Source organism: Pseudoflavonifractor sp. 524-17, from assembly GCF_009935845.1.
Lineage (GTDB): Bacteria > Bacillota > Clostridia > Oscillospirales > Oscillospiraceae > Pseudoflavonifractor_A.
This window is the reverse complement of sequence record NZ_QWEK01000028.1, coordinates 1-57,158: the sequence shown is the minus strand read 5'-3', so window position 1 is coordinate 57,158 and position 57,158 is coordinate 1. Positions and strand designations below refer to the sequence as shown.

Sequence of the window (57,158 nt, the reverse complement as noted above, 5' to 3'; positions counted from 1 at the left end):
ACATCTTCCTGAACGGGGAGTATGAGTTTGCCGGCACGCTGGTGGAGCGCTTCGCCGGCTACCACCGGCAGAGCTACGGCGGCTGCAAGGTGGGGGTGGGGGATGTGCTGATCGGCGCCGCCGCCCTGGCCGCGGAGTACAACGGGGTGGAAAAGGCCAGCCACATAAAGGACAAGCTCATCGAGATGACCCACCTGAATGAGACGCTGTACAGCTGCGGCATTGCCTGTTCCTGCGAGGGGTGCCCCACCCGGGCGGGGAACTACCAGATCGACCTGCTGCTGGCCAATGTGTGCAAGCAGAACGTGACGCGCTTTCCTTACGAGATCGTCCGCCTGGCGGAGGACATCGCCGGCGGGCTGATGGTCACCATGCCCTCTGAGAAGGACTTTACCTCTGATACGGTAGTGGGCCGGAACGGGGAGACCATCGGCGACATCTGCAGCAAGTACTTTGGGACAAAGGAGGGGGTGTCCGTCCAGGACCGGCAGCGGATCCTGCGCTTTTTGGAAAACCTCTGCCTGGGGGCCGCCGCCGTGGGCTACCGCACCGAGTCCCTCCATGGCGCGGGCTCGCCCCAGGCCCAGCGGATCATGATCGCCCGCCAGGGGAATCTGGAGGGCAAAAAGGAGCTGGCAAAGCACATCGCCGGAATCAGGCGCGGGGAAAAGTAGACCGTGAAATCGGCTCTTGACATTTCCGGGAAAATGCCATACAATGAAGCTGCTAAAAATAAATATGCCTTATCAAGAGTGGTGGAGGGATCGGCCCTGCGAAGCCCGGCAACCTGCCTGCTCCCCGTTGGGGGCGGGAAAGGTGCCAAATCCGGCGGTGTAAATCGACAGATGAGGTTAAGACCCCAGTCCTTTAACGCTCCGCCGTTGTGCGGAGCGTTTTTTTCTTGATGGGCAGCGGATCCTGTTTCAGGCAGGAAGAAAGGAAGAAGCGGCGATGACAAAGCGACTGTTTACCTCTGAATCTGTAACTGAGGGGCACCCTGATAAAATCTGCGACCAGATCTCCGACGCGGTGCTGGATGCCATTTTGGAAAAAGATCCCGCCGGCCGGGTGGCCTGCGAAACCACTGTTACCACCGGCCTCGTCCACGTCATGGGAGAGATTACCACGAAATGCTATGTGGATATTCCTCAGATTGCCCGGGAGGTGATCCGGGATATCGGCTATGACCGGGCCAAATACGGCTTTGACAGCGACACCTGCGCAGTAATTACCTCCATTGACGAGCAGTCCTCCGATATCGCCATGGGAGTGGACCAGTCTCTGGAGGCCAAGGAGGGGGGGCAGGACAGCGACCTCACCAACGGCGCCGGGGACCAGGGGATGATGTTCGGCTATGCCTGTGACGAGACCCCGGAGCTGATGCCCCTGCCCATCTCTCTGGCGCACAGGATGGCGCTGCGGCTTACCGCCGTGCGCAAAGAGGGGCTGGTGGACTATCTGCGGCCCGACGGCAAGACCCAGGTTACCGTGGAGTATGACCAGGAAGACCGTCCCGTCCGGGTGGACACAGTGGTGCTCTCCACCCAGCACGGCCCTGAGGCCAGCCTGGATCAGATCCGTTCGGATATGACGGAGCTGGTGATCAAGCCCACCATTCCGGCAGAGCTGATGGATGAGAACACAAAGATCTATGTCAACCCCACCGGCCGGTTTGTCATCGGCGGACCCCAGGGGGACTCCGGCCTCACCGGGCGGAAGATCATCGTGGATACATATGGCGGCAGCGCCCCCCACGGCGGCGGCGCGTTCTCCGGCAAGGACCCGACCAAGGTGGACCGTTCCGCCGCCTATGCCGCCCGCTGGGTGGCCAAGAACGTGGTGGCCGCCGGCCTGGCCCGGAAGTGCCAGATTCAGCTGGCCTACGCCATCGGCGTGGCGGAGCCGGTGTCCGTCCGGGTGGATACCTTCGGCACCGGCCAGGTCTCCGACCTGGCCCTGGAGGAGGCCGTGGTGAAGACCTTTGACCTGCGGCCCACCGCCATCATCCGGGATCTGGACCTGCGCCGGCCCGGCTACCGGAAGGTGGCGGCCTATGGCCACTTTGGCCGGCCCGAGCTGGACCTGACCTGGGAGCGCACCGGCCGGATTGAGGCACTCAAGGCAAATGTGAAGCAGTAATCATCAGCGGTCCCGTGCCGTTACAGGGCATGGGGCCGCGTTATTTTGCTTGACTCTGCTATTTTTTGGTATATAATGAAAACCCAGACCGCATGAAAAAGGAGCGACCCATGGAAACAATACTCTCTCTTCTGGCACAGGAGCTGAACCAGCCTCCCGCCTATGTGGAAAACGTCATCCGCCTGATTGACGAGGGAAATACCATCCCCTTTATCGCCCGCTACCGCAAGGAGCTCCACGGCGCCATGGACGACACCGCCCTGCGCACCCTGGCCGACCGGCTGGCGTACCTGCGGGGGCTGGACAAGCGGCGTGAGGAGGTCAGGCACTCCATTGACGGCCAGGGCAAGCTGACGGAGGCCCTCTGCGCCGCCCTCTCCGCCGCCGCCACCCTGGCGGAGGTGGAGGACCTCTACCGTCCCTACAAGCCCAAGCGGCGCACCCGGGCCACCGCCGCTAGGGAGAAGGGGCTGGAGCCCCTGGCCGCGCTGCTCTTTGCCCAGGCGCGGGACTGCCCGGATCCAGCCGCCGCTGCCGCGGACTGCATCGACCCGGAGAAGGGGGTGGAGACCGCGGCTGACGCCCTTCAGGGGGCCAATGATATCATCGCCGAGTGGATCAGCGACGACGCGGCTGTCCGCAAGACCCTGCGGGCGCTGATTTGGCAGCGGGGACGGCTGGTATCCAAGGCCGTCTCAGAGGAGGACTCGGTCTACCGGCTCTATTACGACTTCGCCCAGGCCGTCCCCCGGCTCCAGGGCCACCAGATCCTGGCGATGAACCGGGGAGAGCGGGAGGGCCTGCTCCGGGTTACCGTGGTCACCGACCGGGAGCTGGCCCTGCCGGCCCTGTGCCGCGGGGTGGTGCAGCCCGGCTCTCCGGCGATGGAGTTTGTCAAAGCCGCCGCCGAGGACGCCTATGACCGGCTGCTCTATCCCTCGCTGGAGCGGGAGATCCGAACTGCCCTTACCGAACAGGCCAACGAGGGGGCCATCCACATGTTCGGCCTCAACCTCAAGCCCCTGCTCATGCAGCCCCCGGTGAAAGGGCGGGTGACGATGGGGCTGGATCCAGGTTACCGCAACGGTTGTAAAGTGGCGGTCGTAGACAGCACCGGCAAAGTGCTGGACACCGCGGTGGTCTATCCCACCTTTGGGGAGAAGAAAAAACGGGAGGCCATTGACCGGCTGAAACAGCTCATTCAGCGCCACGGCGTGGCCCACATCGCCATCGGCAACGGCACCGCCAGCCGGGAGACGGAGCAGATGGCCGTGGAGCTCATCAAAGAGCTGGAGGGCGGCGTGTCCTACATGATCGTCAGCGAGGCAGGGGCATCGGTGTACTCCGCCTCCCCTCTGGCGGCGGAGGAGTTCCCTCAGTTTGACGTAAACCTGCGCTCTGCGGTGTCCATCGCCCGGCGGCTCCAGGACCCCCTGGCCGAGCTGGTGAAAATTGACCCCAAGGCCATTGGCGTGGGACAGTACCAGCACGACATGCCCCAGGCCCGGCTGGACGAGACCCTCCATGGAGTAGTGGAGGACTGCGTCAACGCCGTGGGGGTGGACGTAAATACCGCCTCCGCGCCCCTGCTGGCCCAGGTGGCCGGGCTGAACCAGACCACAGCCAAAAATATCGTGGCCTTCCGGGAGGAAAACGGGGCGTTTACCGCCCGGAAACAGCTTTTGAAGGTGCCCAAGCTGGGGCCCAAGACCTTTGAGCAGTGCGCCGGCTTCCTGCGGGTGCCGGAGAGCGGCTCCGTTTTGGATCACACCGGCGTCCACCCGGAGAGCTACGGCGCGGCGGAGGCCCTCCTCACCGCCTGCTGCCACACCCTGGACGACGTAAGGAAAGGGAACCTGTCCGACCTGAGGGCCAAGGCGGAGTCCGCGGGGCTGGATCGCCTGGCAGAACAGTGCGGCGTGGGGGCGCCCACGTTGGCGGACATCATCAAGGAGCTGCTCAAGCCCGGCCGGGACCCCCGGGACGAGCTGCCGCCCCCCATGCTGCGCACCGACGTGATGGAGATGAAGGATCTCAAGCCGGGGATGGAGCTGCGGGGCACCGTGCGCAACGTCATCGACTTCGGCGCCTTTGTGGACATCGGCGTCCACCAGGACGGGCTGGTCCACATCTCCCAGCTCAATGCGCCCCGCCGGGTGAACCACCCCTCGGAGGTTTTGTCGGTGGGGGATGTGGTCACCGTCTGGGTCAAAGAGGTAGACGTGCCCAAAAAGCGGATCTCCCTCACCATGCGGCGGCCATAACAGAAAAAAGCGGGGTGCGGTTCCAAATAGAACCACACCCCGCTTTTGCTGTATTATCCCAGTCGTTTAAAAATTGCCAGGGTGTCCGCGCTCCCCACCGCCATATAGGCGCCGCACCGGCTGAACCCAAAGGCTTTGATCTCGTAACCGTCAAAGATAACCGTACATTTTTCCGGACTTTCATGCCATAGGGCAAACTCCGGCATAAATATGATCTGCTCTTTCGGCCAGAGGGGAGCGGCGGACACCAGCGAATCCCCGGCTTTGGAGCAGCGGCGCAGTCCGCCGCCTTCCTCCCCCGCAATTGGCACCAGCTCTTCCCCCAGCCCGCCGGCGAGAGCGATCAGATCGTCCGCATCATAGTTCCCATCGCAGCGGGTCTTTTCCCCTGCCCTACAGTCGATGACCCGCTGTCCCTGGGCAGAGATGACAATGAGCTTTTCGGTCTGTAGATTGGAAAATCCAAGGTACATCAGACCGCCCACGGCAAAGAGGGTCCTCTCCCACCCTGCGGGGACCCCCTTTGGAATCCGGCGGACGCAGTCCAGCAGCCGTTTCCTGTTCGCTGCCTCTATCTCATTTAGATTTATGGGATTCATAGCGGTGATACCCAGCGGTTTTTTACGCCTCCCAGCCGCTGAGATAGGCGGCCTGGTCGGGGGTGAGGGTGTCAATCTGCAGCCCCATGGCGGCCAGCTTCACCCGGCCGATCTCGCCGTCGATGGAGTCGGGGACCTGATAGACCTTTTTCTCCAGCCCGTCCCGGTGCTTGAGCAGCCACTCCAGGGCCAAAGCCTGGACGGAGAAGGACATGTCCATAATTTCCGCCGGATGGCCGTTGCCCCCGGCCAGATTGACCAGCCGGCCCTCGGCGATGACGTTAAGAGTGCGGCCGTCGGGGAGGGTGTATCCCACGATGGAGGCCCGGCGCAGGCCCTTCTTTACCGCCAGCCGCTCCAGACCGGCCACATCCACCTCGCAGTCAAAGTGGCCCGCGTTGGTGAGAATGGCGTTGTGCTTCATTTTGGCGAAGTGGGCGGGCGTGATCACGTCCTTGCAGCCGGTGACGGTGACAAATACGTCTCCCAGGGGGGCGGCCTGGTCCATGGTCATCACCCGGAAGCCGTTCATGGTGGCGTCCAGGGCCTTGAAGGGGTCGATCTCCGTAACAATCACATTGGCGCCCATGCCGGCGGCCCGCATGGCCACCCCCTTGCCGCACCAGCCGTATCCTGCCACCACAACGGTCTTTCCGGCTACGATGAGGTTGGTGGTGTGCATAATGGCGTCCCATACGCTCTGGCCGGTGCCGTACTTGTTGTCATAGTAGTGCTTGGCCTTGGCGTCGTTCACCGCCATCATGGCGCAGGGGAGGATGCCCTCCCGCTCTCTGGCCTTGAGGCGGAGGATGCCGGTGGTGGTCTCCTCACAGCCGCCGATAAGGTGCTCCCCCATACCGGCGCACTTGCCCCCCAGCAGGTGGACCAGGTCCCCGCCGTCGTCCACAATGAGGTGGGGCCTGAACTTCAGCGTCTCGGTGAGGTGGGCCTCGTACTCCTCCGCGGTGGCGCCGTGGATGCCGAAGGTTTCAACGCCCATGGAAGCCAGGCCCGCGGCCACGTCGTCCTGGGTGGACAGGGGGTTGGAGCCGGTGAGGCGTACCTCCGCCCCGCCCTTGGAGAGCACATAGCCCAGGTTGGCGGTTTTGGCCTCCAGATGGACGGACACGGCAATGCGCAGGCCGGCAAAGGGCTTTTCCCGCTCAAACCGGGCCTCAATCTGGCCCAGGGCGGGCATGAAGTCCCGCACCCACTGGATTTTCCGCCGGCCAGACTCGGCCAGGTTCATGTCTTTTACAATGCTCATCGGATAGACCTCCCAATTATGATAAATACTGCAATTCTAGAGTCTGTTTGAAAACTGGCAATATGCCCGGCGGCGAGAGATGCTTTAACGCGGTATGGCGGAAAAAGAACCGCCGCCTGGGCGTTTTGACTTTGCTCCAGCAAGACCTGAACCTAAAGGTGAAGCCACTGTCTCAGCGCAGCCAGATCTTGGGCGATATAGACCCGGGGAAAGGGGGCGAACTCCTCCGCCGGGGTGGTGCCATTGAGCACGGCGCAGAAGGGGGCCCCCGCCCGCTGGGCGGTCTGGGCATCGATAATGGTGTCCCCGCAGAAGAGCGCCTCCCCCGGGGTGAGGCCCAGGTCTGCCACCGCGGCCAGCAGGCCCTCCGGGTCTGGCTTCTGCCTGGATACCATCTCCCCGCCGGTGATGGAGGCGAACAGGGGGAGCAGTCCTTTGGCCTCCAGAACGGCGCGGAGCGTGGAGGCCCGCTTGGTGCTGACAATGGCGGCGGGAATGCCCCGCTCCTTCAGTGCCCGGAGCAGTTCTTCCGCCCCGGGAAACATCCGGGTTACAGCGGGCTGCATGGGCGCGGCGATCTGGGAAAAGTGGTCCCGGAACTCCCGCTGGCGCGCCGGGTCCCCGTCGCCGCTGAGCCGGGTATAGGCGTCCTCCAGAGTGAGGCCGATGGTGCGGCGCACGGCCTCCTCCTCCGGGGCGGGATGCCCCATTACCTGAAAACCATGGGCAAAGCCGGCCAGAATGGCCTGCGATGCGTCGGCCAGGGTGAAGTCGAAGTCAAAGAGCACAGCCTGGTAGTCCATACCGTCTCCCCCTGTCTGAGAATTTGGACTCACAGCCCCAAAAGCTGTCCAGCCGGGGCGTTTGCCGCCCGGCACGTCCCGGTTAGGAATCCAGCTTTTGAGTCTGAATTGGATTTTATTATATCACAGCACCGCTGTGGAATGCAATCACCGGGCCGCGTCCAGCAGGGCGGCGGCGCCGTAGCGCAGGCAGCGCTGGAGCCGCCGCTCTCCCCGGTGGACGGTACGGCAGACAGTGGACTTGTCCACCCCCAGCCGCCGGCCGATCTCCTCCATGGTGAGCTGCTGGCCGTAATAGAGCAGCAGCACCTCCCTCTGGCGGGGGGTTACATCCTCCCGCAGGGCGCGGATCAGGCTGTGCCTGAGCTGCTGGTGTGCGCCGCCGTCTCCGGCGGTGAGGGTGCGGGCGTAGGCCGCCATATCCGCCGCGTACTCCGCCCCTTGGCGGTATCTTGTCTTTCCCATTGCTCCTCCTCTTTCTCCTCTTCCCGGCGGCAGGCGGGGCATAAGACCCGCTCTTCGCCGTACAGCTCCCCCTGGCACCGGCGGCACCAGTCCGCCGGCAGCGCCTGCTGCGCATCACGCAGGGGGTGTTCTATGTGAATGGGCGTCATCTCTCTCCTCTCCCGGGTCCGTCAGGAACCGAAAAAATATCTGGGATAAAATCGAAAATAGGTGTTGACAAGCGGCATATTCTCTGGTAAACTAGGCAACGTTGTGGACGAGCTGATTTGCTGGTGTAGCTCAGTTGGTAGAGCAGTTGATTTGTAATCAACCGGTCGGGGGTTCGAGTCCGTCCACCAGCTCCACTTCATTTTCTGTGGAACAACTGAATATGGAGGAGTTCCCGAGTGGCCAAAGGGGGCAGACTGTAAATCTGTTGCGTGAGCTTCGGTGGTTCGAATCCACCCTCCTCCACCAAAAGCGTCCTGCCAATCGGCGGGGCGTTTTTTTGCCGCTGGAATCGAACATACATTCCTGTCTCTTAAAAAGATACCACACGGAGGCGGTTCCTGTCAAGCCAAAATTGCCCGCAAAAAACCGGGCGGGGAACCGTCAGAGGATTCCGCGCCCGGCTGTAAGAACCTGTATTCATAACTGGGGGGCGCTGGATTGCCGAGGGATTTTGCCCTTGCGCAAGACCCGGCAAGACAGTGTTCAGCGGTTGTGAATACAGGTTCTAAGTGTGAAAAGGCTTATCCGTTAAGGGTCAGGCCCCCGTTTTGGGACAGTCCGTCCCGTTCCAGCATCTGCTCCAGCACCATGACGTCGGTGGTGATATCCATGGCGGTGCCCTCAAAGAGCTTGTCAAGCTGCTTTTCGAAGCCCTCCACCACCTTGTCCATCATGCCCTCAATGCGCTCCTTGGCGGCGGTGATATTCTTACCCTCTACGCCCTGCTCCTCCAGCTGGGCATAGGAGTTGAGTATTTTCAGGGTAGTGGGCAGATAATAGCTTAAAAAGCTGCGAAGCTGGCCGCCCTTTTCGGGATTTTTTTCCTGATAGTTGAAAATCCGCTGGGTGATCTCCTCAATCCGGTCGATTTTCCGGCTCATGGCCTGGTCGGAGATAGCCCGGTTGACCGCCTGGATCTGGGCCAGAAAGCGGCTGTTTTCTCCGCTCTGGTCCTCTTCCGGCTCAGGCTGGGCCGCCGGTTCCTCCACTGGAGCCGCCGGCGGGGTAATGCCCTCATCGGTGAGCACCAGATGGCCGGAGGCCATATCCAGATAGCCGGTGGGGAAGATCCGCCGGTCCAGCATCTCCTGCAGATCGCCGCAGACAGTATTCACCGGTACCCGCATGGCCTGGGCCAGCAGGGCCACCTGCACCGTGGTCTGGCGGCCGATCAGGGCCAGATAGCGGCGGAAGCGTTTGGCCTTCCGGCTGCGGGAGATGCCGAAGCCCAGCAGCACCAGCCCCCCGGCCAGCATTACGCCAAAGGGCGTACAGACGGCCAGCGCCTCCAGAGGATTATTGTAGCCGTAGAAGTCGTAGGCCATGGGGCCAACTGCCAGGGTCGGAATCAACGTCAAAATTACCCCCCAGACAATCATGCCCCGGCCCCAGTTGCGCTTCACCGGCACCCGGCGCACCACCCGCCGGGGGATTGGCTGGGCTTTCTGCCGGGAGACCACAGTGGGAGACACCCCCTGGGTGCCCGGTTGGGCGGCAGGCTGACGGCGGCGGACTTCAGGCGTCCGGTCCGCCACCCCCTGAGTGCCGGGCCGGACGGTCTCCCGCCGGCGCACCCCGGCCCCCCGGTAGGCTCCGCTGGACGCCGCCCCCGCCTGCGGCGCCTTCTGCCAGGCGGATCCCCCCGCGCCCTGGCCGCTGGAGCCGTCCGCCGCCTGGCAGACGACGGCCCCCTGTTCCCCCTGGGACAGCTTGCGGTACAGCAGATACAGCCCCACTGGGAAAAACACGGCCAACGCCACAAGAATGACGATCCAGCTGGCTAAATCTTCATTTTCTTGATGATACCCACGATTCTCTTCCGACATGGCGTGATCCTCCCGCTATTCTTTGAAGTTGCTATCAGTATAGCACACCAAGTTTAAAGAATGAATGGGGTTTTTCTTTAAAATTTTTTAATCTAACGCCGCCCGGCGTCTGGGGCTGCCTGCCGGGATGAAATAAAATCCAGCGATGTTGTAACAGTTCTGTAATTGCTTTTTGGACAGAAAACACCTATAATGTAAATCACAAGCGCCTTTATGCATATATTATTGTCAACCTGAGCATTGTGGAGATGATGGATTTTGGAACAGCAAAACGGCAAGCGTGTCAGCTCCGGCACGAAAAAGGGGAAAGGCGGAAAAATCGCCCTTATCACGGCGGCCGTCCTGCTGGCGGGAGCGGGGGCGGCTTACGGCGGTCTGTGCGCCTATGTGTCAGGGGGCGGCAGACTGCTGCCTAATACCAGCGTGGCCGGGATTGATTTGGGCGGACTCACCCGGGCCCAGGCCACGGAGAAATTAGAGGGGGAGATGGCGGCGCGCTATCGCGCCCTGACCGCCCGTTTCCTGTGCAACGGTACGGAGTTTACCGTGTCAGGGGATACTCTCACCGTGGATACTGGTCAGGCCGTACAGGCCGCCTGGGACAGCGCCGGTAGCGGCGGCGGCATTACTGCGGGAGCCCGGTATCTCTCCGCCCTGATGGGCGGCGTGGAGCTGGATGCCCCGCTTGCTTTCGCCCAGTCCCCCGCCGCCATTGAGCAGGCCCAGAGCTATGTGGATAACCCTATGGTGCAGACCAGCTGGACAGTAGAGGGGGAGGAGCTGCTCCTCACCAAGGGGGTCACCGGCCAGACCATTGACGCCGCCGCCCTGGAGGAAGAGCTGCTGGAGCAGTTCCAGACCATGATGGACGGCGGGGCGGGCCAGACGGTCGATGCAGATATCATCACCGAGGCTCCGCCGGAGCCTGATTTTGATGCGGTGTATAAAGAGGTCTATGTGGAGCCTGTGGACGCCTATCTGGACAAGGAGAGCAAGTCCATTGTCCCATCTGTTACCGGCCGCAGCTTTGACATCACCGCCGCCCAGGCCATGCTGGACCGGACGGAGGAGGGGGAGGTGTGCGCCGTCCCCCTGGTAGCGCAGGAGCCCAAGATGACCACCGCCAATCTGGAGGCCAGCCTCTTCAAAGACGTGCTGGGCCAGTCCTCCACCCGCACCGGCGGACCCAGCAACCGGTGGCACAATGTGGATCTGGCCTGCCAGCGGGTGAACGGTACCATCCTTCTCCCCGGGGAGACCTTCTCCTATAACGCCACCTGCGGCCCCTACTCCCAGGGGGGCGGGTTCTTGAAGGCGGGCGCCTACGTCAGCGGCAAGACCAGCGACACCTGGGCCGGCGGTGTGTGCCAGCTGTCCTCCACCCTGTACTGGACCACCCTGAAGGCCAATCTGGAGACGGTGGAGCGCCACCAGCACAAGTATGACGTGGGCTACCTCCCCTCCGGGCTGGACGCCACCGTCTACTCCAACAGCCTGGACTTCAAGTTTAAAAACAACACGGACTATCCCGTAAAAATCAACGCCTCCCTTACCAAGGGCAGCGACGGACGCCGGTACTGCAATGTGACCATCTACGGCACCAACACCACCGGCATTTACGGCGATCCCTATCCGGTGGTCCTGTCCACCATCTCTCCCCAGACCACCTATGAACCCAACGGCGGCATCCCCGCCGGCTCCGCCCCCCAGCGGGATCCGGAGCGCACCGCTTATACCGGAAAGGTGGTGGAGGCCCACCAGCGCCTGCGGGACGCCAGCGGCAACGTGGTCAGCGATACCATCATCCACACCGACCGGTTCTCCGCCCGCAACGCGGTCTACTTCTACAATCCAGCCGACGCGGCCCGGCTGGGCATCAACACCTCCACCGGTTTGATGACCGAGGTACCGGTGGTGACGCCGACGCCGGAGCCCTCGGCGGAACCCAGCGCCACGCCGGAACCCAGCGCCACGCCTGAGCCCAGCGGGACGCCTGTGCCGTCCCCCTCTGATCAGCCTGTCCCCACGCCCACCCCGGCGCCCACGCCCACGCCGATTATCCCGGTGGTGACGCCGCCCCCGGCGGTGGAAGTGACGCCGACGCCGGAGCCCGTACCTACTCCGGAGCCGCTCCCCACCCCGGCGCCTCCCCCAGAGGCTGGGGAGGTGGCGACTCCCAGCCTGCCGCCGGCGGAGTAATATCCTATGCCTGGGCCCGGCTTCCCGCCGGACCCAGGCATTTTTGTCACCAAGGAGGGTAAACTGATGTTTCAAGGCTTTTGTGACGCCACCATGGACTTCATGTGGGGCATCCGCTTCAACAACGAGCGCCCCTGGTTTGAGGCCCACAAGGAGGACTATCAAACTTACCTCTACCAGCCGATGAAGGACCTGGCCCGGGAGGTATACGACGGCTTTCAGGAGCGCAACCAGGTCCCTGGCCTGTGCTGGAAGGTATCCCGCATCTACCGGGACGCCCGGCGGCTCCACGGCCGGGGGCCCTATAAGGATCACCTCTGGTGGTCCATGGAGCATCCCACGCAGCAGCCCTTCGCCACCCGGCCGGTTTTCTGGTTTGAGCTGACTCCGGGCGGCTGGTCCTACGGCCTGGGATACTACGCCCCGTCTCCGCTCACCATGGCCAAATTCCGGGCCCGGCTGGATAACCGGCCCCGGCAGTTTGAGCCCCTGGCCCGGCAGATAGAAAGGCAGAGCACCTTTCAGCTCACTGGTGAGGACTACAAGCGCGCCAAGGGGGACCCAGGGCCTCTCCTGGCCCCTTGGTACAACAAACGGCAGCTTGCCCTGGAGTGCAGCCGCAAGCCGGAGCCTATCCTCTACACCCGCGATCTGGTGGGCCTGCTGCTGGAGGGATACCAGCTCCTGCTTCCTCTGTATCAGTATTTTTCCACCCTGGAGGGGGATCCGGACCCCCGGCAGCCGGTCTAAAATTTGAAATTTCTGCAAGCCGGACAGCCCGCGATTAAAGCCGCTCCTTTTCCGCATACTATAGCAGAACGCAGACAGAATGGCAGAAGCCCGCAGGCGCCATTTTGAAAAGCACCATATTATGGGAAGGAAAGGCGGTGGATGGCGTATGGAAAGGGGCGCCCGGTCTGGGAGAAGACGGGTCCTTCTGGCGGCGCTGGCCCTCTGGGCGGCTATGCCCTGGGCCGCCTGCGTGTGTTGGGAGGCGATCCCCGCCGACGGGCCCGTGGTGGATGGGGTGGAGGTACCAGACGCCCCAGCGCCCTCCGCTGGGGGCTTGATCGCCCTCACCTTTGACGACGGGCCCCGGCGGTCCACCACTGCCGCCCTGCTGGACGGGCTGGCGGAGCGGGGCATCCACGCCACCTTCTTCCTCATCGGGCGGCAGATCCCCAACAACATGGATCTGGTCCGCCGCATGGACGAGGAGGGGCACCAGATCGGCATACACACCTACGACCACACCCAGCTCACCGGGCTGAACCGGGGGGATTTTGCCGCCCAGGTGGACCGCACCCGTACGCTGCTTCAGGACACGCTGGGGCACAACCACTTTCTTCTCCGCCCGCCCTACGGTGCGGTGGACCCTGGGGTGCGGGCCATGGCGGGCTGTCCCATTGTGCTGTGGTCCATCGACCCGGAGGACTGGGATGACAAGGATCCGGCGCGGATTGTGGACCACATTGTGGACAATGCCAAGGACGGGGATATTATCCTCCTCCACGATATCTATCCCACCTCGGTGGAGGCCGCGCTCCAGGCGGCGGACCGGCTGCGCCGGCGGGGGTTTTACTTTGTCACGGTGGAGGAGCTCTTCGCCGCCCGGCACATTCCCCTGGAGGACGGCCACTGCTACCGGACCGCCTATCCGTAACTAGGCCTAAAACACCGCCTCCGTCTGACAATAGACGGAGGCGGTGTTTTTAATATCCTGGCGAAGGGACCTTTTATTTTTGGAGTACGTCCCGCACCGGCACATGCCAGATGTCGCGGGCGTAGTCCCGGATGGAGCGGTCGGCGGCGAAAATGCCGGACCGGGCCACATTCATCAAAGACATCTGGTTCCAGCGCTTGCGGTCCAGATAGGCCTCGGCGGCCCGCTTCTGAGCGTTGCGGTAGCTGTCGAAGTCCGCCAGGAGCAGGTACTCGTCGGGGGGGCAGCCGTCGCCGAAGAGCAGGCGCTTGGTCAGATGCTCATAGCTGATACCGTCGTCGAAGCCGTGGGACATGGCGTCAAGCACCGCCCGCAGGTCATTGTTGTGCATATAGTACTCATAGGACTGATAGCCCTTGTTCTTCAGCTCGGTGACCTCGTGGGCCTTGAGGCCGAAGAGGAAGATGTTCTCGTCCCCCAGCACCTCGTGCATCTCCACGTTGGCCCCGTCCAGCGTGCCGATAGTCACCGCGCCGTTCATCATGAACTTCATGTTGCCGGTGCCGCTGGCCTCCTTGCCGGCGGTGGAGATCTGCTCGGACAGCTCGCTGGCGGGCATCAGCTTCTCCGCCAGGGAGACCCGGTAGTTTTCCAGGAAGACCACCTGGAGCTTGTCTTTGCACGCCGGGTCGGCGTTGATGGTAGCGGCCAGGGAGTTAATCAGGTGAATGATCTCTTTGGCCACGTAGTAGCCGGGGGCGGCCTTGGCGCCGAAGAGGTAGACCTTGGGCACGATCATGAAGTTGGGATCGTGTTTCAGGTGCTGGTACTCGTAAATGATGTGCAGCACGTTGAGCAGCTGGCGCTTGTACTCGTGCAGGCGCTTGACCTGCACGTCAAACATGGCGTCGGTGTTGAGCTGGATGCCGGTCTCCCGGGCCACATAAGCGGCGAAGGAGCGCTTGTTGTCCCGCTTGATCTCCTCCAGCCGGTGGAGCACGGAGCCGTCGTCCTTATACTTGGCCAGATCCGCCAGCAGGCCGGGATTGAGCAGGTAGCCGTCCCCGCCGGTACACTCCTTGATCAGCGCGTCCAGCTTGGGGTTGCAGCTGGACAGCCAGCGGCGGTGATCGATGCCGTTGGTCACGTTTTTGAACTTGGCTGGGGTACGGGTGTAGGCGTCGCAGAAGACCTCCCGCTTCAGAATGCCGGAGTGGAGGGCGGATACGCCGTTCACTGCGGAGCAGGCGCAGATACACAGGTTGGCCATGTGTACATTGCCGCCCCAGATAATGGCCATCTTCTCCACACGGCTGATATCCCCGTGGAAGTAGGTGGTCAGCTCGGTCTGATACCGGTTGCTGATCTCCACAATGATCTGCCACACCCGGGGGAGCAGATCCATCACCAGCTGCTGGGGCCAGCGCTCCAGCGCCTCGGCCAGGATGGTGTGGTTGGTGTAGGCCACCGTATGGGTCACAATATTCCACGCCTCTTCCCAGCTGTAGCCCTCCTCATCCAGAAGGATACGCATCAGCTCAGGGATGACCAAAGTGGGGTGGGTGTCGTTGATCTGGATGACGTGCTTCTGGTGGAAGTTGCGCAGGGTGCCGTATTGGGCCCGGTGTTTGCGCACAATGGACTGCACGGTGGCGGAGACGAAGAAATACTGCTGCTTGAGCCGCAGGGATTTCCCCTCGTAGTGGTTGTCGTCGGGATAGAGCACCTTGGAGATGACCTCGGCCATAGCCTGCTGCTCCACCGCCTTGAGGTACTCGCCGGAAGAGTACAGGGACATGTCAATGGGGTTGGGGGACTTGGCGGACCACAGGCGCAGCACATTGGTGTGCTCCGTGCCGTAGCCGGCGATGACCATGTCGTGGGGCACCGCCATGACGGAGGTGTAGTTGAGCAGATCCACCTTCATGCGGCCGTCCACCCACTCGGTGACCACCTTGCCGCCGAAGCGCACCCGCTCCGTCTCGTCGATCTTGGGGATGAGCCAGGCGTCCCCCAGGCCCATCCAGTTATCCGCCAGCTCCACCTGCTGGCCGCCGATAATGGCCTGCTTGAAGATACCCAGTTCATAGCAGATGGAGTAGCCGGTGGCGGGGATATCCAGGGTGGTCATGGAGTCCAGGTAGCAGGCGGCCAGGCGGCCCAAGCCGCCGTTGCCCAGGCCGGCGTCCGGCTCAGACTCAAACAGCTCCGGCGCGGAGAAGCCCAGCCCCTCAATGGCCTCGTTCAGCGGTTCCAGAATGCCCAGGTTATAGGCGTTCTTCATCAGAGAGCGGCCCATGAGGAATTCCAGAGACAGATAGTGGACCTGCCGGGCGTGGGTCTGCTCCACCTTATCCTGGGTCTTCATCTGCCGCTCGGACATGATGTCCCGGATGACCAGCGCGCAGGCCTTGAGCATCTGCAAGTTGGTGGCCTCGTCCACATCCCGACCGAAATTGCGGCGAAGCTTTCCAGTAATAAGCCCTGTCAGCTCTTTTTTCGTATATTCATGCATAGGAAATCAACCTCCAATCAGGCGCGGTTCAAATTCGGCCCTCCTTGATGTGTTTCAAACAAGGGCCCGTGCTGGAAAAGCAGTTAAAAAGGCGCACGGGCGGGGGTATTCCTCCGCCCGCGAAATAACAGTAGTTTATCATACGTGCCGCGCCTGTTCAATGCTTTTTATGCGAATTTTGCACTAAAACCAGCAGTTTACTTTCAGAAGTGAAGAAATATATAAGAAAAACCGCTAATTTTTCACTTTTTCTTTCCGGCCGATTTCTTACTCTTTGCATTTTTCTTTGCGGCAGGCTTTTTCTCCGTGCCCGAGGCGGCATTGTCTGCGCCTGACGAAGCGTCCTGAGCTGCGGGGCGCTCCGCTCCGGCGGCCTCCTCCTGGGGCGGGACGGGCGCCGCTTCCTCGGGGGTCTCCTCCTGGTCTGAAGCGGTGTCGGTGCCAGTGGCCCATTTGTAAATTTGGACGTAGTCCAAGGCGGACTGACTCCAGGAAAAGTCCCGGGTCATGCCGTTGCGCTGAAGCACCTGCCAGCGTTCCTTGTCGTTATAGTACAGGTCGACCGCCTGGCCCAGCACCCACACCATGTCGTGGGGGTTGACGTTGGCAAAGGAGAAGCCGTTGTCGTTGGGTACGCCGTAGGGGACCACGGTGTCCTTCAGGCCGCCGGTCTCCCGCACCACAGGCAGCGTGCCGTAGCGCATGGCGATCATCTGGCTCAGGCCGCATGGCTCTGCGATGCTGGGCATGAGGAAGAGATCCGCGCCGCTGTAGATGGCGGTGGAAAGGGCGGCAGAGTACATAATATTGGCGGAGAAGCGGCCGGGATACTGCATCTGAGCCTGACGGAACGCCTCCTCATAGTTCCAGTCGCCGGTGCCCAGCACCACCATCTGTACGTCCATGGCCATAATCTTATGGATGGCGGAGGTAATCATGCCAAAACCCTTGTGGTCCACCAGCCGGGAGATGCAGGCGATTACCGGTACATTGGGATCCTGACGCAGGCCCACCGCCTGCTGAAGAGCGGCCTTGCACGCCGCCTTGCCGCTCAAGTCCTCCGCGCTGTAGGGCGCGGCCAGGCTGCCTTCCGCAGTGGGGTTGTAGAGGTCCATGTCGATGCCGTTGAGGATGCCCCGCAGCTTGTGCCGGTTGTCGGAGACGACCCCCTCCAGGCCGTGGGCGTAGAAAGCGTATTGCAGCTCCCCGGCATAGGTGGGGGAGACGGTGGTCACATAGTCCGCGGCGTAGATGGCGCCTTTCATCAGGTTGATATCCCCGTGGTAAGCCACCATGTGCTCATGGAAGTAACCGGAATTCAGGCCGAACAGATCCTCCAGCAGCCCTCTGCCGTAGCGGCCCTGGTACTCGATGTTGTGGATGGTAAACACGCTCTTGGTGCCGTAGAGCTGGGGGGTGCGGGTGCGCTCTTCCAGCAGGTAGATAGGGGTGAGGGCGGTCTGCCAGTCGTTGCAGTGGATCACATCGGGGTGCCAGTCCAGCTGGGCGGGGACCTCCACCACCGCGCGGGAGAAGAAAGCGAAGCGCTCTCCGTCGTCAAAATGTCCATACAGGCCGGAGCGTTTGAAGTAGTATTCGTTGTCTACAAAGTAGTAGGTCACGCCGTCCTGTTTCAGCTCAAAAATCCCGCAGTAGGGGGTTCGCCAAGCCAGATAGACGTGGAAATTAAAGAGATAGGTCATTTTTTCACGCCACTCCTGGCCGATGCCATCATAGAGCGGGAGAATCACACGGATATCGTGTCCGGCGGCGGCCAGTGCCTTGGGGAGACTGCCCGCCACGTCCGCAAGTCCGCCAGTCTTGATAAACGGGGCAACTTCAGAAGATGTAAAGAGGATATTCATAGAGCAAAGCTCCTTTCCATTCCATCATATAGTCGTTTCATCGTCGGATCGCCCATTGCCGGCCCGGTGCCGGACCAGCCTTTCTTGCTTACCGGCAAAGAAGTTTTACTGTCTTTAGTATAGCAGAACCACCTCCCTGGTACGAGAGGGGAAGTGCCCAAAAAGCGATCCCCTCTCCCAGGGATTTCTTACCAATCTGTAAAAACTCACACGATTTCGTTTTTGGCGATGGCTAACGGGTAAGTAACGTGGCCCATGAGCATTCTTCCCGAGCTGATCTGCACGTTTTTATCAGTGATGGCGTATTTCAGCACGGCTTCGCTCTGGATGACCGTACCCTGCATCAGCACACAGTTGGATACCCGGGCGCCCCGTTCCACCCGGACGCCCCGGCCGATGATACAGTTTTCCACCTCGCCCTCAATGATACAGCCGTCCGCAACCAGGGAGTTGATGCTCTTGGCGCTGGGGCCGTAATAGGTGGAGGGGTTGGACTGGTCCTTGGTCTTGATGGGCCGCTCCGGCGCGAAGAGCTGGGCGCGGACGTTGGGGTCCAGCAGCTGCATACTGTGGGTAAAGTAGCTGGACACAGTCTGGAGCCGTGCGGCGTAGCCGGTGAAGGGGTAGATATGGATTCTCATCTGCTCCAGCGCGGAGTGGAGCACCCCGTGGCTGAAGGAGGGGATGTTGTGGTCTGCGCAGTGGTTTACCAGAGAGAGGAGCAGCTCCTTCTTCAGCACATAGACCTCCAGGGACTCCATCCCGGCGTGGTGGTTGGGATGGACCACCACATCGGTGGCGAAGTTCTTCTCGTCTACGGAGAAGTAGTCGCAGCCATTGGGGTCGCTGGTGGGGTTGGGGGTGCATACAGCGGTGATATCCGCCCCGCTGGCAATATGGGACTCAAAGATATCGGCAATGGGCAGGTTAACCGCCAGATCGCCGCCCGCCAGGACCACGTACTCCTGACGGATGTTCTGAAGGTAGGAGTATACCCCGGCTAGGGCGTCCATCCGCCCCCGGTAGCTTCCGTCAATGCGCTTGCTGGAGTAGCTGAAGGGGGGCAGAATGCGCAGGCCGCCGTGCTTGCGGGAGAGGTCCCAGTCTTTGCCCGAGCCAACATGATCCAGCAGAGACTGGTAGTTGGCGTGGGCAATCAGGCCGATATCGGTAACGCCTGCGTTGACCATATTGGACAGCATGAAGTCCACCAGGCGGTAGCGGCCGCCGTAGGGGACGGAGCAGGTGTTGCGGTGCTGGGTCAGCTCCCGCAGGCCTGGATTGGAGCGGTAGGCAAAAATGATTGCGTGCAGCCGGTTCATCATTTCTCCTCGCCTCCTTTCACATTGGCAGTGACCATAGCCTTAGGGGGAATGACTGCGCCGTCGCCGATGTCAAGATTCTGGGCCACCACGGCGATGCCCCACGAATCCTGGTCCGTCTGTTCCGGCGGGGCGCCCACCTTGGCGTCCTTTCCGATCACGGTATTCTCCGCCACAATGGCGTATTCTACCACCGCGCCGGCCTTGACCACCGTGCCGGGCATAAGGATGGAATAGCTGACTTTTGCCCCCTCTTCCACAATCACCGAGTGAAAGAGCACCGAGTTCTGCACGTCGCCGTATACCTCGCAGCCGCTGGTAACCATGGAGTGGGCCACCGCGGCGTTGGGCCCGGTAAACATGGGGGGCTTGATGGGGGTGCGGGCGTAGATGGTCCACTCGGTGTCGTTCAGGTCGATGCTGTTTTCCGGGGCCAGCATGTCCATGTTGGCGTCCCACAGGGAGTCGATGGTGCCCACGTCCTTCCAGTACCCCTGGAAGCGGTAGGCCACCAGCTTCTCGCCGCGGCCCAGCATGGCGGGGATGATGTTCTTGCCAAAGTCGTTGGAGCTCTTTTCATCCGCCTCGTCCGCCATCAGGTACTCTTTCAGCTTGGACCAGGTGAAGATATAAATGCCCATGGAGGCCAGGTTGCTCTTGGGCTGCTTGGGCTTCTCCTCAAACTCATAGACGGTGTCGCTCTCGTCCACGTTCATAATGCCGAAGCGGGTGGCCTCCTCCATGGTGACCTCCAGCACGGAGATGGTACACGCGGCATTGGTGGCCTTGTGGTGGGCCAGCATTTTGGAGTAGTCCATTTTGTAGATATGATCGCCGGAGAGGATAAGCACATAATCCGGGTCGTACAGCTCAATGAAGCCCATGTTCTGATAAATGGCGTTGGCGGTGCCCTTGTACCAAGTGCCCTTCTCTCCCTCTCTCATATAGGGGGGGAGGATATGCACGCCGCCGTCGGAGCGGTCCAGATCCCAGGGCTGCCCGTTTCCGAGATAGGAGTTGAGCTCCAGCGGGCGGTACTGGGTGAGCACGCCCACCGTGTCGATTCCGGAGTTGACACAGTTGGACAGTGGGAAGTCAATAATACGGTATTTCCCGCCGAAGGGGACGGCGGGCTTGGCCACATGGCTGGTCAGGGCATAGAGACGGCTGCCCTGTCCTCCAGCCAGCAGCATAGCGACACAATCCTTTTTCATTACACAATCACCTCTAAGTGAATTCTTCTTTCTTTGGCGCAAGATTTCGTTCCGGCGCGCCTGCCAGGCACAGTCTGGCTCTCCCTTCCGCTCTGCCCTCCCTTGTATCTAAGAATCTGTATCCATAACCGTTGGACGCCGTTCAGCCGGGGCGTTTGCCGCACCGCCGCAGCAAAGCGCTTGAACTATGCAATGTATTCCTGCGTCTTTTTGCCTTGTGGGACGGCGAAATCCCCTGGCAATCCAGCGCCTTCCGGTTGTGGATACAGGTTCTTAATTAGTTTCTCTCTTTCTGCTTCTTTTTCTATTTTAACTTCAATGATTCTGCTGATATGGTTAAGGATTCTGACTGCCCCTTTTCCGGACGGCCCTGGCCGGGGTCTTTTGTCTGGCCGGCGCCTTTTTCGCGGCGGGCTTTTTCGTCCCCGTGGGGACGGGCTTGGCCTTAGGGATCAGCTCCGCCTTGCTCCGGCGGGCGGGGAACTTTCTGGTACATCGCAGCAGCACGGTGCTCATGGGGGGCAGGTCGATGGCGATGGACTGATCCATCCCGTGGCAGGGGATGTACTGAGACTTCACCGGCGCCTGATCGCCCAGGCCGCTGCCGCCGAAGGCGGGGTCATCGGTGTTGAACACCACGTCATACCGGCCGTGGACGGGGACGCCCAGGCGGTAGCCCGCCCGGTGGACGGGGGAGAAGTTGCTGATGGACAGCAGGAACTTCCCCTTCTTGTCCTTGCGCAGGAACGCGGCGCAGTTGCCCTGGTTGTCGTCGGCGCAGATCCACTGGAACCCCTCCCAGGAGAAGTCCAGCTCCCACAGCTCCGGGTTGGCCAGGTAGAACTGGTTGGCCGAGCGGAAGAAGTTGTGCAGGCGCTCATGCCGCTCCTGCTCCAGCAGGTGCCAGTCCAGAGAGTACTCGAAATTCCACTCATGGAACTGGCCGAACTCCGCCCCCATGAAGAGCAGCTTTTTGCCGGGGTGGGTGAGCATATAGGTGTAGAACGCCCGGACCGCGGGGAATTTCTCGTCGTCCGTCCCAGGCATTTTATTGATGAGGGAGCCCTTCATATGCACCACCTCGTCGTGGGAGAGGGGGAGCACAAAGTTCTCCGAAAAGGCATACATCAGAGAGAAAGTAATGTCTTTGTGGTTGAACTGCCGGAAATAGGGATCCAGCTTCATATAGTGGGTGATGTCGTTCATCCAGCCCATGTTCCACTTCATGTTGAAGCCCAGGCCGCCCTCCAGTCCGCCGGGGCCGACCGGGTGGGACACCCGGGGCCAGGCTGTGGACTCTTCGGCGATCATGAGCACATCTGGGTGGGCCAGGAAGATTTGGGTGTTGAGCTGCTGGAGGAACTCCACCGCCTCCAGATTCTCATGTCCGCCGAAGACATTGGGACACCACCGCCCGCCCTCCCGGCCGTAGTCCAGGTAGAGCATGGAGGCCACTGCGTCCACCCGCAAACCGTCGATGTGGTACTGTTCCAGCCAGAACAGGGCGGAGGAGTACAGGAAGGAGCGCACCTCGTTGCGGCCGTAGTCAAACACCCGGGTGCCCCAGTCGGCGTGCTCTCTCTTGCGTGGGTCGGCGTACTCATAGCAGGGGGCGCCGTCAAACTCATACAGGCCGAAAGCGTCCTTGGGGAAGTGGGCGGGCACCCAGTCCAGAAGCACCCCGATCCCCCCCTGGTGGAGCTGATCCACTAGATACATAAAGTCGTCCGGCGTGCCGAAGCGGCTGGTGGCGGCAAAGTAGCCGGTACACTGATAGCCCCAGGAGGCGTCCAGCGGGTGCTCGCTGACGGGCAGCAGCTCCACATGGGTAAAGCCCATTTCCTTTACGTAGGGGACCAGATAGCGGGCCATATCCCGGTAGCTGAGGAACTCACCCTCTCCGGTGCGCCGCCAGGAGCCCAGATGGACCTCATAGATATTCAGGGGCCGGTCGTAGGGCAGGTGGGTTTTGCGGAACTCCATCCACTGCTGATCTCCCCACTGGTAGTCCCCCAGCTCGTAGAGCTTGGAGGCGGTGCCCGGCCGGGTTTCCGCGTGGAAAGCGTAGGGGTCGGCCTTGGCCAGCACCCGCCCGTCCTGGGTATGGATGGCGTATTTATAGGTGTCGTAGCGCTGGAGCCCGGGAAGAAAGAGCTCCCACACGCCGGCCCCCACAGGTTCCATGGGATGGCTGCCGCCGTCCCAGCCGTTAAAATCCCCCATGACCGCCGCCAGCTTGGCGTGGGGGGCCCAGACCCGAAAGCGATACCCTGGTTCACCGTCCACCACGGCGGCGTGGGAGCCCAGATATTCCTGGATACGGACTGCCTTGCCCTGCAAAAAAGCGTCCAGTGTGGGATCTAAGTTTGGAATCTGTTTCATAGGCATTCTCTCCTTGGTGAAACCCAGGGGACAAAGCCGAAAAAGGCGGAAAGCTGTTGTCATAAATGTAATAAGGCTTTAAGGCCCCTGGTGCTTATTTGTGTAAATTATACAACACAAATGGGCCGCCGTCAAGATTGCTTCTCAGGATTCCGGGCTGAAAACGATCATTTATAGAACCTGTCAAATTTATGAAAACAGAGAGGTCTATTTCCCCTGGATCACTCCGTTTTGTAATAGATTTCCGTCGGATTTCAGGGCAAAAACCGGCGCCGCAGGGGAATTCCCCGCGGCGCCGGCTGCTCAGGCAGCCATAAACAGCTCCTGAAGAAAGCGGAAGAAGATGCCGGGGGCGGAGATGCGGCCCACAGCCTCGCTGGCAGTGATGGGAATGGACTGGCGCTCCTCGCCGTTGACCAGCACCGCCATATGGCCCAGTACCTGGCCCTGCTCCACCGGGGCCTCCACATCCTGGCACAGGCGGATATCCGTGGTCACCTGGTTTACCTGCTCTTTCTCCACCAGAATCCGGCTGGAGGCGGACAGCTCCGGCTGAACCTGCCCCTGCTTGCCCAGCAGCACGTCGATGGGGGGGAGAGCCTGGTTGGGGTAGACATCCAGCAGGGTATAGTTGGCAAAGCCGAAGTTAAGCAGGCTCTTGGCCCCCTCAAACCGCTTTTCCGACGTGGGAGACTTCAGCACCACCGCGATGAGCTCCATGCCGTCCCGCTCCGCCGTGGCGGACAGGCAGTACCCCGCGGAGTCGGTGGAGCCGGTTTTCAGCCCGGTGGCGCCGGGATAGAACCGGATGAGCTTGTTGGTATTGGACAGCTGGAAGGCTCCGTCCCGAATGGAGTCCATCCAGATGGTAGCGTACTCCCGGATGGCGGGGTGGATCAGCAGCTGCCGGGACATCACCGCGATGTCATAGGCGGAGGTCAGGTGGCCCGCCGCAGGCAGGCCGGTGCAGTTGAGAAAGGTGGTGTCCGCCATACCCAGCTGGGCGGCCCGCTCATTCATCTTGGCCACAAAGCCCTCCTCGCTGCCGCACAGATGTTCCGCCAGGGCGACGGCGGCGTCGTTTCCCGATACCACCGTCACCGCCTTGACCAGGTCTCTCACCGTCATCTGCTCATTTTCCTTCAAATAGACCTGAGAGCCGCCCATGGACGCCGCATGGGCGGATACCGTCACCAGCTCGTCCGGGGACAGCCGTCCGTCGTCAATGGCCTCCATCACCAGCAGCAGGGTCATTACCTTGGTGACGCTGGCGGGTTCCAGCTTGTCGTGGGCGTGGTCCTCAAAGAGGACGGCGCCGGTCTCCTTCTCCATCAAAACGGCGCCGCCGGCCTCTACCTCAGGCGCGCCCGCCACCGCAACCGCGGGGAGGGCCAGCAGAGACAGCACCAGCGCAGCCGAAGCCAGTTTTTTCATATTCCTCCACTTCCTTTTGTCAAATTCCACGATAGGGCCGGTATGTCACCGGCGCTTCCATCGAACTGGTTCGTAATGAGAGGATGTGAAAAAAACGGGGCTTCTATTCCGGCGGGAAAAACTTCAAAATGGACGCGGCAGGGATTGTGTGGTAAAATTAAAGCAATCATTTGGAACGGCCGGGAGGGCAGGACATGAAAATTTCAACAGTCATTTTGGCGGGGGGACAGTCCCGCCGCATGGGGCGGGACAAGGGCGGCCTGCCGGTGGACGGGGATACCCTGCTGAACCGGGTGATCCGCCGGTGGCAGGGGGTCTTTGGGCCGGTGGCGGTGGCGGTGGGACCTGGAGGCCGTACACTGCCCCCAGGTGTGCGGGCGCTGGCGGACCTCCACCCGGGGTGCGGCCCCATGGCCGGGCTGGAGGCCGGCCTTGCCGGGCTGGAGGGGGACGCGGTCTTCCTCACCGCCATGGATATGCCCTTTGGGGATCCGGCGCTGGCCCGCCGCCTGGCGGAGGAGCTGGGGGATGCCGACGGGTGCGTCATCCGCCGGGAGAGCGGCCGCTTTGAGTGCCTGTTCGGCCTGTACCGGAAGCGCTGCCTGCCTGCCGTCTCCGCCAGCCTGGACCGGGGGGACCGCTCCTTCGTAAAGGGCCTATTTCCCTTCGCTGCCATAAAAGAGGTGCCGGAGGAGCGGCTTGCGGGCTTCGACCTGGACCGCGTCCTCTTCAACGTCAACCGGCCGGAGGACTGGCAGAGGGCCCAGACGCTGCTGCATCAGGCGGATCCGGGGATGTGACAAATTATTTTAATTTTTTTCAAAATTACGGTTGACAAAGCGGATCCTCTGTGCTATCATAAATATCGCGCTGAGGCACAGCGGTTGCTTGCAGAGGCGCAGGACGCGCGAGTGGTGGAATTGGCAGACTCGCTAGATTCAGGTTCTAGTGTGCATTACGCACGTGCGGGTTCAAGTCCCGCCTCGCGCACCATGGTGAGTGTCCTTACAGCGTTTGGAAGACGCTGTAAGGACACTCGTTTTTTGTGCGCAAACCCAAGGCGCTCTGCAATTTCTCGCTGTGGTTTCCGTATATTGCGATTGCCTGTATCTCCGGCAATCGTATGTGTATGGCTCCATTCTGACACATGTTTCCCCCTGATGTAGTACGTTTATTTTCCTACATCAGGGGGTTTTTGACGATTGTCCGCTTTTACCGGAGCAGTTCACAGCGGTCCAGCTCCATGACCGCCATGCTGCGGCGCATGTGGATGGCCATGGCGCAGGCGGCCCCCTCTCCGTCCCGCCTGCGCAGGAACTCCATCAGCAGGGCATGGTCCCGCTGGGTATCCTGCGCCAGGGTTCCCCCATGGCCCCCGGCGGCGACGGCGGCCTCCACCGCCTGGCTGATAATGGGCATCAGCCGCACCATAAACTCATTGTGGGCGGCCCGGACAATGGCGGCATGGAATGCCCAGTCTGCCTGGGTCCGGTCCCGACCCGTCCGGATACACCCCTCCACTTCCTCTCCTTTGGCCAGAATGTCCGCCAGCTCCTCCTCCGTGGCCCGGCGGCAGGCCAGCCGGGCGATCTGAGGCTCAAAAATGGCCCGCAGCTCAAACAGCTCCCCCAGCCGGACCCGCAGCCGCTCCAGCGCCTCAAGGTCCAGCCCTTCCTCCAGCTCACCCACCCGCTCGGACACAAAGGTGCCCCGACCGCGGCGGACCTCCACCACACCCCGGGCGGCTAACGTGCGTACTGCCTCCCGCAGCGTGGTGCGGCTCACCCCCAGTTCCCGGGACCACGCCACCTCGCTGGGCAGCTTCTCCCCCGGGGCAAACCGCCCCTCCCCCACAATCATGGCGTACAGCCGGTCCACAGTCTGCTGAGACAGACTCTTTTTCTCCATAAAAACCCTCTCCTGTCGTAACCTTCCCCGCTGTTCCGCCCCCAGGGCGGGACGGCCCGGCCCAACCGTCGGGCCCTTTCATTGGCGCGGCGGGCGCAGCATCGCGGGCTGCATTTTCTGCCGGTGCTGTCTTGACATCCTTCTTTCTATCCTATAATATATCATCATACAATTCAATAGTTGTCATACAACTCAGGCAAAAAACATACGATACACAAAGGAGGAATCCCCATGCGAAGCGACCATGTGACCAAGGGGGTGGAGCGGGCGCCCAACCGCTCTTTGTTCTATGCCCTGGGGTACACCAAGGAGGAGTTGGAGCGGCCCCTCATCGGCGTCGTCTGCTCCTATAACGAGATTGTCCCCGGCCATATGAACCTGGACAAGATTGCCCAGGCGGTAAAGGCGGGCATCCGCGCCGCCGGCGGCACGCCGGTGGAGTTCCCCGCCATCGCGGTGTGCGACGGCATCGCCATGGGCCACGTGGGCATGAAGTACTCTCTGGTTACCCGGGATCTCATTGCCGACTCCACTGAGGCCATGGCCATGGCCCATCAGTTTGACGGGCTGGTGATGATCCCCAACTGCGACAAGAACGTCCCCGGCCTGCTCATGGCCGCCGCCCGCATCAATATCCCCACCCTCTTCTGCTCCGGCGGGCCCATGCTGGCCGGCCGGCTCAACGACGGCCGGCGCACTTGCCTGAGCCATATGTTTGAGGCGGTGGGCGCCTACCACGCCGGCAAGCTGGACGGGGACGGGGTGGAGGAGTACGAGAACTGCGCCTGTCCCACCTGCGGCTCCTGCTCCGGCATGTACACCGCCAACTCCATGAACTGCCTCACCGAGGCCATCGGCATGGGGCTGCGGGGCAACGGCACCATCCCCGCCGTATGGTCCGCCCGGCTCCGCCTGGCCAAGCACGCGGGGATGCAGGTTATGGAGCTGGTGCGGCAAAACATCAGGCCCCGGGATATCATGACCAAAGCCGCCTTCCGCAACGCGGAGACCGTGGATATGGCCCTGGGCTGCTCCACCAATACCATGCTCCACCTCCCCGCCATCGCCCATGAGTGCGGAATTGAGCTGGATTTGGACCAGTCCAACGCCATCTCCGCCAACACCCCCAATCTGTGCCACCTGGCCCCCGCCGGGGACACCTATATGGAGGATCTGGAGGGCGCGGGCGGCGTGTACGCCGTCATGAAGGAGCTGACCAAAAAGAACCTGCTGGACACCGGCGTCCTCACCTGCACGGGAAAGACATTGGGGGAAAACCTGGAAGGGGTAGTCAACCGGGACACCAGCCTGATCCGCCCCATCGAAAATCCCTATTCCCCCGACGGCGGCATCGCGGTGCTCAAGGGCAATCTGGCCCCCGAGGGCTGTGTAGTCAAGCGCTCCGCCGTGGCCCCGGAGATGATGCGCCATCAGGGCCCCGCCCGGGTGTTCAACAGCGAGGAGGAGGCCATTGAGGCCATCTACGCCGGTAAAATCGCAGCCGGGGACGTGGTAGTCATCCGGTACGAGGGTCCAAAGGGCGGGCCGGGAATGCGGGAGATGCTCAACCCCACCTCCGCCATCTGCGGCATGGGCCTGGGGGAGTCCGTGGCCCTCATCACCGACGGCCGTTTCTCCGGTGCCACCCGGGGGGCCTCCATCGGCCACGTCTGCCCCGAGGCCGCCCAGGGCGGGCCCATCGCCCTGGTACAAGAGGGGGATCTCATCGCCATCAATATCCCCGGCTGTACCATTGAGCTGCTGGTGGACGATGACGAGCTGAACCAGCGCCGCGCCGCCTGGGTCTGCCCCCAGCCCAAGATCCAGACCGGCTATCTGGCCCGCTACGCCAAGCTGGTTACCTCCGCCGCCCGGGGCGCCGTGCTGGAATAGGCGCAACCATTAAAGATTAAGCCAGAAAGAACTTTTATCTTTCTTTCCCCCTTGTATTCCCTGTCGGATTCTGTTATAATCCCTCTAGCTTTATTTCGAAGAGAGGAGCATTTTTATGAAACAGCGCAGCATCCCCATGAGCATCATCCTTACCATCATAACCTGCGGCATCTATGGTATCTATTGGTTCGTCTGCATCACGGACGAGACCAACCGGGTGTCCAGCCGCTACGGCACCAGCGGCGGCCTGGCCCTGGTGTTCAACCTGATTTCCTGCGGCATCTACGGCATCTATTGGGGCTACAAGATGGGCGAAGCCCTGGAGGAGGCCCGCGCCGCCCACGGCGAGCCCTCCGGCAGCCTGCCCGTTCTCTACCTGGTGCTGAACATCTTCGGCCTCCAGATCGTTACTTACGCCTTGATCCAGAGCGAGCTGAACAAGTACGAGATCGTCTAACGCAATGGCCCGGCGGGCCCTCCGCCTTGCGCGGGGCGGCCTCGCCCTGCTGGCCCTGGGGCTGGGATACGCGGCGTTCTGCTTCCTGACAAAATGGGCGCTGCCCTGCCCCTTCCGTCTGGCCACCGGGCTGTCCTGTCCCGGCTGCGGCGTCACCCGGATGTGCCTTGCCCTGCTGCGGCTGGATTTCTCCGCCGCCTGGCGGGCCAATCCTGGCCTGCTGGCCCTCTCCCCGCTTTTACTGGGGACTGCGGCCTGGCGGGCGGCGGACTATGTCCGCACCGGTCGGCGTATGCCCTCCCAGGGGCAGTCCGCCGCCATCTGGACGCTTGCGGCCCTTCTGCTGATCTACGGCGTTGTCCGCAATCTGATCCCTATCTAAAGAACCAAAAGAGGTCTGTGCCCCGGTATGGGGCACAGACCTCTTATTTTTATCGCCTCGGACTACCACTCCGGCCTGATCCGGGCGGTGCTCCGGCGGCTGGTGATAAAGTCGTAAAAATTGGTGTAAGTAGCGGCCTCATAAGGGCTGAGCCACAGGCCCAGCACCCCCATGGTCATACAGGACAGCAGCGCCCAGCCCAAAAAGGACAGCTGGAGCTTGCAGTAGGTCCACTTCCACCCCCGCATCACCTGCACGCTGCTGCGCACCGCCTCCCGCACGCCCATCTCCGGCTCATCCAGCAGGAAAAAGTAGGTCATGGCGTAGCGCAGCTCAATCAGATAGCCATAGACTATCATACCCAGCACCAGCAGGAAGTACACCGCCATCAGGCCGTAGAAATCCAGCCGCTGAATGGTCACGGCCAGCACCGCCGTCATCATCACGCCGTAGGGAATAAGCCACAGCACCACAAGCACAAAGGTCAGCAGCATGGTGCGCAGAATGCGCCCCGTGATTCCGAAGCTGTCGATCAGGTCCTGGTAGTCCGCCCGCTCCCGCCGGGCCAGGTGCATCCCGTAGGCCGTGTACCCCACGCCCATGACCGCGGAGAACAGCCCCATCACAAGATTCAGGAATATCATGATCAGCAGCTGTCCCCGGGTGAGCAGTCCCTCCGGGTAGAACCCCAGCCCCAGGGCCGCCCCCGCCAGCGCGTCTGTCAGGGTGCCTGACCCGCTGGCCAGGGCGATAAACATCACCAAAACCGTCAGGCCGGCGGTTGCCAGCCGGAATACCAGCGTCACCATCATCGGGTGGGGCTTGGCGGTGCCAATGGCCGCCCTGGCATCTGCCTTCAGGGCGGCACGGTTAAAGTCCATGGAATGGCCTCCTTTTTCCTCAACTCCCCTCAAGGATACCATATGCTGGTGCGGAATGCAAGGTACACCCGCCCGATCCCAACAGAGGCCGCGGAAAAAACGCAGGCGGCGCGGCGGTAGCCCCGCCGCGCCGTTTGCAGCCGCTTCTCCCTGCGGCAAATCATTTGAATGGGTCAGCGGCGGCGTCCGCCGAAGGAGCCGCCCCCTCTGCGGGAGCCGCCGAAGGATCCGCCCCTGGATCCGCCGCCCCTGCTTCCCCCAAAGGAGCCCCCGCTCCGGGTCCCCCCGAAGCTGCCCCGGGAGGGGCCGGAGGGCCGTCCTCCAAAGGTTCCGCCCCCTCTCGGCCCCCGGTTTCCCGCGCCGCCGAAGCCGTTTCCGCCCCCAAAGGCTCCGCCGCCGGCTCTGCCGCTGGGGGGAGCGGGGGGACGGGGCGGTCTGGGGGGCGGCGGGTTCCAGCGCCGCTGATACCACCCGAATCCAGGTCCGTGCCAGAAGAGCAGGGGCCGGAACAGAGGGGGATGGGGTACGCCGAAGTACATCCGGCGATACCGGCGGCAGCGCGCAGAGTCAATGGCCGTGGCCGCTGCCAGAAGAAGGATCAGTACCCCTATCAGAATTACCACCGACGCGGATATGGGGTCCCGGAAGGGCTTTACGCCCTGCTGCTCCAGATTGCCCAGGCCGAAATTCTGCTGGTAGAGCTGGTCCATGCCCTCATAAAAGCTGCGCAGTCCAAACTCCCAGCTGTCTCCCGACAGGATGCGGCTGTCCAGATCGTCCACCGCCTTACTGGTGAGAATGGAGGCGAAATCGTTCCCGGGGGACAGGCAGTAGCTTCCGCTGTCCGCCTCAATGAGGATTACCGCGTCTCCCTCTCCCAGGCCCATGTCAAGGCCGGCCGCCTGGGCGGCGGCCTCCAGGTCCGCCCCGCCCAGGGAGTGGACCGTGCTCACCGCCACCACGCTCTCATACCGCTGATCCCAGTTGGCGTTGTACAGGGCAATGGCCTGTTCTGCCTGAATGGACAGCAGCTCCGCCCGGTCGTACACAAACTGCTCGTAATAGCTGGTGTCCAACGAGTTATCCAGCGCCCCGGCGCTCACCAGCGTCTGGGCCGGCCCGCCCGGCTTGCGCAGCTGGCCGATCCCCACGGCGGCAGCGATCATCACCGCGGCCGCGGCCGCCGCCACAATTTGCTTTTTCAAGCCGCTCCCTCCTTCTGCTCCCTTTCGTTTCTAAACGAGGGAAATTCCGGCTCTGTGCCCATGGTTGTTACCCCCGCAGCTCCAGCAGCTTCTGCTTCAGCTCACCCTCAATGCGGCCAAGCTCCTGCTCCGCCTCCCGGCGCTTCTGGGCCCCCTCCTGCTGGATCTTCATCACCTCGTCCAGCGTGGAAATCAGCTGGGCGTTGGTGTGCTGGAGGGTCTGGATGTCCACCACGCTGCGCTCTGCCTCCCGGGCGGTCTCAATGGTGCCCATTTTCAGCATATCCGCGTTCTTTTGCAGCAGCTCGTTGGTCATATTGGTCACCGCGCTCTGGGCCGCGGTGGCCTGGCGGGAGTGCTCCAGCCCCAGGGCCAGCACCATCTGACTCTTCCACAGGGGGATGGTGTTCACCAGGGAGGACTGGATTTTCTCCAGCATCAGCGCGTCGTTGTTCTGAATCAGCCGGGTCTGGGGGCCCATCTGAATGGAGATCATCCGCGTCAGCTCCAGATCGTGGAGCTTTTTCTCAAACCGGGCGCACATATTGGCCAGGTCATTATAGGCCTGTGCGTCCTCCTGGGCGCCGGTCTCTCCCGCCCTCCGCTTCAAATTCTCCAAATCCTCTGCCCGCACCTGAGCCAGACGCTTTTTGCCGGCCAGGATGTACATGGTCAGCTCTTTATAGTACTTCATGTTCAGCTCGTACATCTGGTCCAGCATGGCGACGTCTTTCATCAAGGTGACCTGATGCTTTTCCAGAATGGAGGCGATGCGGTCCACATTGGTCTCCGCCTTGGAGTAGGCGATCTTCATCTCCTCCAGCTCATCCCGCTTCTTTTGGAAGAAGCCCAGAAGGCCCGTCTTCTTCTCCTCGTTATTGCCTGCGTGCTTCAGCTCCACCACCAAGGAGGACAGGGCCTGCCCCACTTCTCCCAGGTCCTTCGTGCGCACCGCCCCCAGGGCGTTTTCCGAAAAGCCGGCGATGTTCTTCTGGGCGGCCGCGCCGTACTGGAGGACCAGATTGGCGTCAGTAATATCGATCTTCTTGGCGAAGTCGTCTACCATTTTCCGCTCCGCCTCGCTCAGGCGGCTCTCGTCCAGCTTGATGGCCTGGGCTTCCCGCAGGGCCTCGGCGTCCGCCGAGGGGTCGGGTGTGGGTTCCAGGACAAGGGCCGGCGCCTCCGGCGCCGCGGCCGCGGCGGTATCCAGATTGGGGGTCAGCGTCAGTTCAAATGTATTTTCGTTCTTATCAGACATAGCGGTTCGTCCTTTCTTTTCCAACTATTTTTCTATTTCGACGGATCTGTCGTATCCTGCTCCAATTTTGGCCCGGCCAGCCCCTCCCGGGCCAGCATCTGTTCAAAAACCTGAATATCCGCAGAGATATCCAGGGCCTCCGCCCCGAAGAGCGCGTCCAGCTGCTTGTCAAAGGCGGCCGCAACGGTCTGCATCATCTGCTCAATCCGGCCCATAGCGCCGTCAATATTTTCCCCCGCCACCCCGGCGCTGTCCATACGGTCATAGCTGTTGAGCAGTTTCAGCGTCGTAGGCAGGTAGTAGTTCAAAAAGGTACGGATCTGGGGCAGCTTTTCCGGGTTGTCCGCCACATGCTCCAAAATCTTTCCCGTCACCGCCGCCAGATGGTCAATCTGCGCGGAGAGGGCGGGGTCCTGAATGCTGTCGTTCAGACGGCGCATCTCCCCCAAGGCCCGATCCCGCTCCCGGCGCAGGGCGTCCACCTCCGGGCTGCGCCCAGTCTCCATGGCCGCCGGCGCGGCGGCTGGTTTGGGCGCGGCGGGAATTGGCTCCTTCTCTTTGTTGCGCCAGGCCAGGAACCGCCCCACGCCGTACACTGCCAGGGAGGTAATCCCCGCCGCCGCGTAGTGGACCGGCTGGTAGAGGGGGAAAATCAGCGCCCACAGCAGCCACACCACGCCCACGGCGTAGATGGGGGCCACAGATTTTTTCACTTGCTTGGCCATTTCTGCTTCCTCCCATTCGTAAAGCCCTGGAACTGTCTTTTTTCATTGTACCTTCCCCGGCGGAGGGTGTCAAGAACACGTTGACTTTACCGGGGAAACTCATTATTATATATACAATATGCCTGCATGTCTGCAAGAGAACGCTCACAGCCAAACGATCACAACGGCCCCCTGTCCCGGCCGGAAGGACCGCGCCTTTGCTGTGTAAACGCTGTCCAATTTCAAATCAGAACCTGTATTTATAACCGGGGAATGCTGGACAGTCCTCAACCGTTGTGAATACAGGCGCTCAGACGCAGCAAAGCAGAGAGAGGGGAATCATTATGCTCACACTCAACGAATTCAAGGCCGCCCGCAGCGTACTTTCGGGGGTCATTTTGGACACCAATTTAATCTACAGCCCTGCCCTGAGCAAGTCCACCGGCAACCAGATCTACATCAAGCCGGAAAACCTCCAGGTCACCGGGGCATATAAAATCCGGGGGGCATACTATAAAATCAGCACCCTCAGCGAAGAGGAGCGCAGCCGGGGGCTCATCACCGCCTCCGCCGGCAATCACGCCCAGGGCGTGGCCTACGCGGCCCAGGCCTCCGGGGTAAAGGCCACCATCGTCATGCCCACCACCACCCCCTTGGTGAAGGTGAACAACACCAAGGATTACGGGGCGGAGGTCATTCTGGACGGCGAAACCTTTGATGACGCCGCCGCGCTGTGTACCCAGCTGGCTCAGGAGCGCAGCCTCACCTATGTCCACCCCTTCAACGACCTGGCCATCGCCACCGGCCAGGGCACCATCTCCTATGAGATCTTCAAGGATCTGCCGGATGTGGATATCATCCTGGTCCCCATCGGGGGGGGCGGACTGGCAACCGGCGTGGCCACTCTGGCCAAGCTGCTCAATCCCAACGTCACCGTTATTGGAGTAGAACCCGCCGGCGCCGCCAGCATGAAGGCCAGCTTTGAGGCCGGCCATGTGGTCACCCTCCCCGCCATCAACACCATCGCCGACGGCGTCGCGGTAAAAACCCCTGGCGATCAGGTCTTCCCCTACCTGCAAAAGAACCTGGACGATATCATCGCCATCCACGACGACGAGCTGGTGGACGCGTTTCTGGACATGATGGAGCGGCACAAGATGGTGGTGGAAAACGCCGGCCTGCTCCCCATCGCCGCCCTCCACCACCTGACCTGCAAGGGAAAGAATATCGTCCCCGTCCTCTCCGGGGGCAATATGGACGTAATCACCATGTCTTCCCTGGTGCAGCACGGCCTCATCAACCGGGGCCGGGTGTTTACCTTCTCCGTCCAGCTCCCCGACCGCCCCGGCGAGCTGGTGCGGGTGGCCGAGATTGTGGCCGGGCAGAACGGAAACATCATCAAGCTGGAGCACAACCAGTTTGTCAACATCAACCGCCAGGCCGGCGTGGAGCTGAAGGTCACCACGGAGGCCTTCGGCCACGCCCACAAGAGCGCCATCCTGGAGGCGTTCAAGCGGGAGGGGTACGACGCCAGAGTGGTCAGCACCATTCTGTAATGCCCGTCGGCAGACCAAGGCTGGCCGCCGGGAAACCGGCGGCCAGCTATCACAAGCGGCGTGTCCGGGCCGTAGCCGGAACCGGGCCCCGCGGGCCGGAGAGAGCCGCCGGCCGTCCCGGAACACAGGCGGTTGCCGCCCCTGCCGCGTACTCTATCCTATGCCGCCCCCCGCCCCGCCGTGCCTTGGTCCTGTCTAGCAGTATAGCCCGTTCCCATTGACCTGTTCTAAATAAAGCATGAAAGTTTTATTAAAATTCCTCTCAAGGCACGGCTTTTGTCCTGCCGCACCGGAACATGAAAGGACGGTTCTCTATGATTAAGATCGCCCCCTCCATTCTCTCCGCCGATTTCGCCAATCTGGAACGGGACATCAGGCGGGTGTCCTCCGCTGACTGGCTCCATATTGACGTGATGGACGGCTGCTTTGTCCCCAATCTGACCGTCGGCGTTCCGGTGGTCAAATCCATTCACCAGTGTACCGACATGTTTCTGGACGTCCACCTGATGATCGAAAAGCCTGTGCGCTATATTGAGGCCTTCGCCAAGGCCGGCGCCAGCCTTCTCTCCGTCCATCTGGAGGCCGATGGGCCGGGCGGCATCGCCCAGGCCCTGCGTCTGATGGACGGCTGCGGGGTGCGCAAGGCAGTGGCCCTGCGGCCCATCACCTCTCCCAAGGCCATCCTGCCCTATCTGGAGCAGCTGGACATGGTGCTGGTGATGACGGTGGAACCCGGCTTCGGGGGACAGTCCTTCATGACCAGCCAGCTGGACACCATCTGTGAGGTGCGCTCCCTCATCCGGCAGTACAACCCCGCCTGCCGGCTGGAGGTGGACGGCGGCATCAACCGGGATACCGCCCGCCGGGTGATTTCCGCCGGCGCGGACGTTCTGGTGGCGGGCTCCGCCGTCTACGGCGCCGCTGACCCCGCCATGGCCATCTCCGCCCTGCGGGGCTGAGTTTGGGGGGATTCGTTATGCAGTATTTCCCCCCCGCGCTGGAGGCGCTCACCGAGCAGTTTGCCCGTCTCCCCGGCATCGGCACCAAGAGCGCCCAGCGCCTGGCCTTCTTTGTCCTCTCCCAGCCGGAGGAGGACGTGCTGGCCTTTGCCGATGCCCTCACCCAGGCCAAGCGGACCATCTCGCTGTGCCCTGTGTGCCGGAATCTCACCGAAGGGGAGGGCAAGTGCGCCCTGTGCGCCGACCCAAAGCGGGATTCCGGCACCATCTGCGTGGTAGCCACCCCAAAGGATGTGCTGGCCATCGAGCGGGCCCGGGAGTACGGCGGGCTATACCACGTGCTCCACGGAGTCATCTCCCCCATGAACCATGTGGGGCCCGACGATCTGCACATCAAGGAGCTGGTGGAGCGGGCCGCCGCTGGTTCGGTCCAGGAGGTCATTATGGCCACCAACCCGGATACCGAGGGAGAGGCCACCGCCATGTACCTGTCCCGGCTGCTCAAGCCCTTCCAGATCAAAGTCACCCGCCTGGCCTACGGCATCCCCGTGGGCAGCCACCTGGAGTACACCGACGACGCCACCCTCATGCGCGCCCTGGAGGGCCGGCGGGAGATCTGAGCGCCCCTATGATCTGTGAATACAGTTTCTGAAATTGTGCCATAAAAAATTCCCGGATATCTGCCGTATCCGGGAATTTTCCATCTTCTATTTTTCGCTGCTCTCGTCCTCCTCCTGGGGCAGCAGCTTGGACACCAGCGCCCACTCCAGGCGGCGGTCCGCCCACTGCTCTACTTGGATATGTAGCCCCGCGGCGTCCACACTCAGGCGGCTCCCGTCCTCCGGGATGACGGACAGCCGGGAGAAGACCAGCCCCCCCAACGTGTCCGACCCTTCCTCCTCGGAAAAGTCCATGTTTAAGGCGGCGGCCAATTCGTCCAGCTCCGCTGTGCCAGCCACCCGCCACAGATTCTCCCCCAGAGGGATGATCTCCTGCTCGTCCTGGGGATCAAATTCGTCATAAATTTTGCCCACAATCTCTTCCAGCAGATCCTCCATCGTCACCAGGCCGGAGGTGCCGCCGTACTCGTCCACCACAATGGCCATATGGACCTTCCGGCTCTGCATATCCCGGAACAGGTTGCCCGCCGGCACCGACTCGGGGACAAAATAGGCCTTGCGCAGCAGCTCCTTCAGGGGCCGCGGAGCGGGGCGCCGGGCGTTGAGGAAAAAATCCCGGCTGGACAGGATGCCGATGATGTCGTCCGGGTCCTCCTCATATACCGGAAAGCGGGACAGGCCGGTCTCCTCAATGGTGGACAGAATGTCCGCCTCGCTGTCCTGTGTCCACAGGCAGGTCATCTCTGTGCGGTGGAGCATCACGTCCTCGGCGGTCAGGTCATTGAAGTCGAAGACGTTTTCAATCATCTCCTTCTCCGCCGAGTCAATGGCCCCCCGCTCCTCGCCAATCTCCATCATCAGCCGGATATTCTCCTCGGACACGTTGCCCCCTTCCGCCGCCGGGTCAATGTGGAACAGGCGCAGCGCCTGACGCACCACCCAGGCAAGACCGCCGGTCAAAGGCCGCAGCGCCGTTACAAACGGCAGCAGCACCGGGCACAGCGCCCGCAGCACCCCCAGAGGGTTGTTCAGGGCCACCCGCCGGGGCGCCAGCCACCCCAGCGTATAGAACAGCAGCAACACCGCCAGCAGGAACAGCGCCTGTTTGCCCCCCGTAAAGGCGTCATAGCGGAACACCTGATACTCAGGCACCGGCTGCTTGTGCGGAAAGAGGGCTGCGCTCAGGCTCCACGCCGCCGCGCCGGCCGTCCCCAGGCAGGCCATCCGCCACAGGGCCAGCCCGCGCAGAAAGGCAGTGTGGTGCTTCAGGGCGCGCAGGGCCTTGACCGCCCGCGGCTCACCCTCCTCCGCCTGCCGGCGCAGGCGCTCCGGGCCCACCTCATCCAAAGCGGCGGAGCAGGCCGACAGGGGTATCTCCGCCGCCAGCGACAGTAGCAATAAGATCCATATGGGCGGTTGCAAGCAAATTCCTCCTCAGTTTTCCCAGATCTATCCGCATAATTTTTATTCAGTATAGCACATTTTCTGAAAATTTCCACTGCAACCCGTAAATTTCTTTGCTCCGTTGGATATTTTTATATATTATAGCCGCAGCTTTTATGCTATAATGGATAACTGTACAATATCGCACCCTGTTTCCGGTATAGAAATCTGATCTTCTCTGGAGGAGGGAATGCAATGGACGATTGGAAAAAGCAGCTGCATGAGCATTTGCAGGCGCCTGCGCTCTTTTTTAAATGGCTGTTTTTCGCCTGTACCGTCGGGCTGACCGTGGGTACTGTCAGCGCGGCCTTTTACCACGCCTTTCAGCTGGCCACCAACACCCGCCTGGCTCACCCTTGGCTGATGCTCCTTCTGCCGGCGGCGGGAGCGGCCATCGCCCTGCTCTACCGGCTGTGCGGCCTGGAGCAGGATCCGGGGACCAACTGCGTCCTGGCCGCCGTTCAGGAGGACGCCCCCCTTCTTGTCCGTCTGGCGCCTTTGGTCTTTGTGTCCACCATCCTCACCCACTTGGTAGGCGGTTCCTCCGGGCGGGAGGGGGCCATTCTCCAGATCGGCGGCGGACTTTCCGCAGGAATCAGCCGGTGGAGCCGTCTGCGCGACCCCAAGGACCGGCAGATAATCACCATGTGCGGTATGTCCGCGGCCTTTTCCGCCCTCTTCGGCACTCCGTTGGCCGCCGCCGCCTTCGCCATGGAGGTGGAGAATGTAGGGCTGCTGCGCTACGCCGCCATTGTCCCCTGCGTACTCTCCTCCGTCCTCGGCCTGTGGACCGCCCAGCAGCTCGGGGTGCCGGGCACTGCCTTTTCCCTCGCCGGTATTCCCGATCTGTCTCTGTGCGCCATTGTTCAGACCTTGATCCTGGGCGTACTGTTCGCGCTGCTGGCTGTTGTGTTCTGCCGCGCCATGCACCTGGCTTTCCACCTCTACCAGAAGTATCTGCCGGACCCTGTTCTCCGGGGCGCCGCCGGCGGCCTGCTGGTGATTGGGCTCACGCTGGCGGTGTGGCTGTGGGCCCCCTTTACCTTTGACTACAACGGCGCTGGGGCGGCGGTGATCCATGCCGCCGTAGGGGGGGACGCCCGGCCCGAGGCGTTTATTTTAAAAATTCTTTTTACCGCCGTCACCCTGGGCGCGGGGTTCAAGGGGGGCGAAATTGTCCCCACTTTCTTCACCGGGGCGGTCTTCGGCTGTACCGCCGCCCCGCTGCTGGGGCTGTCTCCCTCCTTTGGGGCGGGGCTGGGCATTGTCAGCCTGTTCTGTGGGGTCACCAACTGCCCCTTTACCTCTCTGCTTCTCGCGGTGGAACTCTTTTCCGGGGACAGCCCCGGACTCTTCACCGGCCACAGTCTGCTCCTCTTCGCGCTGCCTATCGCGGTATCCTACATGCTCTCCGGCTACCACAGCCTGTACAGTCAGCAGACCATTGTTTACAGCAAATTCCGCCTGGATTTGGTGAACAAAAAGGCGGATTGACAAAATTCAACAGGAGTAACGCTCTTATGACCATCTTTGACATCATGGGCCCCATTATGGTGGGCCCCTCCAGCTCCCACACGGCGGGGGCGGTGCGCATCGGCCTTGTCACCCGCAATCTGCTGGGCAGCCAGCCCATCGGGGCGGAGCTCACCCTCCACGGCTCCTTTGCCGCCACCGGCAGCGGCCACGGCACCGACCGGGCCCTCATCGCCGGCCTGCTGGGCATGGAGCCGGACGACCCCCGCATCCCCCAGAGCTACACCTTCGCCGACCAGCAGGGGCTCACCTTCCAGTTCTCCAACGGTGTGCTCAAGGACGCCCACCCCAACTCCGTGCAGATCCGGGCCATGGACCGGAATATGAAACGGATCACCGTGGTGGCCGCCTCCCTGGGGGGCGGGCGTATCCGGGTCACCTCGGTGGACGGACTGCCTGCTGCCTTCTCCGCGGAGAAAAACACCCTTATCATCCGCAGTCAGGACCGGGTGGGACAGGTGGCCGCCATCTCCAACATCCTGTCCCGCAGCAATGTGAACATCGCCTCCATGCAGCTCTACCGGGGGGCCAAGGGGGGCAACGAGATCCTGGTGCTGGAGAGCGACGAGCCCGTCCCCGCCAACGTCTGTCAGGAGATCCGCTCCTGTGACTGCATCACCAACGTGACTTATCTGGAAGTGGGAGGCGCGGAATAATATGTTTACTTCTGTCGCGTATATGCTCCAGACCGCCCGCCAGGAGAACAAGCCCCTCTGGCAGATCATTCTGGAGGACGATATGTCCGACCGCAGCGTAAAGGAAAAGGCCTCCCTGGCCAAGATGGGCACCCTTTGGGAGGCCATGCAGGCGGCGGAGCGGGACTACGACCCGGACCGCCGCTCCCCCAGCGGCCTGGTGGGGGGCGAGGGGGCCAAGCTCACCGCGCCCGGCCCCGGCCTGTGCAGCCCCTTCACCCGGGACGTCATCGCCACCGCCCTGAAAATGGGGGAGTGCAACGCCTGTATGCGCCGTATTGTGGCCGCCCCCACCGCCGGGGCCTGCGGGGTGCTGCCGGCGCTGCTGCTGCCCATGAAGCGGCGCTATCAGCTGCCGGACCAGCGGATGATCCAGGCCCTGTACGTGGCCGCCGGCTTTGGCCAGGTCATCGCCGCCCGCTCCTCCATCGCCGGGGCGGAGGGGGGGTGTCAGGCGGAGGTAGGCGCCGCCTCCGGCATGGCCGCGGCCGCAGTCACCTGCCTCATGGACGGCGCGCCGGAGCAGATGGCCCACGCCTGCGCCATGGCGCTGTCCAACGTGCTGGGTCTGGCCTGCGACCCTGTGGCCGGCCTGGTGGAGGTCCCCTGCATCAAGCGCAACGTCATGGGGGCCACCAACGCCCTGGCCTGTGCGGAGATGGCGCTGTCCGGCGTGGAAAGCCAGATCCCCTGCGACGAGGTGATTGACGCCATGGGCGCCGTTGGGGCCAGCCTGCCCTCCGCCCTGCGGGAGACCGGCGAGGGGGGACTTGCCGCCACGCCCACAGGGCGCAGAGTGGCCGAATTCATGCGCACCCGATAAGAATGCCGCCCACAGGAGGTCTTTGCCATGCCAAACCCACACAGCGCTGCCGGCCGGAGGGAGCGCATGCCCAGCCGGGAAGGGCGGCTGATGTACGCCGACCTGCTCCGGGTGGCCGCCGCCGTTGCCGTGGTTGTCCTGCACCTCTCCGGCGGCTGGATGGATCAGGCCGGCGTAAATACCCTAGACTGGGCCGTGCTCAATTTCTATAACAGCCTCACCCGCTGGTGCGTGCCGGTTTTCGTCATGCTCTCCGGGATGTTTCTGCTGGATCCCAGGAAAAAGCTCAGCCTTTCCGCGCTGTTTCGCCGCCATATCCTCCCCATCGCGGCGGCGCTGCTGGTATGGGCCTGCTTTTACGCCTGCCTGACCCATACCATCCACCGCGGCCCCTTTACCCTGAGCGGGTATCTGGAGGCTTTGAAAACCGTCTTGTGGGGCAAGCTCCACTATCACCTCTGGTTTCTGCCCATGATCCTCGGGCTGTACCTGATCACCCCAATTCTCCGGGCCTTTGTCCGGGGGGCGGAGCGGCGGGATTTTCACTGGTTCTTTTTGCTGACGGCGGTCTTTGCCCTCACCCTGCCTGCGGTGCTCGCCCTGCGGCCCAGCCAGACCCTCTCCACCTGGGTGAACCGGCTGGATGTCCGGCTGGTCCTGGGCTATACGGGCTACTACGTGGCGGGGTACTACCTGAAGACCTACGCGCTGAGTCCCGGGGCGCGGCGGGCGATCTATCTGGCCGGCCTGCTGGGGGCGGCAGGCACCGTCTGGGGCACCTGGTACCTCTCCCGCTCCGCGGGGGTTCAAACCCTCGCCCTGTACAGCTACTTTACCCCCAATGTGGCCGCGATGGCGGCGGCGGTGTTTGCAGCGTTCCGCTCCCTGCCGGAGCGCAGAGCGGACGCCCCCCTGTGCCGGCGGGCGGTCCGTCTGTCCCCGCTTACCTTCGGCATTTACCTTTGCCACGATATTTTTATCTCTCTGCTGCGCACTTTGGGGATCAGCACCCTTTCCTTTTCCCCTATCCTCTCCGTTCCGGCCCTCTCCGCGCTGGTGTTCCTCTGCGCCGCGGCGCTGGCCTGGGGCCTGTCCAGGCTCCCCGTGGCGGGGCGGTATCTCACTTGATTTCCACGATTTCCCCCTGAAAAGGAGTTTCTGACGTGCTTTTTTCCAGTTCTGTCTTCCTCTTTCTCTTCCTCCCCATAGTGTTGCTGGGCTACTACGGCGTATGTACCTGGCTGGGGCCTCTGCGCCGGCCCGCCCAGAACCTGCTGCTGCTGGCCGCGTCCCTCTTTTTCTACGCCTGGGGGGAGCCCTGGTTCGTTCTAGTGATGATAGCCTCCATTCTCGCCAACTACCTCTTCGGGCTGTGGGTGGGTCTTTGGCGGACCCGGGGGCGCTCCACCCGCCTGCCGGCGGGTTTGGCGGTGGCCGCCAACCTGGGGCTGTTTTTCGTCTTCAAATACCTCGCCTTTGTGCTTACCGAGGCCAACCGGCTGGGACTGGGGCTGACCGTCCCCATCATTGATCTCCCCATCGGCATCTCCTTCTTCACCTTCCAGGCCATGAGCTATGTTCTGGATGTGGGCCGGGGCCGGGGGAAGGTCCAGCGCAATCCCCTGAAGGTGGCCCTCTACATCTCCTTCTTCCCCCAGCTCATCGCCGGCCCCATTGTGAAGTATGAGACGGTGGCGGAGGACATTGACTGCCGCCGGGAGAGCTGGGAGGACTTCTCCTCTGGGGTATGCCGCTTTCTCACCGGCCTGGGGAAGAAGGTCTTTTTGTCCAACCAGCTGGCGGTTCTGGTGGACTTTGTCTACGGCCTCCCCGCCGCCGGCCTGTCCGCCGGCCTGGCGTGGCTGAGCTCCTTGTGCTATATTTTGCAGCTCTACTTCGACTTCTCCGGCTACTCTGACATGGCCATCGGCCTGGGGCGGATGTTCGGCTTTCACTTCCTGGAAAATTTTAATTATCCCTTTATCTCCCGATCCATCACGGAGTTCTGGCGGCGGTGGCATATCTCCCTGTCGACCTGGTTTCTGGACTATGTGTATGTGCCCCTGGGGGGCAGCCGGGTCAGCGCCAAGTGGAAGCATGTGCGCAACCTCTTCATCGTGTGGCTGCTTACCGGCCTGTGGCACGGGGCCAACTGGACCTTCCTCTTCTGGGGGCTGTACTCCTTCTCTCTGTTGGCCCTGGAGAAATTCGGAGGCTTCGGTACTCGCTGGCCCGGATGGTGCCGGTGGCTGTATACTTTGATCGCCTTTGATATTGGCTGCGTCTTCTTCCGGGCGGACAGTCTGGGGGCGGCGTTCCTCCACCTGAAGGCCATGTTTTTCCCCGCCGCCGGCTGGTGGGATTCTTACACCCTCTTCTTCCTCACGGAGTACCGCTTTCTCCTCCTGGCCGCCGCCCTGTGCGCCACTCCCATCGCCAGATGGCTGTCCGCCCGGCTGGCGTCCGCCGGGCGGGGCGGCGCCCTAGTGCGGGACACCCTCTACCCCCTGGCGGTTCTGACGCTGTACGTGGTGTGCGCCGCCTTCATCGTCAAGGGTACCTATAACCCATTTATCTATTTTAATTTCTGAATTCAGGAGGCCGCTATGCCAAACCGTGCCCATACCGCCGCGGCGGTTCTCTTTCTCACCGCCACTCTGGGGGGATTCTGCTATCTGCTCCACGGTTTTCTCACCGGAGAGAGCCAGTTCCTCCTCACCATAGACGCCCTGGGCCAGGGGGAGATTACAGCAGAGGAGTTTCTTGCCCAAGCGGACGGCAAGCTCAACGCCGACCTAGACCGGGAGCACCTGTTTATCCAGCTCTACGGCGGCATTCAGCGGCTCACCGGCCGGCGGGTGCTGGAGGATATGAACAGCAGCGCCTGGGTGGTGAAGCTGGACAGCGGCGCCCTCACCTTCGCCAGTCCCGCCGACGCCCCTGCCGATGTCACCCCCCAGGCCCAGGCCACCGCCGGCTTGAAGCAGACGCTGGACGGCCTGGGCATCCCCCTGCTCTTCGTCACTGCCCCCTATAAAATCCAGTCCGGCGGCAGCCAGCTCCCTCCCGGCCTCTCCGACCACTACAACGGCAACGCCGACCGCCTGCTGGAGCGGCTGGAGCAGAACGGGGTAAACACCCTGGACCTCCGCCCCGCCTTCGCCGCCGGACATGAGGGCTGGTTCTTCCGCACCGACCACCACTGGACCCCTCAAGCCGCCTTTTTTGCCTGGCAGAATTTGGTTCCTGTGCTGGAGCGGAACTATGGGATTGCCACCCCCGCCTACTGTACCGACCAGGCCAATTACGACCAAAGGGTCTATGAAAACTGGTTTTTGGGCAGTCAGGGCAAGCGTACCGGCAGTCTCTACGCCGGCGTGGACGACATCACCCAGTATCTCCCCCGGTTTGACACCGACTTCACCTACACCTGTCCCGCCAACGGCATGGACCGCCGGGGCCCATTTGGCCAGTCCCTTCTCTTCCCGGAGCGGGTGGCGGAAAAGGACTGGTTCAACGCCAATCCTTATACCCTCTATTCCGGCGGCGACTACGGCCTGGCCACCATCACCAATCACAGGAGCGAAAATGAGAAGAAGATCCTCCTCATCCGGGAGTCCTTCTCCTGTGCCCTGACCCCCTTTCTGGCTCTGTCCTGTTCCCAGCTCACCACCGTGGATCTGCGCTATTTTGAGGGGGATCTCACCAGCACCATCGCCCAGATCGACCCGGATCTGGTCCTCATCCTCTATTCCGCCAGCTCGGTGCGCTCGGAGGAGCTGTTTCAGTTCCATTAAGGCGCTTCTTCCCTGACAGGAGGCGGTTTTTTCGCCAAGCCGCAGCGCTCCCAACGGTTTTCCCACGGGTTTCTTGTGGCTTTTGACCCTTTTCAACCCCGCCCCTTTTGGTTATAATGGGTCTGTAACAGGAATTGTAATAAAATGGAACGCCGCGACAAAATGAAGGAGGCGCCGCTTTGAGAAAGACAAAAGTAATCTGTACCCTGGGTCCCGCCGTGGACAGTGAGGAAAAAATCCGCCAGCTCATCGCCTGCGGCATGGATGCAGCCCGGTTCAACTTCTCCCACGGCACCCACGACAGCCACCTCGCCCAGCTCACCAAACTGAAAAACGTCCGGGACGAGATGGGCGTGCCTGTAGCCGCCATTCTGGATACCCGGGGACCGGAGATCCGGGTCAAGTCCTTTGCTGCACCCGTCCTTCTGGAGCGGGGCCAGCCCTTCACCCTTACCACCCAGGACGTGCCTGGGGACAGCCGGCAGGTGTCCGTCACCTACGCCAACCTTCACAACGAGGTGAGCCCCGGCTGCCGGGTTTTGGTGGACGACGGCCTGATTGAGCTGCGGGTCGCCAGCGTGGAGGGGACGGAGATCCGCTGCACCGTAGAGAGCGGCGGTCCCCTGTCCAGCAATAAGAGCATCAACATCCCCGATGTCAACATCCAACTTCCCTCCCTTACGGAAAAGGACCGGGAGGATCTGAAGTTCGCCGTGGAGAACGACTTCGACTTTGTGGCCGCCTCCTTCGTCCGCAAGGCCAGCGATGTGGAAGATGTGCGTGCCTGCCTGCACGGCTTCGGCGGCGATCAGGTGCGGATCATCGCCAAGATTGAAAACCGGGAGGGCGTGGACAACCTGGAGGAGATCATCGCCGTCTCCGACGGCATTATGGTGGCCCGGGGGGATCTGGGCGTGGAGATCCCTGCCCATCAGGTGCCCATTCTCCAGAAAAAGATGATCAAAAACACCACTATGAAGGGCCTCCCCGTGATCATCGCCACCCAGATGCTGGACTCCATGATCCGCAACCCCCGGCCCACCCGGGCAGAGGTATCCGATGTGGCCAACGCCGTCTTTGACGGCACCTCCTGCGTTATGCTCTCCGGCGAGACCGCCTCTGGCAAGTACCCCGCGGAGGCCCTGAAGACCATGATCGACATCATCAACGCCACCGAGTCCTCGATTAACTACTGGGGCCGCTTCCAGGAGCGCAGCGTGGCCACCCGGATCTCCTCCATCAGCGACGCCATCTCCCACTCCAGCTGCCTCACCGCCATGGACTTGAGCGCCACCGCTATCCTCACCCCCACCAAATCCGGCCACACCGCCCGGGTCATCGCCCGCTACCGCCCCGCCTGCCCCATTCTGGCCATGTGCCAGGACGACCGCTCCCGGCGGCAGCTGGCCCTCTCCTGGGGGGTGCATACCTTCCTCACCGGGCTGGTGGACTCCACCGACCGGCTCTTCTCCATGGCTGTGGATATGGCTTTGAAGGAACAGGCCGTCAGTCCCGGCGATACCGTGGTGATTACCGCCGGGGTGCCCATCGGGAAAAGCGGGACCACGAATTTGATCAAAGCACAGATTGTTTGATTGTCTGGGGGAGCCCCCCGCAAGATGAACGAGACAACCCCCCTGATGCAGGAAAATGAAAGGACTGCATCAGGGGGGTAAACGTATGTCAAAGGAACTTTCCAAATCCGCCCTCGACTTCCCCTTCTTCCTATGGTATACTGTGGGGCAGACAGCGCTTCCATATACCATACAATACCGGCAGACTCTGCCTGGAAAGGGGATCTTTCTGTCATGAATACACTGATTGAGGGCTGTGTGGATTCCTATGCCTCCGCCATGGCCGCGGCCCAGGGCGGCGCGGACCGCCTGGAGCTGTGTGCCAATCTGGCCATCGGCGGGACCACTCCCTCCGCCGCTCTTTTTCAGCAGGTCCGGCGGGACTGCGGCGTGAAAATCAATGTGCTCATCCGCCCCCGCTTCGGAGATTTTCTCTATACGGATCGGGAGCTGGAGGAGATGGAGGAGACCATCAAGTGCTTTCGGGATCTGGGGGCTGACGGCGTGGTCACCGGCGCGCTGACGCCGGAGGGCCGGGTGGACCGGGAGAAGATGGAGCGGCTGATGGCCTGCGCCGGGGGGATGGACGTCACCCTCCACCGGGCCTTTGACATGACCCGGGACCCGGCTGAGGCACTGGAGGACGCCGTCCGGCTGGGCTGCCGCACCATCCTCACCTCCGGCCAGGCCAGCAGCGCGGCGGCGGGCTGCGAAGTGCTGGGCAAGGCCTTCCGCCAGGCGGCGGGCCGGATTGACATTATGGCCGGATGCGGGGTAAAAAGGCATAACATCCGGGCCATACACGACGCCACCGGCATCTGTATCTTCCACACCACCGGGCGGGGCGCCCCTCTGGACAGCGGCATGGTCTACCGGAAGGAGTCCGTCTCCATGGGCCTGCCCTCCCTGTCGGAGTATGAGATCTGGCAGACCGACCCCCAGGAGTTCGCGGCCTGCGCCCAGATTGTCCACAGTTTAGGCGTTGTTTGATAACTGGCGCAATGTCCGGCGGCGAGAGCGTTTCTAACGCGGTACGGCGGAAAAAGATCCGCCCTTGGGCGTTTGGACATGCTTCAGACAAAGCCTGACATAACAGAGCGGGAGCGTATGAGAAATGAATTCACATCACGAAAAGAAGCACGGTCAATTTACCAGCCGCTGGGGCTTTGTGCTCTCGGCGGTGGGGTCCGCCGTGGGCATGGCCAATGTGTGGGGCTTCCCCGCAAAAATGGGCAGCAACGGCGGCGGCGCCTTTCTGCTGGCCTATCTGGTCTTCATCCTCTTGTTCAGCACAGTGGGGCTGTCCGCGGAGTACGCCGTGGGCCGCCGGGCCCGCACCGGCACCTTGGGCTCCTACCGCATGGCCTGGGCCAGCCGGGAGGAAGGACTGGGCAGGGCCGGCGGCCTGGTGGGCTGGCTTCCCCTGGCGGGGTCCATGTGCATCGCCATCGGCTACGCCGTTATCATCTCCTATGTGCTCAAGGCCTTTTTCACCTCAGTTACGGGCTCTATGATGACCCTGGACACCGCCGGCTGGTTTGAATCCTTCTCCCAGTCGGAGTACTCCGTGGTGCCTTTTCACGCCATTGTGGTGGTAGGCACCCTGCTCACTTTGCTGCTGGGGGCCAAGAGCATTGAGAAGAGCAACCAGATCATGATGCCCCTGTTTTTTATCATCTTTGCCGTTCTGGCGGTGCGGGTGGCTTTCCTTCCCGGGGCGGCGGCGGGCTACCGGTATATGTTCACCCCACGGTGGGAGGACCTGCGCAACCCCATGGTATGGATCTGGGCCATGGGACAGGCCTTTTTCTCCCTGTCCATCACTGGCAGCGGCATGATTGTCTACGGCGCCTACCTCCGCCCGGAGGAGGACGTGGCCGCCCTGGCCCGGCAGACCGCGCTCTTTGACACCATCGCCGCCCTGGTGGCCGCGCTGGTGATCATCCCCGCCTGCTTCGCCTACGGGCTGGATGTGGGGGCCGGGCCCGCGCTGCTCTTTGTCACCCTCCCCCGGATTTTGCAGGACATTCCCCTGGGCTGGCTGTTCGCCGTGATTTTGTACACCGCCATGGTCTTCGCCGGGGTCAGTTCGCTGCAAAACATGTTTGAAGCGGTGGGGGAGTCCCTGCTCCACCGCTTCCCCCGGCTCAACCGCCGCTTGATGCTGGCCATTCTGTGTGCCGTCTGCCTGGGCATCGGTCTGCACATGGAGCCTATCTCCAAGTGGGGGCCGTGGATGGACATTGTGTCTATTTATATCATTCCCATCGGTGCCACCTTGGGGGCGGTATCCTGGTTTTGGATCATGCGGCGGGAGGATCTGCTGGAGGAAGTGGGCCAGGGCGCGAAAAAGGCTCCCAGCCCCCTGTGGTACAATCTGGGCCGCTATGTGTACGTTCCCTGCGCCGCCATTCTGTGCGCGGTGGCCCTGCTGTTCAAGGTGGCGTTTTAGACAGGGCCAATCCAACGATCAAAATTCCCGTTTGCAGGCAGACTGCCTGCAAACGGGAATCTTTTTACCGGAATCCGCCGGAGATCACAGCCGCGGCCATCCAATCATAAGATAATACGGATCTATCTGAAAGGAGGCTGCCGGAACTGCTCAACATTTCCGGTTTACATGATATGGACCAAGACAACCTCAATTCCTGTGTCTCTGCGCAGTCGCAGAACAGCCGTACCCGCGGCGGAGAACCCGTAATTCCCCTGCCCGATGTGGGGGAGGGCGGGCCCGTCTATCCCGGCGGCGGGGACAACACCCCCGTCGTCCCCCTGCCTGATGTGGGAGAGGGCGGGCCTGTCTACCCCGGCGGCACAGACAATACCCCTGTCATCCCCCTGCCCAGCCCCGGGGAGGGCGGGCCGGTTTATCCCGGAAACAGCGGCGCCACCTCCCCGATACGACCCAATCCTTCCAGGGTGCGCTTTCTCAACGGGGCCTATGGCTACCCCGCCCTTCGGGTGTTTCTTAACAGCCGCCGGTTTGTCGATGTGCTCAACTACGCCTCTGCCACCCGCTACAGCCAGGTCAGCGCTGGCTATCACACCGTCACCATCGCCAACACAAGCGGATACATCTATCTGCAAAAGACCATGCCTTTCCCCGCGGGAGCCATGACCACCATTGCCATCATAAAAACTGCCGGCGGCATGGACCTGCTGCAAATTCCAGACAGCTGCTGCCCCCCTGGCGGCGGCTATTCCAGCTTTCGGGTGGGCAACCTGGCCTACAATACCGGTCCGCTGGACGTGCTGATGAGCGACGGCCGGGTGGTATACGGCGATCTGCGGTTTAAAGAGACGGGCGCCTTCAAGCGGATTATGCCGGGGCGGTATCAGTTCTTTTTCGCCGATACCAACCTGCTGCCCATGCCGGCCTTTGCGGACATTGAGACGCTGGATTCCGCGTGGCTGGGGGTCTGCCCGCCCCAGGAGACGTTTGGCTCCCTCTACCTGAATGCTGCCAGCGGCGCCATCTACAGCGTCTACCTGCTTCAGAGCGGCACGGGCCGCAATCAGATACAGAGTCTGGTTTTAATGGACCGGTAATCTCCGCCGGCAGAAAAAATGCACAGTCCGCAGGCTGTGCATTTTTTCTGGCCGCTCTCCATTGTGAGCGTTTGTATTGACACCATATCAGAATACTGCCATAATACAGGTACTGGCACGACGGCAGGATATAGGGCGGACCGGTGGACCGGTTGGGAATCCAGATTCTGAGTTTGTGCCGTTCCTTAAATCCATTTAACAGGAGGAACCGTGTTATGTCTAAAAGGTTAGTGGCGTATTTTTCTGCCAGCGGGGTCACGGCCAGGACGGCCAGGGAGCTTGCAGACGCGGTCAATGCAGATTTATACGAAATCAAGCCGTCTGTGGCCTACACTCCGGCAGATCTGGACTGGAACGACAAAAAGTCCCGCAGTACGGTGGAAATGACAGATCCATCCTCCCGCCCGGCGCTGGCAGATCACGATGCCATGATTTCGCAGTATGATACCATTCTGCTGGGCTTTCCCGTCTGGTGGTATACGGCCCCGTCCATCCTGCGTACTTTTTTAGAGTCCTATGACTTTACCGGAAAAACGGTGGCGCTGTTCGCCACCTCCGGCGGCAGCGGACTGGGAAATGCCGCGGCAGATCTGTCCTCCAGCTGTCCCGGCGCGGTTATCAAGGGGGGCAGGCTTTTGAATGGAGCCATCTCAGAAGCTGCTGTGCGGCAGTGGGTAGAGACGCTGTGAGTATGAAACGGAATCAAGCGGACTTCCAGCCAGTGGAATGTCCAAAACGGTCTGTGGGAGCAGCGTCCCTGCACAGTCATGGCGATCAGAGCGCTGGATCGGAAGGCCGGAAAATGAATCTGCCGCCGGTTTTGTGGAAATGGGCGGCAGGTTCCGGGGTGCTCATTCTGGCGGTGACCGTGCTGGCCTGTGTGTGCGCCTTTGGGGCGGCGGAGGGGCCCTCACAGCCAGACGCCCCCGGCGTCAGCGGCTGGGAGGAGGGACACACTTTGTCTGCCGCGCCAGACCTGAACGGCAACGGCGTACAGGAGATGCTGCGTCTGTATGAGCTGGACGGCGGGCTGGGACAGCGGCTGGAGGTCTGGGAGAACGAAACGCTGCTCTGGTCGGAGGAGGGAAACCAGGTTCATATGGGGCACAACGCCGTGTTTCTCTGTACCCTGGAGGAAACAGATTACCTTCTGCGCTACAGTCCCTATATGAACCAGGGTATAGGCAGCTACGCCTATGAGCTATTCACGTTGTCAGAGCGCGGCGAAGCCCAGGTCCAGCGGGAAAATACCCTGGACTTCAGCATCAATTTCCAGTGGAAAATGGGATTTGATTGTCCTGACGGGGGCCGCTGCAGTGCGGAGGACATTGCCGCTTTTATGGATGAGGTCAACCATCTGCTGGCCCACAGCGTACAACTGCTCAACACCGACACAGGACTGCTGGCCACTTTTGAGCGGGAGGGGCGGCTCTACGACAGTCTGGGCTGGCTGGATCGCCGGGAGCCTGTGTTCGCCCGTGATCCATCCCAAAATATGCTGGAAAACCTGCGGTCATTCCAGGCGGCCATGGAGCAAAACGCGGATGCCTCCGCCTGATGAATCGCGTCTTAAAGCAGCAAGGTATCCTCCGCCTCCCACAGCACCGCGGCAGGGGGCAGCACTTCCCCCCAACGGTCCAGAAGGCGGGCCGTCAGACGGCGCATTCCCATGGGGTCCTCGCCATGGAAGGGGATATGGTTGACCACCAGCCGCTGAGGCCGGACCGCCTCCAGAAGGACGGCCCGGCCATCCGGCTTGCTGAGGAAAAGAGGGTTGATAACAGCGGTTTCCACAGTGCGGCCGGTCAAAATCTCCCGAAAGAGGTCTACATCATAGTCGGAATCCCCCATAAAGAACAGATTCCGTCTGCCCAGCTCCAGAAGAAAGCAGTAGTGCTCTATTTCCTCAAACTCCTCCGCCGCATGGGGGACCCGAAAGGCGGTGAGTTTCAGACCGCGGTCCAACGGGTAGCAGACCGGCCGGTCCTCAGAGAGGCGGAGCTCCTGCATGGGGGCGGCGTTGGCGACAAGGAATTGCCGCAGCATGGGGGCGTCCCGGTCGATGCCCGGCCCGAAGTCCCCCGCCGGGAGAAAGATCTTTTGCACCGGGCTGCGCTGCAAAAAGCGCAGAGTTTCCCTGCCGGAGAAATGATCCCAGTGCAGATGGGTGTATAGCAGCCAGCTGATGCCGTCAAAGCCCCGCCGGCCGGTACAGATGGCCTCCAGCAGAGCGGGAGGCACGGCGCTGAAATTGCGGTCCCCGTTGTGGAGCCCGTCCACCAGCAGCTTCTTCCCCTGCCACGCCGCCAGAATGCCGGCATTGGCGGTGAGGGTCAGTTGGATGGGATCGTCCTCCACCCACCAGGCCCGTGGCTGGGGACGCTCCAAAACGGGGCGCTCCATCAGCGGTACTCCCGCACCCGGAACCGGCGGTCCTCCGCGTGGCCAGCCCGGACGAAAGCGGCGTCGTCCCCCATGGCGGCGCCCATTTTTTCCTTCTGGCCGGCCAGCCAAGCCTGATCCACACTGCGGTAGGCCTGCTCGCTCTCCCAGAAGTAGAAGGAGGTCACCTCGCCCTCCCGGTCCTGGCTGACCCAGGTCTCGCCGCCCAGGAAGCCAGCCACATGGGACAGGGGTTCCGAGAAAATCTCCGTCTCCAGATCGATGTAGCGCTCTACTTGTCCGGGCTTGATGCGGAAGACCAATTCCTCAATAAACTGGGGTTTCTGATAGATGTTCAGCTCCATAGCGTGAATTCCTCCTAAAATAATGGTTTGCCAGGGAGAACGCCCCCTCCGCGCCGTCCGGCGCGAAGGGGGCGGCAGCTTTACTTCTTTTTCTTGGCGGGGGCGCTGTGGATGCCCCGGCCCAGGGTGAGGGTGAGGGCCTCCTCAAAGGCCTCGGAGAGGGTGGGATGGCCGTGCATGGTATTGGCGGCCTCCTCCACGGTGAACTCGCCCCGCATGGCCAGCACCGCCTCGGTGAGGAGATCGCTGGCGTTGGGGCCCAGAATGTGGACGCCCAGAATGCGCTGCTTGTCCTTGGATACGATCACCTTAACCATACCATCGCCGCTGTTCATTGTCAAGGCCTTGCCATTGCCGGAGAACTGGAACTTGCCCACCTCGTAGTCCAAGCCCCGCTCCTTGGCCTGCTCCTCGGACAGGCCCACGGTGGCCACGTCGGGGAAGGTGAAGATGGCGCTGGGGATGAGGTCGTAGTCCACCTGGGCGTCCTCGCCGTTCATCCGCTCCACGCAGACCTTGCCCTCCTCAGAGGCCACATGGGCCAGCATGACCCGGCCGGTGACGTCGCCGATGGCGTAGATGCCGGGGACGCTGGTCTGGTAGTTCTCGTCCACCTTGACGCCCTTGCGGTCGTACTTGACCCCCAGGCCGTCCAGGTTGAGCCCCTCGATGTCCAGCTCCCGGCCGGTGGAAACCAGCACTTGGTCGCAGGGAAGGGCGCTTTTGGCGCCATCCTTGTCCACGGTGACGGAGAGGGCTTTGCCGCTCTTGTCAATAGCCTCCACCTTGGTGCCCACCATGAACGCTATGCCCTTCTTCTCCAGCAGCTTCTGGAGGCGGTCGGTGATCTCCTTGTCCACAGCGGGGATAATCTTGGGCATGAACTCCACCACGGTGACCTCGGCGCCAAAGGCACGGTAGATGCCGGCGAACTCGATGCCGATGACGCCGCCGCCGATGATGACAATCTTGCCCGGCACCCGATCCATCTCCAGGGCCTCCTTGCTGGTGATGACGCCGGGGTTGTCGATGCCCTTAATGGGGGGCTTGGAGGACTTGGAGCCGGAGGCGATGAGGATTTTCTTGGTCTCCAGCACCTTGCCGTCCACATCCACTTTGCCGGGGGCCAGGATTTTGGCCGCGCCCTTGACCAGGTCCACCTTGTTGCCCTTGAGCAAGAACTCCACGCCGCCGGACAGAGTCTTTACGATCTTGGCCTTTCTGGCCTGGACCTTCTTCATGTCGATGTCATAGCCCTTGAGGGAGATGCCAAAATCACCGGCGTGCTGGAGCTCGTCCACTACCTCGGCGTTTTTGTACAGGGCCTTCGTGGGGATGCAGCCGTAGTTCAGGCAGGTGCCGCCGCAGGCGTCTTTCTCCGCGATGGCGACTTTCATGCCCAGCTGGGCAGCCCGGATAGCGGCCACATAACCGCCTGGACCGGCGCCGATGACAACCAGATCATAACTCATGTTTGTTTCCTCCTGATAGAAAAGTGTGAGGACAAATTCCGCCGGAGACAACCGGCGGACGGTGTCGGATGGTTTTGAGGAGCGCTAGCATTGGTACAGCCTCTTAATAGCTATAACTGGACAGGTCGGTTTCCTGCTTTACGTTATAGCGCAGCTTCTGCCGGGTGAAGAGAAAGCTGCTGTGGTGGACGCCCAAAGAGACCAGCTCCCCATGGGGGTGGTCCAGGTGGCCGAAGGGGGTAAAAGAGCCTGGGGTGGTAGTGCCGCCCACGAAGACCATAGAGTAGTTGATAAAATATTCGTCCAGCATTTGCTCTTTGAGCAGATAGGCGCAATAGGAGGGGGATTCCACGCACAGCTTCTCCAGGCCCAGTTTTTTCAGGACGTACATCATCAGACGGCCGTCGGGGCTTTTGCCCTCGCCGGTGACAATGACGGGGACGGTGTCGAAATCCCGGTCCAGGGGGGCCAGCCCGGCCTGGTCCACATCCTCCTTGGTGCGGAAGGGCCCGCAGAAGACATGCTTTAGAGGAGAGTGGGCCTTGATGTAGTCCATGCCGTCGGGGCCGGTGGCGATGACCAGCTTCAGCCCTTGCGCGGGATCTACCTGGAAGGTGTAGTGGTCAAAGGGGATATCGGTGGCGTCAAAGGACACCACCACGCTAACCGGGTGCTGCTTTTTTCCCAAAGCGGCTACCCGCTGGGCGTTGAGATCCTGGTCGTAGACGTGGCAGGTAATACCCGGCTCCTTGGCCAGGGTGTTGGCCCCCACAATGATGCCGTCGGAGTAGGCCCGCAGCACGTTAAGTACCCAGAAATCCCCCAGAGAGCCGTCCGGGTCCAAAAAGTTGTTTTTGGCCACCAGAGGGCCGGCGGGGTTGTCATGATAGGCCATTTTGCCGTCGGAGGAGAGGACGATGGAGGAGAAAGTGTAAGGCCGGTCCTCCGGGGCCTTTGGGAAATAGAGATCAGTATAGTAGGTTTGGACGTCCGGCAGGACGGCGGTCTCGGCGGACTGGGCCTGGAACTGGGCCAGCAGAGCCTCGTCCCGGAAGACCATATCAATTTTCAGATTGTCCTTGGGAGTCTGAAAAAAGTTAAGCTGATTCATAGTAATCTGCCTCCCGAATCACAGTGGGCCGTTATTTTAGAGGGACAGGGGCGGTACCTTGCGGCCCCATTGAACATTGCCCAGGCCGGATTTTTCCGCCAGCTTTGCCGCCAGGCGCTGGGCCTGCCAGATGGTCTTTTCCTCGTCGATGGTGGTAAAGCGGCCGTCCTTCAGCACTACCTTGCCCTCAATGAGGACGGTCTTGATGTTGTCAGGGCTGCATGCGTAGACCAAGGTGCTTACCGGGTCATGGACCGGGGCGGAGAAGGGACTGAGAGGGTCAAAGACAATGAGATCCGCCCGCTTTCCTGGCTCGATGGAGCCCAAATCGCGCTCCCGGCCCAGGGCCCTAGCGCCGCCCAGGGTGGCCAGCTCCACGGTGGCGGAGGCGGGCATGAGGGAAGGATTCCGGTGGTACACCTTCTGCATCAGGCTGGCGGCCTTGATGACCTCCAGCATATTCTGGGTGTCGTTGCTGGCGGAGCCGTCGCAGGCCAAGCTGACGGCGATGCCCTTTTCCAGCATCTCGGGGATGCGGGCCACGCCGGAGGCCAGGACCATGTTGGAGTTGGGGTTGTGGGACACCTTCACGTCGTATTTGCGGAAGGTTTCCAGATCCTCGTCTTTCATGTAGACGCAGTGGACGGCGATAAAGTCGGGGCCCAGGACGCCCAGCCGCTCCAGGTGGGGGATGGTGTCCTCATGGTAGTGCGCCTGGGAGAAAGCGTCGTCGTCCGGGGTCTCAACCAGATGCATGGTGATGGGGATGCGCAGCTCGTCCGCGGTGCGGCGCATTTCACGGAAACCGTCGTCGGTGTGGTCCCAGATGATGCCGGGGGCCATGCACACGCCGACACGGGGGTGGGCCCGGTACTGCTTCTCCAGCCGGCGGACGTTGTCAAAGAAGTCCTGCTCGGTCTCCACTGTGGGGCAGGCGATCTCCGGGGGGAAGGAGCCCACATTGGTGAAGGCGCGGCCCAGGATGCCCCGGATGCCGATGTCCTCAAAGGCCCGGGTGACGCAGTCGTCCAGTCCGGGGATCGGGTGGGCGTACATATAGTCCAAAATGGTGGTGGTGCCGCTGCGGATGGCCTCCATACAGCCGTGAAGGGCGGCGTAGTACACCGTCTCCTCGTCAAAATTGTGCAGGGCCACCCGTACCGAGCTGTTGAGCCAGTCCAGCAGGAATTTATCCCGGCCCAGCCCCTTCAGCATGGTCTGGAACAGGTGGGAGTGGGTGCTGATAAAGCCGGGGAAGACGCATTTCCCGGCGGCGTCAATAACGGTATCGGCCTGATACTGGGCCAAGAGCTCGTCCCCGCCCACAGCCAGAATCTTGCCGCTGTCCACAGCGACGCAGGCGTTGGGGAGGATGTCCCGGGCCTGGTTCATGGTGATGAGGTAGGCGTTTTTGATGATGGTGTCGATTTTTTTCATTGCCGCAATCCTTTCCGTTTCCTCTCCGCGGGGAGGCTGGGGCCGCAGGAATCCAGGTCCTGAGACGCACGGCGGCCAACCAGCTCTGGTTGGCCGCCGCCGTTTCGGTTCCGCGAGCGGACCGCTCGCGTCAATATCATATCGTCGGGACCTGCCGGTTCCTTGGAGCCTGTATTCCAAGCCGTTGCGCGCAGGTTTTTACAGCCACTTGAAGTCCTGGAGACCGGCGACAACCTCCTGGAGGAAGCGGGCGGCGGGGGCGCCGTTGATCACCCGGTGATCGTGGGTCAGGCTCAGGTTCATCACGGAGCCGGGGTAGAAGCCGCCGTCCTTCACCAGCATTTTCTCAATAATGCCGCCCACGCCCAGGATGGATCCCTCGGGGGCGTTGATGATGGGGGTGAAGTAGGTGATGCCAAACATCCCCAGGTTAGTGATGGTGATGGAGGCGTTGCCCAGCTCGTCGCTGGTGAGCTTGCCGGCCTTGGCGCGGGTGGTGAGATCGGCCAGCTCCAGGCAGATGGTGCGCAGGTCCTTCAGGTTGGCGTCCCGGATGACGGGGACGATGAGGCCGTCGGGAATGTCAACGGCGCAGCCCACGCTGATGCGGGCGGTGGTCTTGATGTGGTTGGCGTCGGCCACGGTCATGCGCATGGCGGGATGATTCTCCAGCGCCTGGGCCACGGACTTGATCAGCATGGCGGTGTAGCTCAGCTTGACCCCGGCGTTGACGTACTTGCCCTTGATGGACTTGTAGACCTTCACCAGATTGGTCACGTCGGCCTCGGTGGCGATGGTGATCTGGGCGGAGCCCTGAAGAGAGCCCATCATGCCCTTGCACACAGCGGACTGCATGGGGGTCATCTTGGCGATGACGTCCCCTTCGGCGGCGGGAGAAGTGTCATATACCTGGGCGGGGGCGGCCGCAGGGGAAGGCGCGGGGGCGGCGGCCGGCACAGGCGCCGGAGCAGCGGCCTGGGCGGCGGG

General features: G+C 61.9%; 48 protein-coding genes, 3 tRNA genes and 1 riboswitch (1 of these 52 running past the window's edge). Of the genes, 28 read left to right on the top strand and 23 right to left on the bottom strand.

The annotated features are described in order from the left end of the window. The 3 genes from D1159_RS11460 to D1159_RS11450 form a co-directional block, all read left to right on the top strand. Positions 1-674 carry the end of a 4-hydroxyphenylacetate 3-hydroxylase N-terminal domain-containing protein gene (locus tag D1159_RS11460; protein WP_161845792.1) on the top strand. The gene continues 814 nt to the left of window position 1, outside the view, so 674 of the gene's 1,488 nt are visible here — the last part of the coding sequence; the start codon falls outside the window, past its left edge; its stop codon occupies positions 672-674. A gap of 66 nt (positions 675-740) precedes the next feature. After that, positions 741-852, top strand: a riboswitch (SAM riboswitch). Positions 853-951: 99 nt separating this feature from the next. Beyond that, a complete protein-coding gene (metK, locus tag D1159_RS11455) occupies positions 952-2,139 on the top strand; it encodes a methionine adenosyltransferase (RefSeq protein WP_161845791.1) in 1,188 nt (395 codons plus the stop codon). 110 nt (positions 2,140-2,249) lie between these two features. Next, positions 2,250-4,403, top strand: a complete 2,154-nt coding sequence (locus D1159_RS11450) for a Tex family protein (protein ID WP_161845790.1) — start codon at positions 2,250-2,252, stop codon at positions 4,401-4,403. Between the two features lie 53 nt (positions 4,404-4,456). On the opposite strand, the gene D1159_RS11445 is transcribed toward D1159_RS11450, so the two are convergent. From D1159_RS11445 to D1159_RS11430, 4 genes are all read right to left on the bottom strand, one after another. After that, positions 4,457-5,002: a hypothetical protein gene (locus D1159_RS11445; RefSeq protein WP_161845789.1), complete on the bottom strand. Its 546-nt coding sequence runs from the start codon at positions 5,000-5,002 to the stop codon at positions 4,457-4,459. Between the two features lie 22 nt (positions 5,003-5,024). Further along, positions 5,025-6,269, bottom strand: a complete 1,245-nt coding sequence (locus D1159_RS11440) for an adenosylhomocysteinase (RefSeq protein ID WP_161845788.1) — start codon at positions 6,267-6,269, stop codon at positions 5,025-5,027. Between the two features lie 152 nt (positions 6,270-6,421). Beyond that, entirely contained in the window at positions 6,422-7,072 is a 651-nt protein-coding gene (locus D1159_RS11435) for an HAD-IA family hydrolase (RefSeq protein WP_161845787.1), read from the bottom strand. Between the two features lie 147 nt (positions 7,073-7,219). Further along, entirely contained in the window at positions 7,220-7,537 is a 318-nt protein-coding gene (locus D1159_RS11430; protein ID WP_243152257.1) for a sigma-70 family RNA polymerase sigma factor, read from the bottom strand. A gap of 268 nt (positions 7,538-7,805) precedes the next feature. Here D1159_RS11430 and D1159_RS11425 point away from each other — a divergent pair. Both D1159_RS11425 and D1159_RS11420 read left to right on the top strand, forming a co-directional pair. After that, positions 7,806-7,881: transfer RNA gene (locus tag D1159_RS11425), tRNA-Thr, on the top strand. A 28-nt stretch (positions 7,882-7,909) separates the two neighbouring features. Then, positions 7,910-7,993: transfer RNA gene (locus tag D1159_RS11420), tRNA-Tyr, on the top strand. Positions 7,994-8,268: 275 nt separating this feature from the next. On the opposite strand, the gene D1159_RS11415 is transcribed toward D1159_RS11420, so the two are convergent. Next, the gene (locus D1159_RS11415; protein ID WP_161845786.1) at positions 8,269-9,573 is read right to left on the bottom strand and encodes a 5-bromo-4-chloroindolyl phosphate hydrolysis family protein; all 1,305 of its coding nucleotides are present in this window, start codon (positions 9,571-9,573) and stop codon (positions 8,269-8,271) included. 258 nt (positions 9,574-9,831) lie between these two features. On the opposite strand from D1159_RS11415, the gene D1159_RS11410 reads away from it, so the two are divergent. From D1159_RS11410 to D1159_RS11400, 3 genes are all read left to right on the top strand, one after another. Next, positions 9,832-11,772 (top strand): VanW family protein, encoded by a 1,941-nt coding sequence (locus tag D1159_RS11410; protein ID WP_202621049.1) that lies wholly within the window; start codon positions 9,832-9,834, stop codon positions 11,770-11,772. 66 nt (positions 11,773-11,838) lie between these two features. Next, positions 11,839-12,522 (top strand): DUF2461 domain-containing protein, encoded by a 684-nt coding sequence (locus tag D1159_RS11405; protein ID WP_161845785.1) that lies wholly within the window; start codon positions 11,839-11,841, stop codon positions 12,520-12,522. A gap of 148 nt (positions 12,523-12,670) precedes the next feature. Then, positions 12,671-13,435, top strand: coding sequence for a polysaccharide deacetylase family protein (locus tag D1159_RS11400; protein ID WP_161845784.1), 765 nt, complete (start codon positions 12,671-12,673; stop codon positions 13,433-13,435). 73 nt (positions 13,436-13,508) lie between these two features. Here the strand turns inward: D1159_RS11400 and D1159_RS11395 are convergent, their stop codons facing one another. The 6 genes from D1159_RS11395 to D1159_RS11370 all read right to left on the bottom strand — a co-directional run bounded on the left by D1159_RS11395 (position 13,509) and on the right by D1159_RS11370 (position 24,167). Beyond that, positions 13,509-15,950 (bottom strand): glycogen/starch/alpha-glucan phosphorylase, encoded by a 2,442-nt coding sequence (locus D1159_RS11395; RefSeq protein WP_161845783.1) that lies wholly within the window; start codon positions 15,948-15,950, stop codon positions 13,509-13,511. Positions 15,951-16,192: 242 nt separating this feature from the next. Beyond that, complete coding sequence (glgA, locus tag D1159_RS11390; RefSeq protein ID WP_161845782.1) at positions 16,193-17,815, bottom strand: glycogen synthase GlgA; 1,623 nt, start codon at positions 17,813-17,815, stop codon at positions 16,193-16,195. A 206-nt stretch (positions 17,816-18,021) separates the two neighbouring features. Then, positions 18,022-19,140 carry a glucose-1-phosphate adenylyltransferase subunit GlgD gene (gene glgD / locus D1159_RS11385; RefSeq protein ID WP_161845781.1) on the bottom strand — a complete coding sequence of 373 codons (1,119 nt, stop codon included), beginning with the start codon at positions 19,138-19,140 and terminating at the stop codon, positions 18,022-18,024. After that, positions 19,137-20,351, bottom strand: a complete 1,215-nt coding sequence (locus D1159_RS11380) for a glucose-1-phosphate adenylyltransferase (protein ID WP_161845780.1) — start codon at positions 20,349-20,351, stop codon at positions 19,137-19,139. Before D1159_RS11380 ends, glgD begins: the two co-directional genes overlap by 4 nt. Before the next feature lie 336 nt (positions 20,352-20,687). Then, the gene (gene glgB / locus D1159_RS11375; RefSeq protein WP_161845779.1) at positions 20,688-22,733 is read right to left on the bottom strand and encodes a 1,4-alpha-glucan branching protein GlgB; all 2,046 of its coding nucleotides are present in this window, start codon (positions 22,731-22,733) and stop codon (positions 20,688-20,690) included. Between the two features lie 303 nt (positions 22,734-23,036). Next, positions 23,037-24,167, bottom strand: a complete 1,131-nt coding sequence (locus D1159_RS11370) for a D-alanyl-D-alanine carboxypeptidase family protein (protein ID WP_161845778.1) — start codon at positions 24,165-24,167, stop codon at positions 23,037-23,039. A 194-nt stretch (positions 24,168-24,361) separates the two neighbouring features. Here D1159_RS11370 and D1159_RS11365 point away from each other — a divergent pair, with 194 nt between their 5' ends. Both D1159_RS11365 and D1159_RS11360 read left to right on the top strand, forming a co-directional pair. Then, positions 24,362-24,967, top strand: a complete 606-nt coding sequence (locus D1159_RS11365) for a molybdenum cofactor guanylyltransferase (protein ID WP_161845777.1) — start codon at positions 24,362-24,364, stop codon at positions 24,965-24,967. Positions 24,968-25,072: 105 nt separating this feature from the next. Beyond that, a tRNA-Leu gene (locus tag D1159_RS11360) sits at positions 25,073-25,160 on the top strand. A 219-nt stretch (positions 25,161-25,379) separates the two neighbouring features. Here D1159_RS11360 and D1159_RS11355 read toward each other — a convergent pair. Beyond that, complete coding sequence (locus D1159_RS11355; RefSeq protein ID WP_161845776.1) at positions 25,380-26,075, bottom strand: FadR/GntR family transcriptional regulator; 696 nt, start codon at positions 26,073-26,075, stop codon at positions 25,380-25,382. Positions 26,076-26,306: 231 nt separating this feature from the next. Here D1159_RS11355 and ilvD point away from each other — a divergent pair, with 231 nt between their 5' ends. The 3 genes from ilvD to D1159_RS11340 all read left to right on the top strand — a co-directional run bounded on the left by ilvD (position 26,307) and on the right by D1159_RS11340 (position 28,807). Then, on the top strand, positions 26,307-27,968 hold the full coding sequence (ilvD, locus tag D1159_RS11350) for a dihydroxy-acid dehydratase (protein ID WP_161845775.1): 1,662 nt from the start codon (positions 26,307-26,309) through the stop codon (positions 27,966-27,968). A 115-nt stretch (positions 27,969-28,083) separates the two neighbouring features. Continuing rightward, a complete protein-coding gene (locus D1159_RS11345; RefSeq protein ID WP_161845774.1) occupies positions 28,084-28,425 on the top strand; it encodes a DUF4234 domain-containing protein in 342 nt (113 codons plus the stop codon). Between the two features lie 4 nt (positions 28,426-28,429). Beyond that, positions 28,430-28,807: a DUF2752 domain-containing protein gene (locus D1159_RS11340; RefSeq protein WP_161845773.1), complete on the top strand. Its 378-nt coding sequence runs from the start codon at positions 28,430-28,432 to the stop codon at positions 28,805-28,807. A gap of 62 nt (positions 28,808-28,869) precedes the next feature. On the opposite strand, the gene D1159_RS11335 is transcribed toward D1159_RS11340, so the two are convergent. The 4 genes from D1159_RS11335 to D1159_RS11320 all read right to left on the bottom strand — a co-directional run bounded on the left by D1159_RS11335 (position 28,870) and on the right by D1159_RS11320 (position 32,876). Continuing rightward, entirely contained in the window at positions 28,870-29,688 is an 819-nt protein-coding gene (locus D1159_RS11335) for a DUF975 family protein (RefSeq protein WP_161845772.1), read from the bottom strand. Positions 29,689-29,861: 173 nt separating this feature from the next. Beyond that, positions 29,862-30,893 carry a TPM domain-containing protein gene (locus D1159_RS11330; protein ID WP_161845771.1) on the bottom strand — a complete coding sequence of 344 codons (1,032 nt, stop codon included), beginning with the start codon at positions 30,891-30,893 and terminating at the stop codon, positions 29,862-29,864. Positions 30,894-30,960: 67 nt separating this feature from the next. Then, positions 30,961-32,151 carry a toxic anion resistance protein gene (locus D1159_RS11325; protein WP_161845770.1) on the bottom strand — a complete coding sequence of 397 codons (1,191 nt, stop codon included), beginning with the start codon at positions 32,149-32,151 and terminating at the stop codon, positions 30,961-30,963. 32 nt (positions 32,152-32,183) lie between these two features. Next, positions 32,184-32,876 (bottom strand): 5-bromo-4-chloroindolyl phosphate hydrolysis family protein, encoded by a 693-nt coding sequence (locus D1159_RS11320; protein ID WP_161845769.1) that lies wholly within the window; start codon positions 32,874-32,876, stop codon positions 32,184-32,186. Between the two features lie 323 nt (positions 32,877-33,199). Here D1159_RS11320 and ilvA point away from each other — a divergent pair, with 323 nt between their 5' ends. The 3 genes from ilvA (at position 33,200) to recR (ending at position 35,990) form a co-directional block, all read left to right on the top strand. Further along, complete coding sequence (ilvA, locus tag D1159_RS11315; RefSeq protein ID WP_202621048.1) at positions 33,200-34,411, top strand: threonine ammonia-lyase; 1,212 nt, start codon at positions 33,200-33,202, stop codon at positions 34,409-34,411. A gap of 314 nt (positions 34,412-34,725) precedes the next feature. Further along, entirely contained in the window at positions 34,726-35,370 is a 645-nt protein-coding gene (gene rpe / locus D1159_RS11310) for a ribulose-phosphate 3-epimerase (protein ID WP_161845768.1), read from the top strand. A gap of 17 nt (positions 35,371-35,387) precedes the next feature. After that, a complete protein-coding gene (gene recR, locus D1159_RS11305; RefSeq protein ID WP_161845767.1) occupies positions 35,388-35,990 on the top strand; it encodes a recombination mediator RecR in 603 nt (200 codons plus the stop codon). 87 nt (positions 35,991-36,077) lie between these two features. Here the strand turns inward: recR and D1159_RS11300 are convergent, their stop codons facing one another. After that, positions 36,078-37,412, bottom strand: a complete 1,335-nt coding sequence (locus D1159_RS11300) for a CNNM domain-containing protein (protein ID WP_202621047.1) — start codon at positions 37,410-37,412, stop codon at positions 36,078-36,080. A 216-nt stretch (positions 37,413-37,628) separates the two neighbouring features. Here D1159_RS11300 and D1159_RS11295 point away from each other — a divergent pair, with 216 nt between their 5' ends. From D1159_RS11295 to D1159_RS11240, 12 genes are all read left to right on the top strand, one after another. Beyond that, positions 37,629-38,927, top strand: a complete 1,299-nt coding sequence (locus tag D1159_RS11295; RefSeq protein ID WP_161845766.1) for a chloride channel protein — start codon at positions 37,629-37,631, stop codon at positions 38,925-38,927. Between the two features lie 26 nt (positions 38,928-38,953). Then, a complete protein-coding gene (gene sdaAB, locus D1159_RS11290) occupies positions 38,954-39,622 on the top strand; it encodes an L-serine ammonia-lyase, iron-sulfur-dependent subunit beta (protein WP_161845765.1) in 669 nt (222 codons plus the stop codon). 1 nt (position 39,623) lies between these two features. Continuing rightward, entirely contained in the window at positions 39,624-40,484 is an 861-nt protein-coding gene (gene sdaAA, locus D1159_RS11285) for an L-serine ammonia-lyase, iron-sulfur-dependent, subunit alpha (protein WP_161845764.1), read from the top strand. A 27-nt stretch (positions 40,485-40,511) separates the two neighbouring features. Next, on the top strand, positions 40,512-41,612 hold the full coding sequence (locus tag D1159_RS11280; protein ID WP_243152256.1) for an acyltransferase family protein: 1,101 nt from the start codon (positions 40,512-40,514) through the stop codon (positions 41,610-41,612). A 35-nt stretch (positions 41,613-41,647) separates the two neighbouring features. After that, positions 41,648-43,075 carry an MBOAT family O-acyltransferase gene (locus tag D1159_RS11275; RefSeq protein WP_161845763.1) on the top strand — a complete coding sequence of 476 codons (1,428 nt, stop codon included), beginning with the start codon at positions 41,648-41,650 and terminating at the stop codon, positions 43,073-43,075. Positions 43,076-43,090: 15 nt separating this feature from the next. Then, the gene (locus tag D1159_RS11270) at positions 43,091-44,281 is read left to right on the top strand and encodes a DHHW family protein (protein ID WP_161845762.1); all 1,191 of its coding nucleotides are present in this window, start codon (positions 43,091-43,093) and stop codon (positions 44,279-44,281) included. Positions 44,282-44,460: 179 nt separating this feature from the next. After that, positions 44,461-45,876, top strand: coding sequence for a pyruvate kinase (gene pyk, locus D1159_RS11265; protein WP_161845761.1), 1,416 nt, complete (start codon positions 44,461-44,463; stop codon positions 45,874-45,876). Positions 45,877-46,089: 213 nt separating this feature from the next. Then, the gene (locus tag D1159_RS11260) at positions 46,090-46,845 is read left to right on the top strand and encodes a copper homeostasis protein CutC (protein WP_161845760.1); all 756 of its coding nucleotides are present in this window, start codon (positions 46,090-46,092) and stop codon (positions 46,843-46,845) included. A gap of 124 nt (positions 46,846-46,969) precedes the next feature. After that, a complete protein-coding gene (locus D1159_RS11255) occupies positions 46,970-48,307 on the top strand; it encodes a sodium-dependent transporter (protein WP_161845759.1) in 1,338 nt (445 codons plus the stop codon). 173 nt (positions 48,308-48,480) lie between these two features. Next, positions 48,481-49,404: a DUF4397 domain-containing protein gene (locus tag D1159_RS11250; RefSeq protein WP_161845758.1), complete on the top strand. Its 924-nt coding sequence runs from the start codon at positions 48,481-48,483 to the stop codon at positions 49,402-49,404. Between the two features lie 215 nt (positions 49,405-49,619). After that, a complete protein-coding gene (locus tag D1159_RS11245; RefSeq protein WP_161845757.1) occupies positions 49,620-50,093 on the top strand; it encodes a flavodoxin in 474 nt (157 codons plus the stop codon). 113 nt (positions 50,094-50,206) lie between these two features. Continuing rightward, positions 50,207-50,962: a hypothetical protein gene (locus D1159_RS11240; RefSeq protein WP_161845756.1), complete on the top strand. Its 756-nt coding sequence runs from the start codon at positions 50,207-50,209 to the stop codon at positions 50,960-50,962. Between the two features lie 11 nt (positions 50,963-50,973). Here D1159_RS11240 and D1159_RS11235 read toward each other — a convergent pair whose 3' ends face one another. From D1159_RS11235 to D1159_RS11210, 6 genes are all read right to left on the bottom strand, one after another. Beyond that, positions 50,974-51,807, bottom strand: coding sequence for an MBL fold metallo-hydrolase (locus D1159_RS11235; RefSeq protein WP_161845755.1), 834 nt, complete (start codon positions 51,805-51,807; stop codon positions 50,974-50,976). Next, entirely contained in the window at positions 51,807-52,151 is a 345-nt protein-coding gene (locus D1159_RS11230; RefSeq protein ID WP_161845754.1) for a TIGR03792 family protein, read from the bottom strand. Before D1159_RS11230 ends, D1159_RS11235 begins: the two co-directional genes overlap by 1 nt. Before the next feature lie 80 nt (positions 52,152-52,231). Further along, the gene (gene lpdA, locus D1159_RS11225) at positions 52,232-53,623 is read right to left on the bottom strand and encodes a dihydrolipoyl dehydrogenase (protein ID WP_161845753.1); all 1,392 of its coding nucleotides are present in this window, start codon (positions 53,621-53,623) and stop codon (positions 52,232-52,234) included. Between the two features lie 103 nt (positions 53,624-53,726). Next, positions 53,727-54,734, bottom strand: a complete 1,008-nt coding sequence (locus D1159_RS11220) for a dihydrofolate reductase family protein (protein ID WP_161845752.1) — start codon at positions 54,732-54,734, stop codon at positions 53,727-53,729. A 36-nt stretch (positions 54,735-54,770) separates the two neighbouring features. Continuing rightward, positions 54,771-56,171 (bottom strand): amidohydrolase, encoded by a 1,401-nt coding sequence (locus tag D1159_RS11215; protein ID WP_161845751.1) that lies wholly within the window; start codon positions 56,169-56,171, stop codon positions 54,771-54,773. Positions 56,172-56,369: 198 nt separating this feature from the next. Continuing rightward, positions 56,370-57,158: 2-oxo acid dehydrogenase subunit E2 (locus D1159_RS11210; RefSeq protein WP_161845750.1), on the bottom strand; the 789-nt coding region annotated here is incomplete at its 5' end.

Excerpts from the sequence above, each read along its gene's own strand:
- D1159_RS11380 (WP_161845780.1), bottom strand. The coding sequence starts at position 20,351 with ATGAAAAAGGATTGTGTCGCTATGCTGCTGGCTGGAGGACAGGGCAGC.
- D1159_RS11240 (WP_161845756.1), top strand. The coding sequence starts at position 50,207 with ATGAATCTGCCGCCGGTTTTGTGGAAATGGGCGGCAGGTTCCGGGGTG.
- D1159_RS11355 (WP_161845776.1), bottom strand. The coding sequence starts at position 26,075 with ATGGAGAAAAAGAGTCTGTCTCAGCAGACTGTGGACCGGCTGTACGCC.
- lpdA (WP_161845753.1), bottom strand. The coding sequence starts at position 53,623 with ATGAGTTATGATCTGGTTGTCATCGGCGCCGGTCCAGGCGGTTATGTG.
- D1159_RS11295 (WP_161845766.1), top strand. The coding sequence starts at position 37,629 with ATGGACGATTGGAAAAAGCAGCTGCATGAGCATTTGCAGGCGCCTGCG.
- D1159_RS11415 (WP_161845786.1), bottom strand. The coding sequence starts at position 9,573 with ATGTCGGAAGAGAATCGTGGGTATCATCAAGAAAATGAAGATTTAGCC.
- D1159_RS11335 (WP_161845772.1), bottom strand. The coding sequence starts at position 29,688 with ATGGACTTTAACCGTGCCGCCCTGAAGGCAGATGCCAGGGCGGCCATT.
- D1159_RS11250 (WP_161845758.1), top strand. The coding sequence starts at position 48,481 with ATGGACCAAGACAACCTCAATTCCTGTGTCTCTGCGCAGTCGCAGAAC.
- D1159_RS11255 (WP_161845759.1), top strand. The coding sequence starts at position 46,970 with ATGAATTCACATCACGAAAAGAAGCACGGTCAATTTACCAGCCGCTGG.
- D1159_RS11440 (WP_161845788.1), bottom strand. The coding sequence starts at position 6,269 with ATGAGCATTGTAAAAGACATGAACCTGGCCGAGTCTGGCCGGCGGAAA.
- D1159_RS11340 (WP_161845773.1), top strand. The coding sequence starts at position 28,430 with ATGGCCCGGCGGGCCCTCCGCCTTGCGCGGGGCGGCCTCGCCCTGCTG.
- rpe (WP_161845768.1), top strand. The coding sequence starts at position 34,726 with ATGATTAAGATCGCCCCCTCCATTCTCTCCGCCGATTTCGCCAATCTG.
- D1159_RS11320 (WP_161845769.1), bottom strand. The coding sequence starts at position 32,876 with ATGGCCAAGCAAGTGAAAAAATCTGTGGCCCCCATCTACGCCGTGGGC.
- D1159_RS11280 (WP_243152256.1), top strand. The coding sequence starts at position 40,512 with ATGCCAAACCCACACAGCGCTGCCGGCCGGAGGGAGCGCATGCCCAGC.
- D1159_RS11235 (WP_161845755.1), bottom strand. The coding sequence starts at position 51,807 with ATGGAGCGCCCCGTTTTGGAGCGTCCCCAGCCACGGGCCTGGTGGGTG.
- D1159_RS11215 (WP_161845751.1), bottom strand. The coding sequence starts at position 56,171 with ATGAAAAAAATCGACACCATCATCAAAAACGCCTACCTCATCACCATG.
- D1159_RS11405 (WP_161845785.1), top strand. The coding sequence starts at position 11,839 with ATGTTTCAAGGCTTTTGTGACGCCACCATGGACTTCATGTGGGGCATC.
- D1159_RS11450 (WP_161845790.1), top strand. The coding sequence starts at position 2,250 with ATGGAAACAATACTCTCTCTTCTGGCACAGGAGCTGAACCAGCCTCCC.
- sdaAA (WP_161845764.1), top strand. The coding sequence starts at position 39,624 with ATGTTTACTTCTGTCGCGTATATGCTCCAGACCGCCCGCCAGGAGAAC.
- D1159_RS11325 (WP_161845770.1), bottom strand. The coding sequence starts at position 32,151 with ATGTCTGATAAGAACGAAAATACATTTGAACTGACGCTGACCCCCAAT.
- D1159_RS11445 (WP_161845789.1), bottom strand. The coding sequence starts at position 5,002 with ATGAATCCCATAAATCTAAATGAGATAGAGGCAGCGAACAGGAAACGG.
- D1159_RS11345 (WP_161845774.1), top strand. The coding sequence starts at position 28,084 with ATGAAACAGCGCAGCATCCCCATGAGCATCATCCTTACCATCATAACC.
- metK (WP_161845791.1), top strand. The coding sequence starts at position 952 with ATGACAAAGCGACTGTTTACCTCTGAATCTGTAACTGAGGGGCACCCT.
- D1159_RS11370 (WP_161845778.1), bottom strand. The coding sequence starts at position 24,167 with ATGAAAAAACTGGCTTCGGCTGCGCTGGTGCTGTCTCTGCTGGCCCTC.
- D1159_RS11430 (WP_243152257.1), bottom strand. The coding sequence starts at position 7,537 with ATGGGAAAGACAAGATACCGCCAAGGGGCGGAGTACGCGGCGGATATG.
- D1159_RS11260 (WP_161845760.1), top strand. The coding sequence starts at position 46,090 with ATGAATACACTGATTGAGGGCTGTGTGGATTCCTATGCCTCCGCCATG.
- ilvA (WP_202621048.1), top strand. The coding sequence starts at position 33,200 with ATGCTCACACTCAACGAATTCAAGGCCGCCCGCAGCGTACTTTCGGGG.
- glgB (WP_161845779.1), bottom strand. The coding sequence starts at position 22,733 with ATGAAACAGATTCCAAACTTAGATCCCACACTGGACGCTTTTTTGCAG.
- D1159_RS11230 (WP_161845754.1), bottom strand. The coding sequence starts at position 52,151 with ATGGAGCTGAACATCTATCAGAAACCCCAGTTTATTGAGGAATTGGTC.
- glgA (WP_161845782.1), bottom strand. The coding sequence starts at position 17,815 with ATGAATATCCTCTTTACATCTTCTGAAGTTGCCCCGTTTATCAAGACT.
- D1159_RS11245 (WP_161845757.1), top strand. The coding sequence starts at position 49,620 with ATGTCTAAAAGGTTAGTGGCGTATTTTTCTGCCAGCGGGGTCACGGCC.
- D1159_RS11435 (WP_161845787.1), bottom strand. The coding sequence starts at position 7,072 with ATGGACTACCAGGCTGTGCTCTTTGACTTCGACTTCACCCTGGCCGAC.
- recR (WP_161845767.1), top strand. The coding sequence starts at position 35,388 with ATGCAGTATTTCCCCCCCGCGCTGGAGGCGCTCACCGAGCAGTTTGCC.
- ilvD (WP_161845775.1), top strand. The coding sequence starts at position 26,307 with ATGCGAAGCGACCATGTGACCAAGGGGGTGGAGCGGGCGCCCAACCGC.
- D1159_RS11395 (WP_161845783.1), bottom strand. The coding sequence starts at position 15,950 with ATGCATGAATATACGAAAAAAGAGCTGACAGGGCTTATTACTGGAAAG.
- D1159_RS11270 (WP_161845762.1), top strand. The coding sequence starts at position 43,091 with ATGCCAAACCGTGCCCATACCGCCGCGGCGGTTCTCTTTCTCACCGCC.
- D1159_RS11365 (WP_161845777.1), top strand. The coding sequence starts at position 24,362 with ATGAAAATTTCAACAGTCATTTTGGCGGGGGGACAGTCCCGCCGCATG.
- sdaAB (WP_161845765.1), top strand. The coding sequence starts at position 38,954 with ATGACCATCTTTGACATCATGGGCCCCATTATGGTGGGCCCCTCCAGC.
- D1159_RS11220 (WP_161845752.1), bottom strand. The coding sequence starts at position 54,734 with ATGAATCAGCTTAACTTTTTTCAGACTCCCAAGGACAATCTGAAAATT.
- glgD (WP_161845781.1), bottom strand. The coding sequence starts at position 19,140 with ATGATGAACCGGCTGCACGCAATCATTTTTGCCTACCGCTCCAATCCA.
- D1159_RS11400 (WP_161845784.1), top strand. The coding sequence starts at position 12,671 with ATGGAAAGGGGCGCCCGGTCTGGGAGAAGACGGGTCCTTCTGGCGGCG.